General features: G+C 27.6%; 62 protein-coding genes and 1 pseudogene (1 of these 63 running past the window's edge). 27 read left to right on the top strand and 36 right to left on the bottom strand.

The window, feature by feature from the left end; all coding sequences use genetic code 11:
• Nucleotides 1-1,592: the 5' portion of a DUF3656 domain-containing U32 family peptidase gene (locus BP997_RS05290; protein ID WP_413823553.1), read on the bottom strand. Its footprint begins 1,081 nt before the window's first position; 1,592 of the gene's 2,673 nt are visible here — the first part of the coding sequence; the start codon lies at nt 1,590-1,592; the stop codon falls past the left edge of the window.
• A 66-nt stretch (nt 1,593-1,658) separates the two neighbouring features.
• Between BP997_RS05290 and tmk the strand changes: the two genes are divergently transcribed.
• Both tmk and BP997_RS05280 read left to right on the top strand, forming a co-directional pair.
• On the top strand, nt 1,659-2,246 hold the full coding sequence (gene tmk, locus BP997_RS05285; protein ID WP_409197970.1) for a dTMP kinase: 588 nt from the start codon (nt 1,659-1,661) through the stop codon (nt 2,244-2,246).
• Nucleotides 2,247-2,285: 39 nt separating this feature from the next.
• Nucleotides 2,286-2,687, top strand: a complete 402-nt coding sequence (locus BP997_RS05280; RefSeq protein ID WP_409197969.1) for a hypothetical protein — start codon at nt 2,286-2,288, stop codon at nt 2,685-2,687.
• 16 nt (nt 2,688-2,703) lie between these two features.
• Here BP997_RS05280 and BP997_RS05275 read toward each other — a convergent pair whose 3' ends face one another.
• From BP997_RS05275 to BP997_RS05255, 5 genes are all read right to left on the bottom strand, one after another.
• Nucleotides 2,704-2,904 (bottom strand): hypothetical protein, encoded by a 201-nt coding sequence (locus BP997_RS05275; RefSeq protein WP_409197968.1) that lies wholly within the window; start codon nt 2,902-2,904, stop codon nt 2,704-2,706.
• A gap of 59 nt (nt 2,905-2,963) precedes the next feature.
• Nucleotides 2,964-3,923, bottom strand: coding sequence for a tyrosine--tRNA ligase (locus BP997_RS05270; protein ID WP_413823555.1), 960 nt, complete (start codon nt 3,921-3,923; stop codon nt 2,964-2,966).
• A 25-nt stretch (nt 3,924-3,948) separates the two neighbouring features.
• On the bottom strand, nt 3,949-4,989 hold the full coding sequence (locus BP997_RS05265; RefSeq protein ID WP_413823556.1) for a 60S ribosomal export protein NMD3: 1,041 nt from the start codon (nt 4,987-4,989) through the stop codon (nt 3,949-3,951).
• A gap of 67 nt (nt 4,990-5,056) precedes the next feature.
• The gene (locus BP997_RS05260) at nt 5,057-5,464 is read right to left on the bottom strand and encodes a translation initiation factor IF-2 subunit beta (RefSeq protein WP_409197965.1); all 408 of its coding nucleotides are present in this window, start codon (nt 5,462-5,464) and stop codon (nt 5,057-5,059) included.
• Between the two features lie 184 nt (nt 5,465-5,648).
• Entirely contained in the window at nt 5,649-7,649 is a 2,001-nt protein-coding gene (locus BP997_RS05255; RefSeq protein ID WP_413823557.1) for an ATP-binding protein, read from the bottom strand.
• Nucleotides 7,650-7,807: 158 nt separating this feature from the next.
• Here BP997_RS05255 and BP997_RS05250 point away from each other — a divergent pair, with 158 nt between their 5' ends.
• The gene (locus tag BP997_RS05250; RefSeq protein ID WP_409197963.1) at nt 7,808-8,239 is read left to right on the top strand and encodes a hypothetical protein; all 432 of its coding nucleotides are present in this window, start codon (nt 7,808-7,810) and stop codon (nt 8,237-8,239) included.
• Between the two features lie 431 nt (nt 8,240-8,670).
• Here the strand turns inward: BP997_RS05250 and BP997_RS05245 are convergent.
• The 5 genes and pseudogenes from BP997_RS05245 to BP997_RS05225 all read right to left on the bottom strand — a co-directional run.
• Nucleotides 8,671-8,850: pseudogene (locus tag BP997_RS05245) on the bottom strand (hypothetical protein); the annotation flags it as partial.
• A 20-nt stretch (nt 8,851-8,870) separates the two neighbouring features.
• Nucleotides 8,871-9,479 carry a transposase gene (locus BP997_RS05240; protein WP_413828448.1) on the bottom strand — a complete coding sequence of 203 codons (609 nt, stop codon included), beginning with the start codon at nt 9,477-9,479 and terminating at the stop codon, nt 8,871-8,873.
• A 47-nt stretch (nt 9,480-9,526) separates the two neighbouring features.
• On the bottom strand, nt 9,527-10,087 hold the full coding sequence (locus BP997_RS05235; protein WP_413828975.1) for a transposase: 561 nt from the start codon (nt 10,085-10,087) through the stop codon (nt 9,527-9,529).
• Nucleotides 10,088-10,438: 351 nt separating this feature from the next.
• Nucleotides 10,439-10,750: an MJ0307 family thioredoxin gene (locus BP997_RS05230; protein WP_413823687.1), complete on the bottom strand. Its 312-nt coding sequence runs from the start codon at nt 10,748-10,750 to the stop codon at nt 10,439-10,441.
• Between the two features lie 39 nt (nt 10,751-10,789).
• The gene (locus BP997_RS05225; RefSeq protein ID WP_413823684.1) at nt 10,790-11,650 is read right to left on the bottom strand and encodes a S49 family peptidase; all 861 of its coding nucleotides are present in this window, start codon (nt 11,648-11,650) and stop codon (nt 10,790-10,792) included.
• Nucleotides 11,651-11,814: 164 nt separating this feature from the next.
• Between BP997_RS05225 and BP997_RS05220 the strand changes: the two genes are divergently transcribed.
• The 8 genes from BP997_RS05220 (at nt 11,815) to BP997_RS05185 (ending at nt 19,096) form a co-directional block, all read left to right on the top strand.
• Complete coding sequence (locus tag BP997_RS05220; protein ID WP_413823681.1) at nt 11,815-12,693, top strand: shikimate kinase; 879 nt, start codon at nt 11,815-11,817, stop codon at nt 12,691-12,693.
• A gap of 91 nt (nt 12,694-12,784) precedes the next feature.
• Nucleotides 12,785-13,120, top strand: a complete 336-nt coding sequence (locus tag BP997_RS05215; protein WP_409197959.1) for a chorismate mutase — start codon at nt 12,785-12,787, stop codon at nt 13,118-13,120.
• Nucleotides 13,113-13,310, top strand: coding sequence for a 30S ribosomal protein S17e (locus BP997_RS05210; RefSeq protein ID WP_409197958.1), 198 nt, complete (start codon nt 13,113-13,115; stop codon nt 13,308-13,310). Before BP997_RS05215 ends, BP997_RS05210 begins: the two co-directional genes overlap by 8 nt.
• Nucleotides 13,311-13,631: 321 nt before the next feature.
• Nucleotides 13,632-14,852 (top strand): aspartate kinase, encoded by a 1,221-nt coding sequence (locus BP997_RS05205; protein ID WP_413823678.1) that lies wholly within the window; start codon nt 13,632-13,634, stop codon nt 14,850-14,852.
• Nucleotides 14,849-15,745 carry a 4-hydroxy-tetrahydrodipicolinate synthase gene (gene dapA, locus BP997_RS05200; protein ID WP_409197956.1) on the top strand — a complete coding sequence of 299 codons (897 nt, stop codon included), beginning with the start codon at nt 14,849-14,851 and terminating at the stop codon, nt 15,743-15,745. The genes BP997_RS05205 and dapA overlap by 4 nt, the downstream gene beginning before the upstream one ends.
• Nucleotides 15,746-15,779: 34 nt before the next feature.
• Nucleotides 15,780-16,598 carry a 4-hydroxy-tetrahydrodipicolinate reductase gene (gene dapB / locus BP997_RS05195; protein ID WP_413823676.1) on the top strand — a complete coding sequence of 273 codons (819 nt, stop codon included), beginning with the start codon at nt 15,780-15,782 and terminating at the stop codon, nt 16,596-16,598.
• Between the two features lie 35 nt (nt 16,599-16,633).
• Entirely contained in the window at nt 16,634-17,683 is a 1,050-nt protein-coding gene (gene asd / locus BP997_RS05190) for an aspartate-semialdehyde dehydrogenase (RefSeq protein ID WP_409197954.1), read from the top strand.
• A 30-nt stretch (nt 17,684-17,713) separates the two neighbouring features.
• Nucleotides 17,714-19,096 (top strand): hypothetical protein, encoded by a 1,383-nt coding sequence (locus tag BP997_RS05185; protein WP_413823674.1) that lies wholly within the window; start codon nt 17,714-17,716, stop codon nt 19,094-19,096.
• Between the two features lie 30 nt (nt 19,097-19,126).
• On the opposite strand, the gene BP997_RS05180 is transcribed toward BP997_RS05185, so the two are convergent.
• Nucleotides 19,127-19,753 (bottom strand): cyclase family protein, encoded by a 627-nt coding sequence (locus BP997_RS05180; protein WP_409197952.1) that lies wholly within the window; start codon nt 19,751-19,753, stop codon nt 19,127-19,129.
• 379 nt (nt 19,754-20,132) lie between these two features.
• On the opposite strand from BP997_RS05180, the gene thsA reads away from it, so the two are divergent.
• Both thsA and BP997_RS05170 read left to right on the top strand, forming a co-directional pair.
• Entirely contained in the window at nt 20,133-21,752 is a 1,620-nt protein-coding gene (thsA, locus tag BP997_RS05175; RefSeq protein ID WP_413823672.1) for a thermosome subunit alpha, read from the top strand.
• A gap of 170 nt (nt 21,753-21,922) precedes the next feature.
• Nucleotides 21,923-22,570, top strand: coding sequence for a class I SAM-dependent methyltransferase (locus BP997_RS05170; protein ID WP_409197950.1), 648 nt, complete (start codon nt 21,923-21,925; stop codon nt 22,568-22,570).
• 151 nt (nt 22,571-22,721) lie between these two features.
• Here the strand turns inward: BP997_RS05170 and BP997_RS05165 are convergent, their stop codons facing one another.
• On the bottom strand, nt 22,722-23,330 hold the full coding sequence (locus BP997_RS05165; protein ID WP_409197949.1) for an RlmE family RNA methyltransferase: 609 nt from the start codon (nt 23,328-23,330) through the stop codon (nt 22,722-22,724).
• A gap of 22 nt (nt 23,331-23,352) precedes the next feature.
• Nucleotides 23,353-23,910: a metallophosphoesterase gene (locus BP997_RS05160; protein WP_409197948.1), complete on the bottom strand. Its 558-nt coding sequence runs from the start codon at nt 23,908-23,910 to the stop codon at nt 23,353-23,355.
• Nucleotides 23,911-24,158: 248 nt separating this feature from the next.
• On the opposite strand from BP997_RS05160, the gene BP997_RS05155 reads away from it, so the two are divergent.
• Entirely contained in the window at nt 24,159-25,253 is a 1,095-nt protein-coding gene (locus BP997_RS05155) for a formate--phosphoribosylaminoimidazolecarboxamide ligase (RefSeq protein ID WP_409197947.1), read from the top strand.
• 99 nt (nt 25,254-25,352) lie between these two features.
• On the opposite strand, the gene BP997_RS05150 is transcribed toward BP997_RS05155, so the two are convergent.
• The 6 genes from BP997_RS05150 to BP997_RS05125 all read right to left on the bottom strand — a co-directional run bounded on the left by BP997_RS05150 (nt 25,353) and on the right by BP997_RS05125 (nt 30,988).
• Nucleotides 25,353-25,817, bottom strand: coding sequence for a hypothetical protein (locus tag BP997_RS05150; protein ID WP_409197946.1), 465 nt, complete (start codon nt 25,815-25,817; stop codon nt 25,353-25,355).
• A gap of 28 nt (nt 25,818-25,845) precedes the next feature.
• Complete coding sequence (locus tag BP997_RS05145; protein ID WP_409197945.1) at nt 25,846-26,229, bottom strand: DUF5518 domain-containing protein; 384 nt, start codon at nt 26,227-26,229, stop codon at nt 25,846-25,848.
• A gap of 136 nt (nt 26,230-26,365) precedes the next feature.
• On the bottom strand, nt 26,366-27,379 hold the full coding sequence (locus BP997_RS05140; protein WP_409197944.1) for an epoxyqueuosine reductase: 1,014 nt from the start codon (nt 27,377-27,379) through the stop codon (nt 26,366-26,368).
• Nucleotides 27,380-27,399: 20 nt separating this feature from the next.
• Complete coding sequence (locus tag BP997_RS05135) at nt 27,400-27,828, bottom strand: NfeD family protein (protein WP_409197943.1); 429 nt, start codon at nt 27,826-27,828, stop codon at nt 27,400-27,402.
• Nucleotides 27,829-27,847: 19 nt separating this feature from the next.
• On the bottom strand, nt 27,848-28,324 hold the full coding sequence (locus BP997_RS05130; protein WP_409197942.1) for a flavodoxin family protein: 477 nt from the start codon (nt 28,322-28,324) through the stop codon (nt 27,848-27,850).
• 63 nt (nt 28,325-28,387) lie between these two features.
• Nucleotides 28,388-30,988, bottom strand: a complete 2,601-nt coding sequence (locus tag BP997_RS05125) for an ATP-dependent helicase (RefSeq protein WP_413823669.1) — start codon at nt 30,986-30,988, stop codon at nt 28,388-28,390.
• A 219-nt stretch (nt 30,989-31,207) separates the two neighbouring features.
• Here BP997_RS05125 and BP997_RS05120 point away from each other — a divergent pair, with 219 nt between their 5' ends.
• The 3 genes from BP997_RS05120 to BP997_RS05110 all read left to right on the top strand — a co-directional run bounded on the left by BP997_RS05120 (nt 31,208) and on the right by BP997_RS05110 (nt 33,921).
• The gene (locus tag BP997_RS05120) at nt 31,208-31,921 is read left to right on the top strand and encodes a HEAT repeat domain-containing protein (RefSeq protein WP_409197940.1); all 714 of its coding nucleotides are present in this window, start codon (nt 31,208-31,210) and stop codon (nt 31,919-31,921) included.
• Between the two features lie 116 nt (nt 31,922-32,037).
• Nucleotides 32,038-32,508 (top strand): MarR family winged helix-turn-helix transcriptional regulator, encoded by a 471-nt coding sequence (locus tag BP997_RS05115; protein WP_409197939.1) that lies wholly within the window; start codon nt 32,038-32,040, stop codon nt 32,506-32,508.
• Between the two features lie 12 nt (nt 32,509-32,520).
• Nucleotides 32,521-33,921 (top strand): MATE family efflux transporter, encoded by a 1,401-nt coding sequence (locus BP997_RS05110; protein ID WP_409197938.1) that lies wholly within the window; start codon nt 32,521-32,523, stop codon nt 33,919-33,921.
• 37 nt (nt 33,922-33,958) lie between these two features.
• Here BP997_RS05110 and BP997_RS05105 read toward each other — a convergent pair whose 3' ends face one another.
• Together BP997_RS05105 and BP997_RS05100 are read right to left on the bottom strand one after the other, a co-directional pair.
• The gene (locus BP997_RS05105) at nt 33,959-34,810 is read right to left on the bottom strand and encodes a carbon-nitrogen hydrolase family protein (protein WP_409197937.1); all 852 of its coding nucleotides are present in this window, start codon (nt 34,808-34,810) and stop codon (nt 33,959-33,961) included.
• A gap of 75 nt (nt 34,811-34,885) precedes the next feature.
• Nucleotides 34,886-35,959 carry a zinc ribbon domain-containing protein gene (locus BP997_RS05100; RefSeq protein WP_413823667.1) on the bottom strand — a complete coding sequence of 358 codons (1,074 nt, stop codon included), beginning with the start codon at nt 35,957-35,959 and terminating at the stop codon, nt 34,886-34,888.
• Nucleotides 35,960-36,125: 166 nt separating this feature from the next.
• On the opposite strand from BP997_RS05100, the gene BP997_RS05095 reads away from it, so the two are divergent.
• Both BP997_RS05095 and BP997_RS05090 read left to right on the top strand, forming a co-directional pair.
• Nucleotides 36,126-36,905, top strand: coding sequence for an EFR1 family ferrodoxin (locus BP997_RS05095; protein ID WP_409197935.1), 780 nt, complete (start codon nt 36,126-36,128; stop codon nt 36,903-36,905).
• 49 nt (nt 36,906-36,954) lie between these two features.
• Entirely contained in the window at nt 36,955-37,449 is a 495-nt protein-coding gene (locus tag BP997_RS05090; RefSeq protein ID WP_409197934.1) for a hypothetical protein, read from the top strand.
• Between the two features lie 17 nt (nt 37,450-37,466).
• Here the strand turns inward: BP997_RS05090 and BP997_RS05085 are convergent, their stop codons facing one another.
• The 3 genes from BP997_RS05085 to BP997_RS05075 all read right to left on the bottom strand — a co-directional run bounded on the left by BP997_RS05085 (nt 37,467) and on the right by BP997_RS05075 (nt 39,227).
• On the bottom strand, nt 37,467-38,018 hold the full coding sequence (locus tag BP997_RS05085; protein WP_409197933.1) for a manganese efflux pump MntP family protein: 552 nt from the start codon (nt 38,016-38,018) through the stop codon (nt 37,467-37,469).
• A gap of 25 nt (nt 38,019-38,043) precedes the next feature.
• Nucleotides 38,044-38,829, bottom strand: a complete 786-nt coding sequence (gene nucS / locus BP997_RS05080) for an endonuclease NucS (protein ID WP_409197932.1) — start codon at nt 38,827-38,829, stop codon at nt 38,044-38,046.
• A gap of 83 nt (nt 38,830-38,912) precedes the next feature.
• Complete coding sequence (locus BP997_RS05075; protein WP_409197931.1) at nt 38,913-39,227, bottom strand: hypothetical protein; 315 nt, start codon at nt 39,225-39,227, stop codon at nt 38,913-38,915.
• Between the two features lie 151 nt (nt 39,228-39,378).
• On the opposite strand from BP997_RS05075, the gene BP997_RS05070 reads away from it, so the two are divergent.
• Entirely contained in the window at nt 39,379-40,365 is a 987-nt protein-coding gene (locus tag BP997_RS05070) for an alpha/beta fold hydrolase (protein WP_413823661.1), read from the top strand.
• A gap of 24 nt (nt 40,366-40,389) precedes the next feature.
• A complete protein-coding gene (locus BP997_RS05065; RefSeq protein WP_409197929.1) occupies nt 40,390-40,674 on the top strand; it encodes a DUF5750 family protein in 285 nt (94 codons plus the stop codon).
• A gap of 52 nt (nt 40,675-40,726) precedes the next feature.
• Here BP997_RS05065 and nadA read toward each other — a convergent pair whose 3' ends face one another.
• The 3 genes from nadA to rnz form a co-directional block, all read right to left on the bottom strand.
• Complete coding sequence (nadA, locus tag BP997_RS05060) at nt 40,727-41,647, bottom strand: quinolinate synthase NadA (RefSeq protein ID WP_409197928.1); 921 nt, start codon at nt 41,645-41,647, stop codon at nt 40,727-40,729.
• Nucleotides 41,648-41,756: 109 nt separating this feature from the next.
• Nucleotides 41,757-42,548, bottom strand: coding sequence for a mechanosensitive ion channel family protein (locus BP997_RS05055; RefSeq protein WP_409197927.1), 792 nt, complete (start codon nt 42,546-42,548; stop codon nt 41,757-41,759).
• A 24-nt stretch (nt 42,549-42,572) separates the two neighbouring features.
• Nucleotides 42,573-43,469 (bottom strand): ribonuclease Z, encoded by an 897-nt coding sequence (rnz, locus tag BP997_RS05050; protein WP_409197926.1) that lies wholly within the window; start codon nt 43,467-43,469, stop codon nt 42,573-42,575.
• A gap of 166 nt (nt 43,470-43,635) precedes the next feature.
• Here rnz and nadC point away from each other — a divergent pair, with 166 nt between their 5' ends.
• The gene (gene nadC / locus BP997_RS05045; protein ID WP_409197925.1) at nt 43,636-44,463 is read left to right on the top strand and encodes a carboxylating nicotinate-nucleotide diphosphorylase; all 828 of its coding nucleotides are present in this window, start codon (nt 43,636-43,638) and stop codon (nt 44,461-44,463) included.
• 296 nt (nt 44,464-44,759) lie between these two features.
• Complete coding sequence (locus BP997_RS05040; protein ID WP_413823690.1) at nt 44,760-45,236, top strand: hypothetical protein; 477 nt, start codon at nt 44,760-44,762, stop codon at nt 45,234-45,236.
• A 60-nt stretch (nt 45,237-45,296) separates the two neighbouring features.
• On the opposite strand, the gene BP997_RS05035 is transcribed toward BP997_RS05040, so the two are convergent.
• Nucleotides 45,297-46,769: a radical SAM protein gene (locus BP997_RS05035; protein ID WP_413823658.1), complete on the bottom strand. Its 1,473-nt coding sequence runs from the start codon at nt 46,767-46,769 to the stop codon at nt 45,297-45,299.
• A 165-nt stretch (nt 46,770-46,934) separates the two neighbouring features.
• On the opposite strand from BP997_RS05035, the gene BP997_RS05030 reads away from it, so the two are divergent.
• Nucleotides 46,935-47,612: a TetR/AcrR family transcriptional regulator gene (locus BP997_RS05030; RefSeq protein ID WP_413823655.1), complete on the top strand. Its 678-nt coding sequence runs from the start codon at nt 46,935-46,937 to the stop codon at nt 47,610-47,612.
• A 15-nt stretch (nt 47,613-47,627) separates the two neighbouring features.
• Here BP997_RS05030 and BP997_RS05025 read toward each other — a convergent pair whose 3' ends face one another.
• Nucleotides 47,628-48,203, bottom strand: a complete 576-nt coding sequence (locus tag BP997_RS05025; RefSeq protein ID WP_413823653.1) for a ZPR1 zinc finger domain-containing protein — start codon at nt 48,201-48,203, stop codon at nt 47,628-47,630.
• 50 nt (nt 48,204-48,253) lie between these two features.
• Nucleotides 48,254-49,198, bottom strand: a complete 945-nt coding sequence (locus tag BP997_RS05020) for a 3H domain-containing protein (RefSeq protein ID WP_413823650.1) — start codon at nt 49,196-49,198, stop codon at nt 48,254-48,256.
• Between the two features lie 264 nt (nt 49,199-49,462).
• Here BP997_RS05020 and BP997_RS05015 point away from each other — a divergent pair, with 264 nt between their 5' ends.
• Nucleotides 49,463-50,509, top strand: a complete 1,047-nt coding sequence (locus tag BP997_RS05015) for a DUF1611 domain-containing protein (RefSeq protein ID WP_409197920.1) — start codon at nt 49,463-49,465, stop codon at nt 50,507-50,509.
• A gap of 40 nt (nt 50,510-50,549) precedes the next feature.
• Complete coding sequence (locus BP997_RS05010) at nt 50,550-50,945, top strand: cell division protein SepF (protein ID WP_409197919.1); 396 nt, start codon at nt 50,550-50,552, stop codon at nt 50,943-50,945.
• Nucleotides 50,946-50,990: 45 nt separating this feature from the next.
• Here the strand turns inward: BP997_RS05010 and BP997_RS05005 are convergent, their stop codons facing one another.
• Nucleotides 50,991-51,746 carry a TatD family hydrolase gene (locus tag BP997_RS05005; RefSeq protein WP_409199097.1) on the bottom strand — a complete coding sequence of 252 codons (756 nt, stop codon included), beginning with the start codon at nt 51,744-51,746 and terminating at the stop codon, nt 50,991-50,993.
• 119 nt (nt 51,747-51,865) lie between these two features.
• Between BP997_RS05005 and BP997_RS05000 the strand changes: the two genes are divergently transcribed.
• A complete protein-coding gene (locus BP997_RS05000) occupies nt 51,866-52,468 on the top strand; it encodes an FmdE family protein (protein ID WP_409197918.1) in 603 nt (200 codons plus the stop codon).
• A 23-nt stretch (nt 52,469-52,491) separates the two neighbouring features.
• Here BP997_RS05000 and glyS read toward each other — a convergent pair whose 3' ends face one another.
• The 4 genes from glyS to tfrB all read right to left on the bottom strand — a co-directional run bounded on the left by glyS (nt 52,492) and on the right by tfrB (nt 57,433).
• The gene (gene glyS, locus BP997_RS04995; RefSeq protein ID WP_409197917.1) at nt 52,492-54,198 is read right to left on the bottom strand and encodes a glycine--tRNA ligase; all 1,707 of its coding nucleotides are present in this window, start codon (nt 54,196-54,198) and stop codon (nt 52,492-52,494) included.
• Nucleotides 54,199-54,313: 115 nt separating this feature from the next.
• On the bottom strand, nt 54,314-54,901 hold the full coding sequence (gene dcd / locus BP997_RS04990; protein ID WP_413823647.1) for a dCTP deaminase: 588 nt from the start codon (nt 54,899-54,901) through the stop codon (nt 54,314-54,316).
• A 137-nt stretch (nt 54,902-55,038) separates the two neighbouring features.
• Complete coding sequence (locus BP997_RS04985; protein WP_413823644.1) at nt 55,039-55,917, bottom strand: TrmJ/YjtD family RNA methyltransferase; 879 nt, start codon at nt 55,915-55,917, stop codon at nt 55,039-55,041.
• Between the two features lie 19 nt (nt 55,918-55,936).
• Nucleotides 55,937-57,433 (bottom strand): fumarate reductase (CoM/CoB) subunit TfrB, encoded by a 1,497-nt coding sequence (gene tfrB, locus BP997_RS04980; RefSeq protein ID WP_413823642.1) that lies wholly within the window; start codon nt 57,431-57,433, stop codon nt 55,937-55,939.
• Between the last annotated feature and the right edge of the window lie 238 nt (nt 57,434-57,671).

The following is a 57,671-nucleotide window of genomic DNA, read 5'->3' as shown; positions in this document are numbered from 1 at the left end:
AAATTTCTATTTATTCTCCCTACTTCTACTGTTTCTAAATAATAAGGCAAATCACTAATTTTGCTGATTTGTTTTTCTATAGTTTTTTCATTAATAGGTCGGTTTTTAGCTGTTTCCCAAGGTTTCAATCCTTTTTGTTTAACTGTTACAAGTTCACCATTACTTAATTTAATAGTTCCTTTTATTATTGGATAATTTTCTTTATCCACATTAAATTTTATGTGAAGTGTAGATTTTCTAAAACCTTGACTTTGAGAATCATGCTCTAATTCTTTTAATGTTTTATTAACACTATTTCTTTTGTTTAAATAAACTTTACATCCTTTTTCAATGTTTATATAAGGTTTTTTGTTTTCCCTAACTTTTTGAACTATAAGAACTTTACCTTCCACTTTTTCTTTTATTAATCTATTTTTTTTCCAATAAGCTTTAGATTTTTTAAAATGGGGATTTCCACTAATATCAAAACCATAAGTATGAGTTTTACTATCTTTCTTTAAAGGAGTTCCTTCAATAACTAAACCATCACCTTTTTGGGGGATATGGATTAAATTTTCGTTTAATTGTATGAAAAATTTTCCAGATTCTTTATCAAATTCCTGAATTTTTCCAATATATAATCCAATATGGCTGGGATTATCAATATTCATTATCTTATTAGAATCCTCATTATTAAATAAATGTCCAGTACTTAATTTTCGATTAAAAACTAAACTTAAATCTTCATGACCTTTTTGTGTTGTGAATTCTTTGTCCTTACTTCTTCTTCGTAACTTATTTAAAGATTGACGATATGTACTAGTTGTAATCATAACATATTCTTTATTACGCATACGCCCTTCAATTTTTAAACAATCCACTCCAATATCACTTAAAACATCTAGTTTACCATATAAACTTAAATCTTTAGGACTTAAAAAATATTTTCCATCATTATTTCCTAATTTGTAAAAATTACCATTACAACTATCAGCAGTTAAAGTATAAGCTTGTCTACATGGTTGTGCACAAGTACCACGATTACCACTACGCCCTCCAATAAAACTACTAAATAAACATCTTCCACTATAAGAGTAACATTGAGCTCCATGAACAAAAAATTCAACTTCTAATCCTATTTTATGCGCTTCTTGAGTCATATCTTTTAATTCATTTAAAGTTAATTCTCTAGGTAAAACCACACGACTAATACCACTTTTTTTCGCCCATTTTAAATCATTTATATTTTCAATATTCATTTGTGTACTAGCATGAATATTAAAATCTGGAATAAATTCATGAATTAATTTCATTAAACCTATATCTTGGATAAGTACACCATCAACACCTAAAGAATATAATTCATAAACATATTTTAAACATTCCCCTAATTCTTCCTCTTTAATTAAAGTATTTACAGTAATATAAACTTTAACATTATGCATATGTGCATATTCCACACTTTTATTTATTTCTTCAATTGTAAAATTATCTGCATACTTTCTAGCACCATAATTCTTACCAGACAAGTATACACTACTTGCACCAGCTAAAACCGCAATTTTTAAATGTTCTACATTACCTACAGGAGATAATAATTCAGGTATTTTCATAAGTTGTACTCCAATTTTTTTATACTATAACTATTTTATATATTTTAAACTATAAAATTATATTATATGTATATTGTTTTTGAGGGAATTGATGGTAGTGGTAAATCAACACAAATAAATTTACTAAAAAATTATCTTGAAAAAAATGGTTTAAAAGTTGAATGTGTTGTGGAACCTACTGATAAAACTGTTGGTAAAGTAATTAGAGAAATTTTAACTCATGAAGATTCAACTACAAGTAATGTGCAAAAAACATTAGGTTTACTTTTTGCAGCAGATAGAATGCAATTAATGAACACTATTGAATCATATGAAAAAGAGGGTAAAATAGTCTTAAGTGATAGATCATTTTACAGTAGCTTAGCTTACCAAGAACCACAAGATTGGATATATGAAATTAATAAATTTGTTAAAAATCCTGACATGGTTTTATACTTAAATATCGATTTGGATAAAAGTCTTAAACGAACAACTGGAATTGATGAATTTGAAAATAAAGAATTTTTAACTAAAGTTCAATGTAACTATGAAAATTTATGTAGAAATCATAATTTTAAGATTATCAATGCAAACAATGGAGTTAATCTTGTAAGTAGAGACATTCAAAAAGCAGTTGCACCATTATTTGATATTTGTGTAAATAACATTAGATAAGATAAATAAATAATTATTGTAATTGAGGAATAATATCATATGTTAAATTTTTTAGAAATAGATGAAATTGATTGGAAATTAATATGCATTGGTGGAATTGTAACATTTATTATATCTTACATTTTAAGTTTTGTGTTACAACAATTTTCTATTAATGGTTTATTATTATTACTTGTGTTAATTGGAATTATAATTTTTTCAACACATATTAATAAACCTAATGTTGGAAAAGGAGTTATTCATGGAATATTAATGGGATTAATTTCTGGAATCTGTTCTGTTATTGTTGGAACACTTTTAGTAACTATAGAATATAATTTTATATTAAATGTGCTTTTACTTCTTTTAACTTATATTCCAATGTACTTACTAGTTGGATTCCTTGGTGGTTTAATAGGTGTAGAAATATCCAGTTTAATATCTAAAAAAAGAAAAAGTTAAGAAAAATAATATATGTTTAATTTTCTAATTCTTTTAATCTTTTTTTTATTGAATCAGTCATAAAATCTTTAGCTTTTTCTAATTCTTCTTTAGTCCCTATAAGTTTAGGACCATATTCAGTTTGTTTTAATTTAACTTCAAATTTATCAATAGTGTGTGCTAAGACTTGTTCTCCAACACCATTAGGTAATCTCATTTCGTATTCTTCAGCATCCATTATATCAACTCAAACATTTTAATTAATAATTATTATATTATTCCAAATATACTTTTTTTTTATTCTTCCATGAATTCACGTACAGGTTCTAAAAATTCTATTAAGAAATCACTAACACCATTTTTTAAGTCCATAGGATGTAATTCACTAGCACTAAATTGTTTTATTAATTCTTCGTGAGTTAATTCTAAATTTCCACCAAATTTTTCGGGACGACTAATTTTAATAGTTTCTTGGTTAGGGAATAAAAAGTTTTCACAAATTTCAATCATAGGATTATTTTCAATTTCTCCTTTAGGACAATATCCTTTATTAATTTTCTTCTTAATATCTTTAGGGGTATCATCAACAGCAATAAAGTTACCTTTACTACTACTCATTTTATCATCACCATCAGTACCATGTAATAAAGGAGTATGTATACAAACAGGAGCTTTTTCCCCTATTTTAGGTAATGTTTCACGTGCTAACATTTGAATTTTTCTTTGTTCCATTCCACCTAAAGCAACATCTGCTTTCAAATAAGCCATATCTGCGGTTTGCATAAGTGGATAAATTGTACTAGCAACTTTTGGATTGTCATCATGACGACTAACTTGATCCATACTACGTTTAGCTCTTTTTAATGTAGTTAATGTAGCTAATTGGTAAACATTATTAGTATATTCTGGTTCAGTTTGATATGAAGAACCTAAAACATATTCAGTTTCAGAGTCTAAACCTAAAGCTTGGAAACATTTTTTATTATATTCTGCAGTAACTTTAATATCTTCAAGATTACCTTTTCCATTTAAGTAAGCATGATAATCTGCAAGTAATATTTTTATATGAAAACCCATTTTTTGTAATTGTTTTAATTTCATTATTGTAATTGCATGACCTAAATGGATTTTACCAGAAGGCTCATAACCAGTATAAGCTATTGGTTTTTCATTATCAAATAATTCTATTAATTCTTCTGGTTCTATAATTTCAAGTGTTCCATTTTGGATTATTTCTAATTTTTCTTGATTACTCATAAAATATCACTAAAATTCTTTTCATTTATAATAAGTAAACTTGGCCTTCTAATTTAATAGTATCTACTTCTTGACCAATATTAATGTTATTAAATTTATCATTCATTTCTAAATCAACTGTAGTATAATCATCAGGATCTAAAATTTGTATCATACTAGGAGATTTATCCGTAACAATACTTTGTTTTACCTTTGTATTTTTTTCAAGTAATTTTACTTTAGTACTGTTTTTCCACTGGATATTAAAATCTTTTCTGTCTTGAAGATTTTCGCAGTGAATATTATGTCCACTAATATGTGTAATTTCTAATATTTTATCCTCAAATTTTACAAAATCACCAATTTCGTATTCGGGTAATCTGAATGAAATCCATATACGATATAAACCTTTTCCTGTAGATTTATCTTCACTAATTAATCTTGGAGATTCTTTACTTTCTCCACCAATTTCATTTTTTAAATTATTAATTATTTTTTTTGCTGTTTTATATGAACCAATATAATAATCAAACCCTTCTTTAGGGGTTAATATTTGGGGAATATAAGCTAATTTATCTTTTTTGGCTTGTTTATTGATTGTATGTTGTACTACCCCTTCAATTTTATTAAGTTCTTCTTGTTTTATTTCTCGATTATCTGCTCTTAATTGTATTACTGCTTCATAATAACCTGATTCTTTTTTACTGCAATTAGGGCATACGTTATGATTTAATTTAACATTAACATTATAAATTTCATTTATATCGGTGTTTAACACGTTTCCATTAACTATTACTTCACATTCAGCTATAGTTCCACGCATTTGAAGAATTTCTAAGTCAATTATAGGATTTTCAGTTAATTCATCAATTTTTATAGCATCTTCAATAGCTCTATAAATTATTTCTTCTTCAGGTATTTCTTCATCAATCCATTGTCCTTGGAAAAGTTTAGCATTACAATGTTTACAAATTATAACATCAATATTTTCAGGGATTTTTATCATTTGGTATGTTTTTAAAAAACAGTTTTTACACACGCCATTGATTAATGGTTCTTCGGTATTTCCACATTCTGGGCAAAACATAATAATCAAAATAGTAAAAAAAGATAACTTTTTTTTAAAAAAAGTTAATATAGGAGATTTTATCTCCTTAAATTGGTTTTAAAGGTGCTCTTGCACCACAAGCTGCACATTTAAGTATGAATATACGGTCTTCTCTAATAATTTTTGTATCTGGTCTGTTACATTCGTGGCAGATAACATATTTTTCCACATATTCATCTATTCTTTCATTAATAAGGAAATGGTTGAATTTTCCTTGTAATATTGCTCTTTGACCTTCTAAGTTTCCAGCGGTACCTAATTCACGTAATAAAAATTTTAATATGTGTTGAGGGTCTCTGTTTAATACTTCAGCTACATCTTTGAAGTTTTGTATGAAAGTACGATTTCCTTGTATTACACTGTATGCTTTAGGTACTTTGAATCTTTTTGTTTCAAAAACTTCAGGAGGTAGTTGGTCTATTGCACGATCTAGTAATTTATTATAGTCATCCATGATTTATCTCTCCATTAATCTATATTTTTAATTTTTCATGAAAAAATTTGTTAAAAAAAATAATATTTTGTTTAAAAAGTTATCAATAAAAATATAATATATAAATTTAGTTTTTTATATTATATTAAACTATTGTATAAATAATTATTATATAAATAAAATTTTATTTTTTATAAAATTTTTTTTAGACTTTTTTTAATTTTCCAGCATTAGGTTCGAATATAACTCCTCTAGATTTAAGATTTTTAATCATTTGATTTAATTTTTCTTCACCAACATCATAATCTTCTAACATTCTTTGTTTTAAAATGTTTATTGGAGCATTACCTTCAAATTCAGATTGTAATTCAGTAATTACTTCAATTACAACCTGTAATTTGTCCCGATCTGATTTAGGTGTACGGCCTTCTACTTTATCAATATCTATTTTCCCTGTTTCAGGATCGTATCCTACTTCTTTAAGACATGCTTGTTGTAACTTTATAGCTTTTTCAGCATCTTCAGGTTCCACATACTCTTTTAATCTAATTTTAGCACTAGCTTCTGCTAAACGGATAATTGCTTCTAATTGTCTTGCAGTTATTGGTACTGGTGCTTCTTCTTCTACTGCACCACTTCTCATACTAACATAAAATTCTTCTAATACTTCATTTGCTTCATCTGTTAATTTTGGGTTAGCATTTTTACGTGCATATGCAATATATTTTCTTAGTAATTCTGGTTCTATTTCATAATTTACATTGTTCTCTTTATGAATTGTTAATATATGTTTTGCTAGTTCCCTATCGTTTTCTACATTTGGTTTATCTTCTATGATGAACATTAAATCGAATCTGCTTAAAATTGGGGAAGGTAAATCTATTTGATCTGCTACTGTTTTATATCGGTCAAATCGCCCAAATTTTGGGTTTGCTGCTGCAAGTACACTACAACGACTGTTTAATGTTGCCATTATTCCTGCTTTTGCTATACTTACAGTTTGTTGTTCTAATGCTTCGTGAAGTGCACTTCTATCTTCAGCTCGCATTTTATCCAATTCGTCGACACAAACATTACCTTGATCCCCAAGTACTAATGCACCTGCTTCAAGGGACCATCCTCCAAGTTCATCTCTAACTGCGGCTGCGGTTAATCCAGCACCTGTTGTACCTTTACCACTAGTATATATACTTCTAGGAGCTAATTTGGATACATATTTTAATATTTGAGATTTTCCTATACCTGGATCCCCTACTATTAAAATGTGTATATCTCCCCGTAGTCTAGTTTCATCTTCTAAGATTTTTGCAGATCCTCCGAAAAGTTGTAATGCTATTGCTTCTTTTACTTCTCGATATCCTTTAATACTTGGAGCTGTGGATTTGATAATTTTATTGTATATGTCAGGATCTTTACTTAATTCTAAAATTTCTTTTTCATCTTCTTCGCTAAGTGATAATTCTTCAAATTCTTGTTCTAATGGTTCAATGTAATTTACATAGATATAATTTTTAAATTTTCCGCTACGTTCTTCTCTGAATGTTTTAAGTGTTCCAGTTATTCTTACTTTATCTCCAGGATTTAATTTATCAACTAAATCATCTTCAAGAACCATCAACATTTGTTTAGGTTCTGTTCCTCCTGATAAGTTTTCTAATGGTTCTTGCATACGTGCTGTTTGTGTGTCTATGTATTTACTTTCCCCCTCTAAAAGTCTAAAAGATCGTCCACCACAATCACTACATAAACTTGGTTCCATGACATGTCTATCATTTGTCTGTTCTACTTCATGTAACCTCATACACCCTCGGCATTCAAATACTCCAGTTTCTATACGGGGACGTATTTCGTCTGTTTTTCGTATAATTCCATCTGCAGATACAAAACTTCCTATGTATTTACTTAATAAAACTTTTAATGGAATTATATTTGTCACATGTGCAAATCTTATATTAATATCCGCATCTTTCATTAAGGGATCAATATTTTTCAGTGCTGTTTTAGCAGCATTTATTACTTCTTCAGGTTTGTCAAGTAATAAGTCCGCTTGATCAGGATCAAACATTTCCCATTCAGGATATTCAATTATAAGTGATTTTTCATCGGGAAATTTTTCTAAAACATCATATACTTTATCTTTATATTTTGTTGTGAAAAATTCTTCGAATTTGGTGGTTGTTAAATTTATTTTTTCACTGGAATTCATAATGATTTCTAATTTATTTAATATTATATTTATAAATTTCAGATTATATTTTTTTATTATAATTTTTTTATTAAATTTAAATATGTGTTTTGATATATTATTTTATAGTTATTTAGGTAGAATATTTTTTTATATTTTATCTTATAAAGGAGATTTTTATGAAAAAGTCACGTTTAAATTTATTTAAATCAACATCGATGCTTATCTCTATTCTTGGCGTTATAATGATAATTGCTACAATAGTTGTAGCTGCTTATATTGGTTTTAACTTAGTGAGTAGTAATTTAACTGGTGGGGTATCTAGTGGAACTCAATATGATGAGTTAGCAAGTCTTAGATCTAATTATTCTGATTTGGAAGGTCAGTTTAATACTACTAAGGTAGCTGTTTATGCTTCTGGTAATGATTCTCTTCAACAACAATTTGCAGATGCTCAACTTGAATTGGTTCGTTCTAAAAATAGTTTAGATGGAGTAGACAGTGCTTTATCTACGGGTAAACCTTCTTCTGAAGTTAATCAAAGATTAGAACAAGCTAAAAAGGATTTGCAAACAGCTCATGAAGCTTATGCAGGCATTCCTCAAAGTTAAATATTTAACTTTTTTTATTTTTTTCTTAGTTGCTATTTTTTATATTTTATAATTTAAAACAAGGCTTATTTTATATTATTTTTCAGAAAAAAGTTATTTAATTAATGTATTAGTTAAAAAAAAGTTTAAACTATGGGGCTGTCCCATAAGTGAAAATTTTTTTTAGAAAAAATTGAGGGGATGTGCTGTTTTTGGGTGTATTTATGTTAATTTTACACTTGAAATGGCACCTAACCATTTTTTTTAATTAGTAAACTTCTGTTTATTAAGTGTTGATTTATTTAATTGTAGATTAGATTAACTAGGTTTGTTATTTTTTTTATTTATTTTATATGTGATGTTTTTTTTAAATGAGTGTTGTGTTTAAATTTTTATGTATTTTTTGTATGTTGTGTGCTATTGCTTTAAGTGTTAATTCGTGTTTTGCATTTTTAAGGTGTTTGCGTTCTACTTTTTTGCATTTTATAATTTTTTTTAAGAGATCCGAAGTATCCTTCACTTAAGGGTGCTCTTTTTTGATACATGCTTTCCCCTAGTTTTGAGTTGAAATCTTGTCTTAATTTACTCCGTAATGGGTGTTCTCTGTCCATTATTTCCCGGACTCTGCTTTTTGTACAATCATTGTGGGATTTTACAAATTTTTACACATACTGGTAGAATAAACACGATAAAACACATTATTAATCTTTCGATTATGCTGATAATTTAGTATTTCGTTTTGTGGACAAATATAACAATCTGCTTTTTCATTATAAATGAAATTAATTTTACTATAGCTTTTTATTTTATTTCCTTTTTTATGTTTCATGCTTTCCACTCTGCTGGGAATTAATGGTATGGAACCATTAATGAAAGCGTGTTCTAGTGCTTGATTGTTTAAATATGCATTATCTGCTAAATAAAATTTTGGTCTTTGACCTAAATTTTCTTCAACCATTTTCATCATTTTAAGCATCTGATGATGATCAAGTTGGGAGCTATGAGTTAAATACTCAGCAACCACCATTCCATTGTGACTATCCACTGCAACTTGATAATTATAGTTTAATCCCATTTTATCCTCTTTATCTTTCATCCAACGTGATTCAGGATCCGTGAAACTAATCGTATGCTTACCATCATAATTTTCTTTTAAAAAAATTAGAAAACCCTTAACATAGTCTAATCTACTTTTACTAATTAAACAAGTTTTTAAAAGTTTCAAACCATTCTTATTCAAATTTTCATCTATTTTATCCACTAAAGGTTTTAAATCTAGGCATGATTTACCTTTTTGAATGTATTTTCTTAATTTATAACCAATGTACTGTTCTTACTTTTCTTATCTGAATATTTTTTAATCAGTTTTTCTAGGAAATTTATTTCCTCAATTTTTATTAAATTAAAATTATTAGCATTTGCCTTTAAAATAGTCCCATCAACCGTAACACAATTATTATCAATCAATTTAAGTTTTAAACCCAAAAACACAGTATAATAAAATAATTCACCAATCAAAAACTTATTATATTTAAAAAAACGTGAAATAGTTGATTTACTAGGCTTCTTATTATTTAAAATATAATTACAAGACTCATCATTATTATCTAACCAATCAGCTAATTTCCTACAACTTAAAACATTATTAAAAACACCCCAAACAAACAAACCCAATAATTCATCAGGCAAATACTTTTTAGGACGACCACGACCCATATTAAAATCTTCAAAAAAAGAAGGAAAATCCTCTTTAAACTTACTCACAATAAATTTAACAGTAAAAACCAAACCCTCATCCTTTAAATTATATCCAGGAACATTTAAAATAAAATTAGCCTGCAAATCAGCTTTAAAACTACAACAAACCATAAATTAAAACCTATCCGTACTTTTTTCAATTTTGTATAAAAAAAAATTTTAAAAACCACAAAAAAACAGTGAAAAAACCAAAAAATTTAAATGCCACAAACCACATAAAAAAGTAATGTGGATTTGGTTTTTGTTTTTTGTCGTTATTAAACTATTTATCAATTTACACATTTATAATTAACTATTTCTAAACGATAGAATAACTAAAACAACTTCTATCAATCAAAATTTATACAAAATAAGAAAAATAACAAAATCAAAAAAGTAAAAAAAGAAAAAATTAATTATGGGACAGTCCCAACTATTTTTTATAAAAAAATAGTAAAAAAATTTGAAATTTGGTATTTTTATTTAGTTTTGTAATTTTGTAAGTAATTCTTGAAGTGTAGGAGCACCAACGAATTCAACATTACCATCAATTACTATTGTTGGTACTGCATATATTTGGTATTCCATAGCTTTTTCACGGTTTTCTTCATTTGAAGCATCTAATACTTCTATTTCTATTCCTTCGATTTGTTTTTTTGCTTCTTCAACTACTTTAACTGCTGCTGGGCAGTGTGGACAAGTAGGTGAGGTAAATACTTCTATTTTTGTCATTATATTTTTCTCCTTTTTTATGATTTTTTTTAATTTTATTTTAAAGTTAATTATAATAATCATTCTTCTACTATTTAATAGTTTTTATTGATATGAACAAATTTAATATTTATATTTTTTAGTAATTGCATTTTTGATATTGTCCCAACAATCAGTATTCAAATTTGTACTTGAATCATATTTAATTACTTCATATTTAGTTAAATTAGCTTCATTAGCAGCAATTTGAATAGCCTTTTTTTGAGTTCCTAAACCATCAATTAAATTTTTATTTAAAGCGGTATTACCATTACAAACCTTACCATTCACATAATTTTGCACGGTTTCACTGCTCAAATTACGATTATGACTAATTGTAGAAACGGAATAATTAGAATCACTACTTAACATATTTTTAATCATAACCTTTTGTGAAGAGGATAAACTAGTATAACTTGGTGAAATACTATTAAAAATATTTCCTTTACTGGTATCGGCTGTAATACCTAACTTGGAATAATACGCGGATAAATCTGCACTAGATAATGTAAAACCAATATCTCCAATTGCAGAGTTAGGACTAGCAATAACCTTATCGGTACCTGTAGACAATAAATAACCACAAGATGAACCACTATCTCCGATCCATGCAACTATAGGTTTGTTGGTTTGATTAATACAATCTAACATTTCTTGAGTAGCAACTAAATTACCTCCATTACTATCAATATCTAAAACTATGGCTGCAACTTTATGATCAGAATTTGCTTTATTTATCATGGCTTCAAAGGTATCTGGATTAGTTACTGTAATGTTAGAATTATTATCATAACTAATTTCACCATGAATTGGAATAACAGCAATAGTATCTGGTGTTAAAGCATCAACTCCTATAGGTATTAAAGTGGCAATTAAGATTACAATTAATAAAATTGTAATTCCACCTACAATACCATATCCAAAGTATTTTGATTTTTCATCCATATTCTATCACTTTTTAAAAATCATAAATTATTTTTTATATTATAATTAATTTAATTATAATATCTATTTTTTACAATTAATATATTAGTTATAAAAAATAAAAAATTATTATATATTTATATTAAACTTTTTTTTAAAAAAGATATTTATAAAAGGGAATTTTCATGAAAAAAATAGTTCAATCTCCAGGTTCTGCTACAATAATTAATGCAATGGCAACAGGTTTTGGATCTGCTTTTGGAATAAGTTTAAACAATATTATTGATGCAGAAATTATTGATAAACCTAATATTTGTATTTCTGATATTAATGCTGATACTAAATTAATGTATCATTGTATTGATAAAGTTTTAAATTATTATAATATCAATAGGGATGAATTAGATTTGGGAATTAAAATTAAAACAGAATCTAATGTGCCATTAGGTTCTGGTTTATCTAGTAGTAGCTCTATATCTAATGCAGTAACCATGGCAAGTTCTGCTTTAATAAGTGAAGAATTAAATTTAAAACCATTAAATGATATGGAAATAATTAATTTAGCTATTAATGCATCAATTGATTGTGGGGTTACAATTACAGGATCATTTGATGATGCAACAGCTTCCTATTTTGGTGGGATTTTAATCACGGATAATACTAATCGTAAAATTATTTTACATGAGAACATGGATGAGAACAATATTCTTATTTACATGCCAAATAAACCCTCTTTAAGTGGTAGTGTTGATTTAGATAGAATTAAATTATTTTCACCTTTAGTTAGTATGGCTTTTCAGAAGGCATGTGAAAGAGATTTTTATGATGCATTAAATTTAAATGGTCTTATTTATGGAACTGTTCTTAAATTCAATAATCAGATTGCTGTTGAAGCTTTAAATGCTGGAGCATTAGCTTCTGGATTGTCTGGTTCAGGTTCTGCTTATGTTGCAATTGTAACTGATGAATATGTGGATGATGTTTATGATGCTTGGTCATTTTTAGAAGAAGGTGAAATTATTAAAACTTCTGTTAATAATAATGGAACTAAATTTTTGGAATGATTTTTTTCAAATTTTAATTTTAAAAAAATACCTTTATATATTACTAAATATAGATTATAATTATTATCAAATAGTTATTGGAGAAATTTTCATGGATAATGGCAAGAAAACTGACTTGTGTATGAACGAAGAAGAAGCTAATGAACTTCTTCAAAAATCTAGGAAAAGAATCGATGAAATTGATAATGATTTAGTTAACTTAATTGATGAAAGAACAGCTTTAGCTAAAGACGTTGTAAAAGCTAAAAAATTTTTAGGTATGGAAATTTATGATAAATCTCGTGAAGATGAAGTACATAATCAAGTTTTAAAATTAGCTAAAGAAAAGGATATCGACGGAGATATTCTTACTATTATAATGAATATGCTTGCTATGTTAAGTAAAAATAAACAAAAAGAATTATTATGGAGGGAAAATAATGGGTAATATTAGAACTACTTTTGTTAAACGTATATCCAAAGAACTTATAGAAATTCATCCTGGAGTATTTACTACTGATTTTGATGAAAATAAAAAATTAGTTGCAGAATATTCTACTGTAAGTACTAAACATTTAAGAAATAAAATTGCTGGTTATGTAACTAGATTAGTTAGACAACAAGCTGTTCAAGCTTAAATTTAATTTGTTACATATTCTATTTTTTTTACTTTTATTTTTAAATTTTTCATAAAATTTTTTTATTTATATTTGGAAACTTTTTTTTTAATGGATTTATTGAGAACTATTCAGATTATCCTATTTTTTATAATCTTCTTTTATTTAATTTAATTAATTAATTAGATTTATAAATGTTAAATGACTATAATAATAAATGAATAATAGTTTATATGCACTTTGGTAAAATATTTGATTATGAATCCCTATTTTAAAGTGCTTTATTAATGAAATATCTTTATAATAACAATATTATCAATAATCTTAGGTCGTGAATAGAATATGGAAACTTTAATAGCCAAATTTGGTGGTACATCGATAGGAAATGGTGAACGGATTCGAAAAGCCGCTCAATCTGTAGTTAATGAATTTATGAAAGGAAATAGAGTAGTTGTAGTTGTTTCAGCTATTAATAAGACTACTGATAATTTAATTTCAATTACAGAAGATTCAATTGGCGATGATCCTACACCAAAACAAATGGCTGAAATATTGTCCATGGGTGAAATGACTAGTGCAAGAGTTTTTTCCTCCGTAGTAGAATCATTAGGTGTTAAATCTGAATTTATTGATCCATATAATAGATTTTGGCCAATTTTAACTGATTCAAATCCTTTAAAAGCAAAAATTAATTTTGCAGCTTCTGAAGAAAAATCTAAAGAAATATCTGAGTTATTAGACCAAGGAATAATTCCAGTAGTATGTGGATTTCTTGGAAAAGGGCCTCGGGATGAAATAACTACTCTTGGAAGAGGGGGAAGTGATATAACTGCATTCTTTTTAGGACATGCATTAGAAGCTAATGAAGTGATAATTGTAACTGATGTAAACGGTGTAATGACAACTGATCCTAATAAGATAGAAGAAGCTGAAAAATTAGACCATATCTCTGTAGAAGAAATGAGAGACTTAGCAACACATGGAGCACAAGTATTGCATCCATTTGCATTACAATATAAAGATCCTAGAATCAAAGCAAAAATAATAAGTTTTGAAAAAGGGGATCTTTCAGATTCTGGGACTGCCATTATTGGGCCATTAAATGGAGATATGTTAAAGACTGCAACATTATATCCTGAACCTATATCTGTAGTTGCAATTGTTGGGGAAAAAATGCTCAACAAAAAAGGATTATTGGCAAATTTAACATCTGTTCTAGCAGAAAATGATATAAACATATTTGGGATTTCTGCTGGTGAAAACAGTGTTACAACATTTATTAATAAAAAAGATGCAGATAATGCATACCACTTATTACATACCTTAGTAATAGGTAGTGATAGATTAAGTTCATTATCTTTAGGTCAAGATATAGCAATGTTAACTGTTGTAAGTCCGGATTTTATAGAAACTCCAGGCATAATATCTGATATTACAAACCCATTAAGAAAAAATAATATTAATATAGTAGAAATTTCATCTTCACAAACAGCAGTTGTGATATTTGTAGATTGGGAAGATGGTAAAAGAGCTTTTGAATACGTTAAAGAGGTATTAGAATGAAATTAGAAGGAACTTTTGTTGCAATGGCTACTCCTTTTACATCAGATGATCAAATTGATGAAGAGGGATATCGTGCAAATATAAATTTTTTAATAGAAAACGGTGTTAATGGATTATTAGCTGCAGGAACTTCTGGTGAATCAGCTACAATAACTCATGAGGAACAAAAAAAATTAATTGAAATTTTAATTGATGAAGCTAAAGGTAGAGTTATCACTATTGCAGGGGCAGGAAGTAATTCCACTGCTGAATCTTTAGATTTAGTTAAATTTGCTGGTGAAGCTGGAGCAGATTATGCTCTTGTTATAACTCCATATTATAATAAACCACAAATGCATGGTTTAATCAAACATTATGAAACATTAAACAACAATACTAAAATTCCAATAATTGTTTATAATGTACCTTCTCGTACTGGAACAGATTTAACTTCTGAAACTATTGTTGAATTAGCTAAAATGGATAATATAGTAGGTTTAAAAGAAGCTGTTTCTGATCTTGAAAAATTTACAACAACATTCAAATTACTTAAAGATGCAGGAATAACTGATGATGATTTTTCAATATTATCTGGGGAAGATGGTTTAACAGTTCCAATGATGTCTCTTGGTGTTAAAGGAGTAATTAGTGTTGTGGCTAATATTGATCCTAAACGTATGAGTGAAATGGTTAATGCGGCACTTAAAGGGGACTTTGTTAAAGCTAGTGAATTAAATTATGAATTATATGATTTAATGAAAGCTTTGTTCGTGGAAAGTAATCCTGTGCCTATGAAAGAAGCGTTAACTATGATGGGTAAACCTTCTGGTGATTTAAGATTACCATTAGTTCCTTTATTAGATGAAGATAGGGAAATTTTAAGAAAAGCATTAAAAGATGCTAATTTAATTTAATTATATTAAAAAAAATAATGTTGGAGTAAAGATTATGATAAAAGTTGCTGTAACTGGGGCTGCTGGAAGAATGGGCTCTGGAATTGTTAAAAAAATTAATGAACAAGAAGATATGGAAGTTGTTGCTGCTATTGAAATGCCTGATACTCCTCTTGCAGGTAAAGATGCAGGTGAATTTGCAGGTATAGGGCCAATTGGTGTTGAAATTTCTGATTCAAAAGATTTAGAAGAAACATTAAAATCTTCAGGTGCTGAAGTTTTAGTAGATTTCACTATAGCTCCTGCATCAGCTGAAACTATTAAAAGAACTGCTGCATGTGGTGTTAATTTAATTGTTGGTACTACTGGGTTTACTGAAGAACAAAGTAAAAATAATGCTGATGAAATTAAAAAGAATAATGTTAAATCTGTTATCACCACTAATTTTTCTATTGGTGTTAATGTATTTTGGAAAGTTTTAAAAGATTTAACCCCTATTTTAAATGATTTTGATATTGAAATTATAGAAGCACATCATAATCAAAAACAAGATGCTCCATCTGGAACAGCTATGACTGCATTTGAAATAATTTCTAATCAATTAGGAAGAAATCCTGAAGATATTGGTGTTTATGGAAGAAAAGGCCATGTTGGTAAAAGAACTCCTGAAGAAATAGGTTTACATTCTATTCGTGGTGGAGACATAGTTGGAGACCACACTGTATTATATGTTGGTGATGGTGAAAGATTAGAAATTAAACATCAAGCTCACACTCGTCAAGTATTTATATCTGGTGTTATTAGAGCTTTAAGATATGTTAACTCTGCTGAACCTGGTAAAGTAAGTACAATGAATGATGTATTAGGGATATAATAAAATAAATTAATAAAAAAGAGGATGTATTAAAAATGGTAGATGTTGGAATTATTGGTGCAACTGGTATGGTTGGTCAAAACTTTATAAGATTATTAGATCAACATCCAGATTTTGAAATAACAACTTTATTAGCATCTGAAAAATCTGCAGGAAAAAGATATGAAGATGCAACTACTTGGTTATTAGATAGTGAAATGCCTGAGTCTGTAAAAGATATAAAAGTAGTTGAATCTAATCCAGATAAAGTTGATAAAAATGTTGAAATTTTATTTTCTTCTATACCTTCAGATTTTGCAGCTAAAATTGATCCAGATTTTGCAAAAGAATTTGTAGTAGCATCTAATGCAAGTGCAATGCGTATGAAACCTCATATTCCGCTTTGTATTCCTGAAGTTAATCCGGAAACTTTGGATATGATAGATGATCAACAAAAAGCTTATGATTGGGATGGTTTTTTAGTTACTAATCCTAATTGTTCTACTATTGCTTTAACATTAACCTTAAAACCACTTGTTGATAATTTTAATATTAATAGAATTTATGTTTCAACAATGCAAGCTCTTTCTGGTGCAGGATATAATGGTGTTCCATCAATGGGTATTTTAGATAATGTTATACCTTATATTGGTCAAGAAGAAGAAAAAATGGAAAGTGAATCATTGTACCTGTTAGGTGATTATGAAAATGGTGTTGTGAAAGATGCTCCTTTCAATTTAAGTGCTTCCTGTCATCGTGTTGCTGTTATTAATGGACATACTGAAGCAGTCTTTATTGAATTGGATAAAGAAGAAGATATTGATGATATAAAAAGTAAAATGGCTAATTTCCAAGCTTTACCTCAAGAATTGGGCTTACCTTCTGCTCCTGAATATCCAGTTATTGTTAAAGATGAAGTTGATAGACCGCAACCAAGACTTGATCGGGATGCTTGTAATGGTATGGGTGTAACTGTTGGAAGAGTTAGAAAAGATCAAGCTTTCCCTAATAGTTTTAAATATGTTCTTGTTGGTCATAATACTATCCGGGGAGCTGCTGGTGCATCTATATTAAATGCAGAGTTAATTAATGAAAGAATACTTTAAATTTAAAAAATAAGTTAAGGATTGAATATAATGTCATTGAAAGAGGATAATGAGCTTAATAAGCTTCAAAATTTAGTTAAATCTAGTTTATTGGAGATTAATAAACTTAAACTTAAAATTGTTCAAATTGAAGCTGAGAAAGATTCCCTTAAAGAAACTAATGATACTGCGGAATTAGAATCTATTATTGTAGAAAAAAATGATGAGATTACTAATCTAGTTTCTGAAGTTAATAAATATAAACAGATTATTCAATCCAAAACTTCTAAAATTGAAGAATTATCATTAAAAATAGATGACCTTAATAAAACACAGGAAAGATTTGAGGATTTAAAATCTTCATTTGAAAATGATTTAACTAATTTTAAAAATATTGAATTAAAAGAAGTTAAAGATAAATTACAACAAGAAATTTCTTTAAATTCGGATAAAGAAGAAGAAATTAAAGAATTGAATCAGAAACTTATAAATTCTCAAGATGATGTTTTGAAATTTAGTAAAGAATTAGATAATTTTAAAAATGTTAATTATGTTGAAATTAAAAATAAGTTAGATGATTCTCAAGGTACTGTTAAACTTCGAGATGAAGAAATTCGTAATATTTCTAAAGATTTAATTTTATCAAAAGATAAATGTAGTAAACTTGAATTTGAATTAAATGATTTTAAAAATAATCGTTTTACTGAAATTAAGATTCGTTTAGATAAAGCTAATGAAACTATTGATGATAAAAATATTGAAATTAAATCATTAAATAGTAAAATTAACGAATATAAAGAAGAAATTGCTAATTTAAACAGTAATTTAATTAGTAAAGATAGTATTCTTTCACTTAAAAGAGAGATTGATTCTAGAGATTTAGATTTAAGTGAAAAAGAGATTCGTATTAAAAATCTTAAGGAACAATCTGTGCCTAAAGAAGATTATATTAAAGTTCAACAAGAAATATCTGAAAAAGATGCTCAAATTAAACGTTTACAAGAAGTGAAAACTTTACTACAGGATATTAATAGTGATCCTGTTTTTGATAAAGAAAAAATTAAGCAAACTATTTTATCTGGTTCTGATAAAACTTCTGGATCTGATGTTAATGAGATTGCTAAATTACGTAAAGAGTTAAATGAAACTAAAGATGATGTTCGTAAATTAGAGAATATTAAAGATTTATATTCTAAATTAACTGCTCCTAGGGTTAAAAATTTAACTAGTATTCAATCTCAGGTTTTCAATATTTTACCTAATAAATCTATGACTACTTATGAAATTCAACAGTATGTTAATGATGTAGCTTTTGATAATTTGTCTTTTGGTAATATTACTAATATTTTAAAGAGTATTGAAAGAAAAGGTTATCTTAAAAGTGAAAAGTTAAATAATGATGAAATTTCTTGGATTAAATTAGAAAAAAATTAATTTTAATTTTTTTTATAACCTATTCTTTTTTTATTCTATTATAAATGCTCTTATAGGGGAGGCTTCTGTTTCTATTTTTAGGGGTATGAAATAAGCATGTTGATACTTGTTGTTTTTTAGTTGGTTAGTTTTAGTTAAGTTTTCAACAATCCAAATATTGTTTTTTAATAATAATTTATGATTTTTGTCACTATTTGGGGAATCTATGCTGGGACTGTCTATTGCTATTCCTTTTATTCCTTTTTTTATTAAGTATTTTGTTAATTCTTTTGATGAGTATGTGTTTTGTTTAAAGTAGTTTGGGTTTTCCCAATTTTCCCACCAATTTGTTTTTAGGATTATTATTTTTTCAAATTTTTCTGGCATGTTGTTGATGTGTTTTATTTTTATTTCTTTTTTGTGGGTGTTTGTTTTAAGTACGGTTGTTTTCCCTATTAAATTTTCTAGTTTTATTTCGTTTATGTTTTTGCTGTTTTTGATGTAGTGTTGTGGTGCATCTATATGTGTTCCTGAATGTGTCCCCGTTTTTAAGAGAGAAATTTTGTATGTGTTATCTTGGGGGCTTATGTCTTTTATTTCTAGTTGGGGATCTTCGGGGTATGTTGGAATTTTTGTCTTTAACAAATGACTTAAGTCTATTATTTTTATTATAATCACCTTTTGTTACTTTTATTTTATGTTGTACATTTATATAATATTTTTTTATTTTATTATACATTTGTTGATATATCTTTAGAAATTTTTATACTCCTGACCACAAAGTATTTATATAACCTCTAACCCATGTTATATTGTAAGTAAATAAAAATCATAGTTAATTACATAATCCAAAATTGTGAATTAATTAAAATTACAAACAATTTTTAAAATACTATTTAATAATTTTATCACAAGTCATTAAATAGTGTAAGGTTAATTATGTAATCAACTTAAAAAAAATCTTGCTACAAAAAGATAAAAAAATCTCAAAGTACAAGATTACTTAATTATATTTACTCAATGAAATTATATTAAAAAAAATACGAGGCGAATATTAATGGCACAACAACAACAACAACCAATTTTTATTTTACCTGAAGGAACAAACCGATTATTAGGTAAAGATGCTCAAAGAAATAATATTTTAGCTGGAAAAGTTTTAGCTGAAACAGTAAGAACAACATTAGGTCCAAAAGGAATGGATAAAATGTTAGTAGATGGACTCGGAGATATCGTTGTAACCAACGACGGAGTAACCATTCTTAAAGAAATGGATATTGATCATCCTGCAGCTAAAATGCTTGTAGAAGTAGCTAAAACACAAGAAGATGAAGTTGGAGATGGAACCACTACTGCAGTTATCATAGCAGGAGAATTACTTAAAAAATCCGAATCCTTATTAGATATGGATATTCACCCAACTATCATTGCAATGGGATACAGACAAGCAGCAGAAAAAGCACAACAAATTTTAGAAGACATTTCTATTAAAGAAATCGACACTGATATGTTAAACAAAGTAGCTATGACTGCAATGACTGGAAAAGGAACTGAAAAAGCTCGTGAACCATTAGCAAAACTCATCGTTACCGCAGTAGAACAAGTAGCTGATGGTGAAGAAGTAGATACTGATCACATCAAAATTGAAAAGAAAGATGGAGCAGTTGTTGAAGATTCTGAACTCGTTCAAGGTGTCATTATTGACAAAGAAAGAGTACACCCAGGTATGCCTGCAGAATTAGAAAATGCAAAAATAGCATTATTAAACTCCGCATTAGAAGTAAAAGAAACTGAAGTAGATGCAGAAATCAGAATAACTGATCCTAACCAAATGCAAGCTTTCATCGAACAAGAAGAAAACATGGTCAAAAACATGGTTAAAGACATCTCCGATGCAGGAGCTAATGTATTATTCTGCCAAAAAGGTATTGATGATTTAGCACAACATTACTTATCCAAAGAAGGAATCATGGCTGTCAGAAGAGTTAAAAAATCTGATATTGAAAAATTATCCAGAGCAACCGGTGCAACCGTTGTAACTAACTTAGATGACTTATCCGCAGATGACTTAGGTGAAGCAGGAAAAGTAACTGAACAAAAAGTATCTGGAGAAGATATGATCTTCGTAGAAGAATGTGCAGAACCTAAAGCAGTAACTTTACTCGTAAGAGGAAGTACCAAACATGTTGTTGACGAAATCGGAAGAGCAGTAGAAGACGCAATAGGTGTAGTAGCAGCTACCATTGAAGACGGAGAAGTAGTTGCTGGAGGAGGAGCACCAGAAATCGCTATGTCCAAACTCTTAAAAGATTATGCTGAATCTATCAGTGGAAGAGAACAATTAGCTGTAACTGCATTTGCAGAAAGTTTAGAAATTGTTCCTAAAACTTTAGCTGAAAACGCTGGATTAGACAGTATCGATTCCTTAGTAGATTTAAGAGCTTCCCATGAAACTTCCCCATACATGGGATTAGATGTTTTCACTGGTGATGTAACAGATATGAAAGAAGCTGGAGTTATTGAACCAAAACGTGTCAAAAAACAAGCTATTCAATCTGCTTCCGAAGCAGCTGAAATGATTTTAAGAATCGATGATGTAATTGCATCTTCAGCATCTCCACAAGATGCAGCAGGTATGGACCCTAGTCAAATGGGCGGAATGCCTCCAATGATGTAATCTCATTGAGTTTTACAATAAAAGGAAAAAATATACATAAAAACATTTAAATCCACATTACTACATATTTGGTGTGGAAAATAGTTTAAGGAGTAAAAAATACTAAGTATTAATTTAGTTTTTTTACTCCTTTTTTTTTAAAAAAATTAATAGTAAGGAGTTGACAAAAAATGGATGAAAAATTAATTAAAAATGCCCGAAAACCAGAAGGAGAATATGGGGAAAAGATGATTGAAAGAATGAATAAAAGTCATGAAAGTTTAGCTCAATGGGGAGTATCTCATTTAGATATTGGATCTTCAGATATTATTCTTGACATCGGTTGTGGTGGAGGAATTAATGTTCAACGATTTTCTAATATGGCTCCTGAAGGAAAAATTTATGGTTTAGATTATTCTGAAGTTAGTGTGGAAAAATCTAAAGAACTTAACAAAGATATTATAGAAAAAGGTCAAGTTGAAATAGATCAAGGTAGTGTATCTGAATTACCTTATGATGATGAAACTTTTGATCTTGTTACTGGTTTTGAAACTGTTTATTTCTGGCCAGATTTTATTAATGATTTAAAAGAAGTTAAACGTGTTCTTAAAAAAGGTGGAAGTATCTTTATTTGTAATGAAGCAAGTGGATCTAATGAAGATAAAGAACTTATGGAAGATCATATTAATTTATTGGGTATGAAGGTTTTCACTGAAGATGAATTAGGTGATAGTCTTATTGAAGCTGGTTTTAATGAAGTTTTAACTTTCACTAAAGAATCAAATGATAAACTTACTCACAAAGATACTGATTGGTTATGTGCAATTGCACGAAAATAAGAATCACTTTTATTAAATTAAATTTATCTATAATTATTCTATAAATGAAAAGGTTCTTTTATAGAATAATCAATAATTTCTCTTTTTTAATTAATTTTAAAATTAAATCAATTTACCAATTTAATATTTTTATAAAAATTAAAATAATATTTTATTTTTTAAATCTAAGACCTACAATATACATTTCTTTACTTTTCTTCCTACTGCTAGGAGGTTTAGTGGTCTTTAAAATTTTAAACTTTTTCTTTAAATTATCAACAGTTTCCTTATAGTAAGGTCCTTGGAATATTTTCATAACCATATTCCCACCAGGTGCAAGTATATTATCTGCAATATCACTTACAGTATTAATTAAATCAATACTTCTTAAATGATCAATATCTCTTATTCCTGATAATGAAGGAGAAGCATCACTTATTAATACTTGTGTTTGCCCATCAATTATGTCCATTATCTGATTTTGAATTTCAGGGCTTGTGAAATCTCCCCGTATACGGAAACAATTTTCTTCTTCAAAAGGTTTTATATGGTTTAAATCAATACCTACAACAATTCCTTCTTCACCAACTTTTTCAAGAGCAATTTGTGACCATCCTCCAGGTGCAGCACCAAGATCAACAACTGTATTACCAGTTTTCATAATTTTATATTTTTTATCTAATTGTTTTAATTTATATGATGCTCTAGATCGGTAATTTTCACTTTTAGCTCTTTTATAATAGGGGTCATGTTTTTTTTCTACTTGCCATCTACTTCCCATTTTTTTCCTTCCACTTAAACTTTTAATCAATTTTTTTACTATTTTCTAATTTAGATTGTGCAAATTGTAAACTAGAACAAACTGGTTTACCTATTTTTATAACTTCTAAATCTACTTCATTATCATTTATTTCTAAAATCATCACACTAGGATCTGAAAGTCGTGGAACAGTTGGACTTCCAGGGTTTATAAGTAAAACATCATTTACTTCTTCTGCCATAGGTATATGTGTATGTCCAGTTATGAGAATATTTACATCCAATTCTTTGGCTAAGTAATATAACTGTTGTGTATCTCCTCTTGGGCGAATATCTCCATGGTTTAGTCCAATTTTTGTTTTACCTGCAGTTATAACTTTTGATTTTGGTAAATCTAAACCATTTAAAATATCAACATTTCCTTGCACAGCTATTACTGGTGCTAAACTTTCTAATTCCTTAATTACACTTTCTTCAATTACATCTCCAGCATGTAAAATTAAATCCACATTTTTAAATGTTTCAAATACTTTTTCAGGAATTTTACTTGCACGATTTGAAATATGTGTATCTGATATTAAACCTATTATCATTACTTTCACCTCTAGTTAATGTTTTAGTTAAAATTAGTTGTTATTTTTATTTTCAAAATAGGAAAAATACTTAAATTTTATTTTAAATTTATAACACTTATTAATATATTATTCAATACAATTTATAAAATTTGTCCTAAAATTAAGGAACAAAAATCAAATAATAAATTATATATGTTTATAAAAAAAAGAAATATTATTACTGATAATATTTTATTGAAAATATTATGAATTTCTAAATAATGGAGAATTAGAAAATGGGAAAAATCAAAAAAGATGATATTTTAGATATCTTAAAAGGATACGACAAAGAAAATATAACAATAGCTACACTAGGAAGTCATACAAGTTTACATATACTTCGTGGTGCGCAAGAAGAAGGTTTTCATACAGCTGTAGTCTGTGAAAAAGGACGTGAAGTTCCATATCAAAGATTTGATGTAGCAGATGAATTTATAATGGTAGATAAATTTAAAGACATAGTCAATGAAGATGTTCAACAAAGATTACGTGATATGAATGCAATTGTTATCCCTCACGGATCTTTTGTAGCATATGCTGGTTTAGATAATGTTGAAGATAAATTCATGGTACCAATGTTCGGGAATCGTGATATCTTAAGATGGGAAGCAGAAAGAGATCTTGAACACAAATTACTTGAAAATGGGGATATACGTATTCCACAAAAATACGACAATCCAAGTCAAATTAATAGAGAAGCTATGGTAAAATTCCCAGGTGCAAGAGGAGGAAGAGGATACTTTGTAGCAAGTTCCCCTGAAGAATTTGATAAAAAAATTGAAGCTATGAAAAAAAGAGGCTGGATTGAAGACGAAGATGTAGATCAAGCACACATTGAAGAATATGTAGCTGGATGTAATTATTGTATACATTATTTCTATTCAGCATTAGAAGATGAAGTAGAAATTATGGGAATGGATACAAGATATGAATCAAGTATTGATGGTTTTGTTAGAATGCCTGCAAAAGATCAATTAGATATTGATAAATCCCCAAGTTATGTTGTAACTGGTAACCATCCTGTTGCAATACGTGAATCATTATTAACTCAAGCATTTGACTTAGGAGATAAATTTGTAAAAAGTGCACATGAACTTGTAGCACCAGGTTTAAATGGACCATTCTGTTTACAAACACTCGTTAATGATGATTTAGAAATTGTTGTATTCGAAACAAGTGCCCGTACTGATGGGGGAACAAACACATTTATGGACGGTTCATCTTACAGTCATCTTAAATATGGTGAAGGTATGAGTATGGGTCGTAGAATTGCTTTAGAAATTAAAAAAGCAATTAAAACTGAAGGCGGTTTAGAAAAAGTCATAACATAAAATCTTTTTTAGATTATATAAAATATTGGATTAAAGAAGTAGGAGTGTAATATTTTTTTTATTATGCTCCTATTTTTTTTAAAAAAATTAAGAAAGAGTTTATTTTTTAATATTTTTACTTGTTTCACGTTCTTCTTTTTTCTTTTCTTTATTTGACTTTTTTTGATTGTCTTGTTTTTGTTGTTCTATAGCTTTTTGACGGTTACTGTTAAAGAATGCACCTACAAATCCTATAACTCCACCAACAATTAAAACAAGAATTATTAAAATAGTTGCTGTTTGTGGAATACTCATTCCTTTAATAGTAATAGGGCCCATTGCCCCATAAAAACTAACAAAAGCAAGTGGAAGTGCTCCTATAGCACCCATTATAATAGCTAAAATCTTATTTTTACTTATATATCCAATATAAAGCAAACCTATTGCTGAAAATGGTGCTAACCAATCTAAAGATTTTTGATAAGATAATGTTGCAATAAGTGTTGTTAATGCTGCAGCTACTATAAAACCCATCCAATTATAACTAAATAACCAAGATTTAAATCCATTTTCAAAAATTTTCATAAATTACTCCTCTTTTAACTTAAATTTTTTAATATCTGTCATGTGAACGGCCAGCAATTAATCCTCCAAATCCACCTGCAATACCCATAACAATCATATAATAAATCATATATCCTAAAACTACAACTAAACTACTAACTCCAGATATTGTAAATCCTGCAAGACCTCCAAATAATCCAAATAGTAAACTACTACCTGTAGTAATTAGTAATATAAATATTATAGCAGAAACTATAGTTCCTAAAGCACCAGCTACAGCAGCATTCACCATGCCTTTCCAAAATCCTCTTTTAACCATAATTCCTACTAAGAATCCAACAAGGATTAAACCTATGAATTCATAATGTGGAAAATATGATTTAACTATTATAGCTAAAATAAATCCAACTATTACTGCACTCCATTTCACCATACATATTAGCTCCTGAATAATTTTTAATTAATTATTTAAGTATATTATTATAAAAAAATTTTTTATTACTTATAATATAATAAAAATTCAATATAAATTTTTGTATTTTTTTTCAATCTTTAATATTAGTAATCAATTATGGATTTAACAAATTTTCCCATTTTTTTAACATTTTCATTAGAATCTTTAATTGAAATTTCAACACTACTTTCATATTTTTTTGCCAATTATTTAGCATACTGTTTAAAGCATTAACCTTAAATTTCCATAATTTATCTTCTGGAATATACCATAATTTATTTTGAACAATAGATTGTAATTTAGAATAATCCATTTCAACTATTTTACTTAAACTTACTTTTTTACCAAAATCTTCTAAATTAGGAAATTTTGCATGACCTTCCCATTGATTAAATGGACACACATCTTGGCATATGTCACATCCACAAATCCATTCACCTAATTGTTCACGTAAAGGTTCGTCCATTAAATTATTTTCATGATTACAAGTAATCCCACTAATACAAGTCATTTTATTTGTGGCATAATCTTTTAATAAACTAGAAGTAGGACACATTTCAATACATAAACTACAGCTCTCTGGACAAGGTTCTAAATTAGATTTAAATTTATACTCTAATTCTTTATCTATTAACCATGATTTTAAAACAATATAAGATCCATCTTCTGTATAAAAAAAGTTATTTTTACGAATAATACCAATACCAGCTTTACATGCTGTCCATCGCATAGTTGTTAAATCATGGTCTTCACCAATTAATGCTTTTATGCCGATTTCATCTAAATATTTTTGAAATTCCTTTTGTATTTGATATTGTTCAGATTCACAATTGCGTCTACCATCTACAAGATAGTACTTTCCAATTTTTCCATTTAAATGCTCTGGAATTTCAAATTTATTTATTGAATAAGCACATATTATTATACTTTTGGCCCATGGAAATTCTTTTTCTGGATGCGCATAATGTTTTAGTTTATTCAAGTCTTCCTTACTTTCTGGAAAAAGTTTTATTCGTTTATTTAATTGATTTTCAAAACCATTAATATCTTCAATTTTTATGATTCCACATTTATCGTAACCAATTTCTTTTGCTTTTTCACAAATTTTTTTAGCTAAAGTAGTGTTCATAAGAAAAATAGCCTCCTTTTTTATAATTTTTTTTCAACTACTAATTTTCTTCCATCTACTCCAACTATAGTAACTAAACTTCCTTCTAATAATTCTTCATTACTTATTGCTTGCCAATTTTTACCTTCATATTGAATTGTACCAATAATATTTTTGTTTAAGTAGTCATTAACAATGGCATCTCCACCAATTAATTCATTTACTTCAAATTTTTTTTCATGACTCTTTTTAATTTTATGTGCTATTGGTCTTGTGATAATTATGCAAATAATTGTAACTATTAATAAACTTATTAATTGAGTGGGGATTGGGTATTTTAGGAGGTTTAATATTATAACTGAAATAATTCCTATTGTTATGCTTATAAAGTATAATTTTCTTGTTAATACTTCTATGAGTAAAAATATTATACTTAACAGTATCCAAAATTCAATATATTCGATTATCATAAAGCTTAATCCATGTTTTTCATGTTAGTTCGTATTTTAGTTCACTTATGAAATTGTTAATTTTACCATTCATATTATTTTTTAGTTCTTTTTTAGTTAAAGATAAAGTGCTAACAGGTTCTTTTCTAATAAGTCGTTCCATATTCTTAAGAGTACTTTCTGCTCCATTACTTCCACAAGTACAGAAAAATGCAACTTGATCAAATTTTAAAAAGTTTTGTTTCATATATGTGAATATGGGGCTACTCATTGTACCTGCCCAAACTGGTGTTCCAATTATAACTAAATCATAACCTTGAGGATCTATTTTTGAAGGTTTAATTTCTGTGTTATGGCCTAAAATAGATTCAAAAGTTGATTTTAAAAATTTACTTGGACCTTCTCTACTCTCCACATCTTCGATACGTTCAATATCGCATTGAAAGATTTGTCTAATCCTATCTGCCACTTGTTTAGTTCGTTCGCTTCTTGAATAATAAACTACTAAAATCTTCATGAAAGTAATGTTTATTCTTTTAGATATTTAATTTTTATTAAAATAATTATTTTATTTTATTTTTTAATAATATTCCTCTTTAAGTTTACTTTTAACTTCATCAAGTACTGCTTGATGCATTCGTTTTGTAAATTCGGCTTTATCTGTTTGGGCTAAAACATCTAAATATCCCTGACTCACTAAATTATAAGCAAAAGGTGAAGGTATTAAAGTACTTATAGTTTCTACTTCCATTCCACCAGATTCAATCCATTCTAAAACTTTCTTAGCACCTTTAATGTCCATATAATCTTCAGTAGATTCTCTTCTAGCTTCTTTTAATATACTGAAATTATTATCCATTTCCTGAACAAATTTTAATAATATTTTTCCACGTACTTGTTGGCGTCCTGCAGATTTCTGATCCCCTTTATACCTACGAAGTGTCATTAATGAACGTCCAGCACAGTCCCTGAATCTATGGGCTAAAACTTCAGTTTTATTCAATGCTTTTTCAAGTACATTATCAATATTTCCACTATTTAACTTTTTAAATGATTCAAGTGCATTAATTTTTTTATCACTACTCAAATAGAAACCATTATCACTAATGCTTATTGTTAAATCTCTATTGTATTCTGTAGCTGCAATATATGCAATGGCACGACTTAAAGCATCATTTGTTTTTCTCCCAAATAAACTATGGAAAACAACAAATTTTTTCCCACCAAAACCTTTGTAATATTCGATTAACATTTTTCTACTACTAGGTACTTTAGCATAAACATACTGTTCATGGAAATATTCATAAATTGCATTAGCTGCAAAATCATCTACATAAAGATAATCATGAATATACTCTAAAATTTCTGTTTTACTTTTTTTATATTGAAATTTACCTTCCATTAAAGATCTAAATCTCTGAATATCTACTGCAAGATCAAAAGCTAAAGGTAATTGTTCACTAAACCATGAAGGAATAGTTGGAGGTCCTTGTGAAGGAGTTACATTTATTGTCATTCCCCTACCATAATTGAAACGATAAATACTTCCACCAAGAACAAAAGTATCTCCTTTTTTAAGTTTTTCCATAAACTCTTCTTCAACTTTACCTACAACTTCACCATCACATTTTACTTGTACAGCAGAACGATCTGGTATTGTTCCAATATTAGTACTGTATAATACTCTTGCAAGTTTTCCACGTTTTCCAAATCTTTTTTTATCATAATCTATCCAAATCTTTGCATAAACGTATCGGTCTTCAAGTTCAACATATTCTCCAGCTAAATAACTTAAAACATCTTCATAGTCATCTCGGGATAAATCTTTGTAACAGTAACTTTTACGGATTATATCATAAGTATAATCTATATCACATATATTTTCGATACTCATTCCATACAAGTGTTGTGCTAAAACATCTAAACAATTAACGGGTGTTTTTATTTTATCTATTCTACCTTCTTTTGCATTTTTAAGAAGTACTGCACATTCTACTAAGTCGTCACGATCAGTTACTATTATTCTTCCTTTTGATTTTTCATGTAATTCATGTCCGCTTCTACCAATTCGTTGTAATGCTCGGGACACACTTTTTGGTGAATTTATTAATATAACTAAATCAATGTATCCTATATCTATTCCTAATTCTAAACTTGTTGATGAAACAACTACTTTTAACTTACCTTCTTTTAGATTAGTTTCTGTTATTAATCTAGATTCTTTAGATAATGAGGAGTGGTGTGCCATTATATTATTACTATTATAATGTTTAGGATACATTTTTTTTAGATTATAAACAAAACTTTCAGTTCCACTTCTTGTGTTTGTAAATATTAAAGTGGTTTTATGTTGCATTGCTAATTCATCAACTAAATCATACATTCCTAAACGTGTATCTTCATCATCTGCTAGAACTATGTCATCAACTGGACATAAAACTTCCATATCCATTTCTTTTAAATAGTTTACATCAATTATTTTGCAATTTCTTTCTACTCCATATTCATACCCTACTAAAAATTTTGCAATTTCTGTTAAAGGAGATACTGTTGCGGATAGGCCTATTCGGGTATAGTTTCCAATTAAGAATTGTAATCTTTCTAAACTTAGTGATAAATGAACTCCTCTTTTATTTTCTGCTAAAGAGTGGATTTCATCTATTATAACATATTTAACATTGCTTAATTTAAGTCTAAATTTTGGTGCTACAAGTAATATTGATAATGTTTCTGGGGTTGTGATAAGAATATGTGGTGGTTTTTTTAACATTTTTTGTCTTTGATATTGGCTAGTATCGCCTGTTCGTACAGCTTTACGTATTCCTAAAGGTTTTCCTGCAATTTTTTCGATTTCTTCTAAAGGTTTTTCTAAATTTTTTTCAATATCATTGTCTAATGCTTTTAGAGGGCTTATATAAATACAATAAACTTTATCTTCTAATTCTTCTTTTTCTGCAAGTGTTGTAAGTTCGCTAATAATACTTAAAAATGCAGTTAATGTTTTACCTGATCCTGTTGGTGAACTGATTAAAACATTTTCATGATGGTGAATATCTATTATAGCTTTTTTTTGGGCTGGTGTAAAATCTGTAAATGTTTTATCAAACCATTCTTTAACCCATGGGTGAAGATTTTTATAAATCTCTTTTTTGCTGTAAGATTTTTCTTGTTTGCTTATCATGTTTATTCATAACTATAATTTTTTTATATTTGTATCTTTTTTTTAATTTAATATTTATAACTAGTTTTCTATTAAAAATTTAAATATTAGTTTTAATAAAAAATTGTATTAGTGAATTTTTTTATATTAAATTTAGTTAATGCTTATTAAGCTTAATTAAACTATATTATTTTCTTTATTATTGAATTTACTTTTTATTAATTAATTTTGGTGTGATATATGAGTGATGAAAAATTATCTATGAATGAAGCTTTAGAACACTTAACTAGTGAAGATGTTAATACTCGTAAGTTAGCGGTTAATAGTTTAGTTGGGGTTACTGATGATGTTGCTATTGATCCTTTGATTGAAGCTACTACTGATGAAAGTTCTCCTGTTAGATTTAAAGCTGCAGAAATTTTAGGAACAATGGGTGAATCTGCTGTTGATAAACTTATTGAACGATTTAATAATGAAAATGGTCAAAATAAAAGATTTATTACTTATGCTTTAAAACAAACTGGTGATGAAAAGGTTATTCCTTGTCTTGCTGAAGCTGTTGAAGATGATGACGCTATTGTTCGTAAGGTTGCTGTTCGTGGTCTTGGTGAGTTAAAAGCTAACGATAATATTGATGATATTTCTAAAGGTTTAGATGATGAAGATTGGGGTGTTCGTCTTGCTGCTATAAGATCCTTTGGTGATTTAGGTACTGAAGAATCTATTAAATTAATTAAGAAGGCTAGACGTAAAGAGAAAGATAAAGATTTTAAAAAGGCTTGTAATAAATCTATTCAAAAAGCAGAGGAAGCTGTTATCCCTTATCAATTTAATCTACTTGTTGAAAATGGTTTAGTTGATGTGGATGAGAAAGATTTAGGTTCTACTCCTAAAAAACGAGTTAAAGCTATGAAAAAAATTATTAAGGAAAATAAAGATTTTTTTAAAAATTAATTTTTCTTTTCTTTTTTTATAACTTAATAGTTTTGTCATAAAACTGTTTTGTAACAATACTTTTAAATATTTTTAAAACAAAATAAATAATAAAGAAAAAATTTCAGGAACAAACAATGATAACAGAAAAAGACATTTTAATAAAAGAACCTAAAGAATATATTGATAAAGTAGCATTAATAGCTCAAATATCATTTATTGAACGAAGCCAACAACGTTATATGTCTAATAAACTAAAAGAATTAAATTTGTTCTTAGGAGAAGTAAAATTAATAATGTCAATATGTGCAAATGAAGGTTTAAGCCAAGAAGATTTAGTAAAAACATTTGGATTAAATAAATCAACAGTAGCAAACTCTTTACGAAGTTTAGAAGAACAAGGATATATATTAAGAAAAGTTAATCCTAATAATCGGAGAAAAAATCAAATTTTTGCAACAGAAAAGGGGAAAAATCTTTCTAATAAATTTATTAATTATAATTTAGAATGGGAATTAAAAATGGGAATAAATAATTTGAATCCTATTTTTCGTGAAGAATTAGCTAAATTAGCTAGTAAAAGTTTAAATGATTTAAACTCTTATTAACCGTGATTTTTTATGTCAAATAAAAATTTAGATTTACTTTTTGGGGATTATAAAGTAGCATTACGTACAATGATGATCCCTATGATGTTAGGAATGCTTATAATGCAATCTTACAATCTTATTGATGGAATTTGGATTTCATTTCTTGGACCAACAGCTCTTGCAGCATTAGGTGTCACTACTCCATTATTTATAGTTTTAAATGGTTTTGCTAATGGTATGGCTGCTGGTGGAACTAGTCTTATAGCTCGTTTTATTGGAGCTAAAAATAAAGATAAAGCAGATCAATCTGCAACTCAGGCAATAATTCTTGCAATAATTATTTCTATAATTATATCAGTAATTGTATTAGTTTTCCAAAAACCAATACTTTCATCTATAGGTGGTAAAAGTATTTTAAGTATTGCTGTTCAATACAACACCATAATATTTTCAGGTGCTATATTTGTCATGCTTATGGCTATGCTATCTGGAATACTTAGAGCAGAAGGTGATATGAATAGGGCATTATACATAATGGCATTATCCGGTGTAATGAATGCAGTACTCGATCCTATTTTCATGTTCAAATTAAATATGGGAATTCAAGGAGCAGCTGTATCTACAGTTATATCCGCTATAATACCATGTATTGTTCTTATTTACTGGTTATTAATAAAAAAAGATGCATATGTTAAAATCAAAGTAAAATTTTTAAAACTCAATAAGAAAATATTATATGCATTGCTAATGGTAGGCATACCTGCTAGTATGGAAATGCTCTGCATATCTATACAGTTAGGATTTATGAATACAATACTCTCCACTATAATTAATACAAATGCAGTAGCAGCTTATACTGCTGGAATGAGAGTAATATTATTTGGTATAGTGCCAGCAGTAGGATTAAAATTAGCATTAGTTACAGTAGAAGGAGCATCTTATGGTGGAAAAAAATTTTTAAGAATCAAAAAAGTATTTCAATATGGAACTAAACTAGGAATATTAATAGGATTAAGCATAGGTATTCTAATTTTTATATTTGCACCACAAATAGCATTATTATTCAGTTATTCTCCACAAACAGCACAATTAATACCACAAATAACGTTAATGTTACGGGTAATGATAATATTCTTTTTATCTCAACCAATTGGCAGTATATGTAGTGGATACTTCCAAGGAATAGGTAAAGGACCAACAAGTTTATTTACAGCAATATTACAAGAAATAATCTTCCCCATAAGTATTGTACTAATTTTAGTATTATCATTTAAAGTGAATTTTACAATTTTACTTATAGGATTAGTATCAGGTAAACTTATTGGGGCAAGTATAAGTTGGATATACTCTTATATACATTGTAATAAAGATTTAAAACAATATGGTTCAGAAGGAGAATTAATAACAGAAAATAATAAATTAAATTTATAAAATAATAAAATTAAAAAAAAGTTAAAATAAAGAAGATTTATTCCTTTTTCACTTCATTTATTTGATAAAGATCTGTTCTTCTATTTGCAAGTACAGGAATATCTTTTCGAACATTATCAATTAAATCTAAATCCAATATTTCAGTAATTAATTTTTCATCATATTTAGCTTCAGCTACAATATCTCCCCAAGGATCACATATAATACTATGTCCAAATGCATTATATTCTCCTTTTTGATTTAATGCAGGTGAAACACCAATACAATAAACTTGATTATCTAAAGCTCGTGCCTTAAATAATGTTTCCCAATGACTTGGCCCAGTAGTTAAATTAAAAGCCCCTGGATAAATCAGTATACGAGCACCTTTCTGTGTAAGTATTCTAGCTAGTTCGGGGAATCTAATATCATAACATATTCCTAAACCTATCTTTCCCCATTTAGTATCTACAAGTGTAAAATCATCACCAGCAGTCAATGTATCAGATTCTTTAAATCTAATTTTTCCTTTAACATCAATGTCAAATAAGTGCATTTTTCTATGTTTCCCAATTAATTTCCCATTATTATCATAAAAAAAGCTAGTATTATATATTGATTCACTACCATCTTCATTAATCTCTTTTTCAGGAATACTTCCAGCCAATATATAAATTTTTAATTCCTTAGCTAATTTTTGAATGTGTTGTAATGTAATACTATCTTCAGCTATTTCAGAATATTTTCTAAATTTACTATTTTCATAAGGACAATTAAACATTTCAGGCAATATTGCTAATTCAGCCCCTTTATCTCTAGCTATTTTTATATAAGTTTCTGCTTCTTTAATATTTGCTTCTTTATTATCTATTACATTTATTTGACATAATGCTACTTTTAAAATGTTCATTAAAATGGCTCCAATAATATTTGAATTAAAAAAAAATTTAAAAAAAGTAAAAAAATTTTAGATGAAAAATTTTGTTTAATCAGTAAAATGAATACTATTTATCATCTTATTGATTGCAGATGTATTTGTTGCATTTAAATATGGATTATCACTTTTACCATTGTTGATTACCCAATTATAATAAGTATCGTCATGAATAACAGATATATATCTTGAATAACCATGTCCAGTAGTATTTATTGATATATCAGTTGCATTTACACCATCAATAGTTATATTATTCACACTAATGATTTTCCCATCTAAAGATTTCGCAGTTTGATTAATACTATTTTTAACATCATTAAGTGTTATATCACTATTATTAATACAACTAAATCCAATCACCGTTTTATCAGGTGTACGGAAAGCAACTTCTCCTTGATCTGAGTCTCCACTAGTACTATTATACTGTGACCAGCTAGTAGGATAACTAAATGATACTTTATCACTACTATAATTTCCTGGACCCATATGTGTTTCTTCACTAGTAAACATTGTTGAACCAACAGCTGCAATAATTATTGCAAGCAATGCTATCACAATAACAAATATTGCAATGTTCCGTCTACTAATTTTATTTAAGAAATTAAGGCTGGAATCTTTTTTAGGTTCATTATTACTTTTAAAAACATCTTTAATATCTTTAAAAACATCAGGTTCTTCGGGAACTTTAGTTTTAACTGATTTTGGCTTTTGTGTTTTCTTTACTTCTTTTTGTGTATTTTTAACAGTTGTATAACTTACTTCTTGATCTTTACTAGCCTTAAATCGTTCATATTTTTCCTTATCACTCATAAAATAAGAATCTGGATGAATATTTTTAGGTTCTTCTTTTTTTATATTATCTTGGCTTAAATCATAACCACTTAAATCAAATTTTTTAATATTAAAAGATGGTTTATTAAAATTAGAAGATTTAGGTTCTTCTTTTTTGCCATTTTTAGAATCACTTAAATCTTTAAAACTACCCATTATTTGGTCTTTAAAGCTACTTTGTTTTACAGATTCTTTTTTATTAGTTGATTTTGTGAAGTCATACCCACAATTTCCACATTTAGGTGCACTATCATAACTTGCATTCCCACATTTTGGACAATATTTAACCAAAACTTCAAACCTCCACTAATTTATAATATAAATATTTTTTTATGAATACTAATATTTAATAGTTTTTAAAATATTTTTTTAAAGTTTTATCAAAAAGTATTTAATAAGAATTATATAAATAAAACTAATTATTAATTTTAAAAAAATTTTCAAGGAAGTTAAAAAAATGTTTAAAGTTTCAGAAGTATTTTTTAGTCCAGGAAGCACAACTAAAAAAGTTGTAAAAGAAATATCCTCCAAATTCGATGGTGAAAAAGATTGTTATGATCTATTAAAAGAACACAATAAAATAATTCTTCAAGAATTTCAAGAAGATGAACTTCTAATTATAGGGTTACCTGTATTTAGTGGTAGAATCCCACAAATAGTAAAAGTAGATTTAGAAAACTTAAAAGGAAATAATACCTTAGCAATCCCCGTTGTTGTTTATGGAAACAGAGATTACGATGATGCTCTTCTTGAATTGAAAGAAATCTTAGATAAAAATGGATTCAAAACAATAACTGCTGGAGCATTTGTAGCACAACATTCAATATTCCCTGAAACTGCTAAAAATAGACCAGATTCAAAAGATTTAGAAAAAATTAATGAATTCACAACTAAAACTATTGAAAAAATAGAAGATTACACAAACAATAAAGAAAACTTTAAAGAAATCACAGTTCCTGGAAACAAACCATATCGAGAAATTCAAGGTGTTCCTCTTAAACCAACATCTAATAAAAATTGTACTGAATGTGGAACATGTGCTACTCTATGCCCTACAAAAGCAATCGATATAGAAAATCCAAAATCAACAGATGGAAGTAAATGTATTACATGTACTGCATGTATATATGCATGTCCAGAAGATGCAAGAGAATTTAATAAACTCATGTTTGTTCCAGCATCAAAACTATTTGCTAAAAAATGTAGTGAAAGAAAAGAACCCGAATTCTTTTATTAAACAATTTTAAATAATTTAATAAATATCATATTTTTGGAGAAATAATAAAATGGTAAAAGAAAATATAGGAAAAGAAATAATTTTTGGAAATGATAATTACACAATATACCGTGTAGGTGACTGGAAACATGATTACAAATTAAATGTAACCGGAACTTCCTCACAATTACCTGCATCCGAACCAACTAAAAAACATGTACTTTCACAAATGGAACAAATAAGAAAAGCAGAATTTGAATGGGAAGGAAAAAAAGTTAATGGTATGATTGGTATAGGATTACAATTAAATGAAGATTTACAAAAATTATCTGCTGAAGAATTAATAAATTTAGAAGAAAAAGAATATAAACAAATTTTAGAAGAATTAGATAATTTAAAACTAGAAGATAATAATAAATTTTTAAGCTTAGAAACAAAAGATTTCCTAGTTTATAAACTTGAAATGGCACATGAAGGTCTTCAAGTTCAACCAGCCACACCATACACTTTAGAATATCATTTAAATGAAATTGAAGAATTAAAAAATAAAGAACAAAAGAAATAATTAGGAATACAAATTTTTTATATTCCTAATAATATTTTTAAACCGATAATAATTAAAATTATACCTCCAATAATTAAGAATTTATCTCCGAGGTAATCACCTAATTTTTTACCAATTAATGCACCAATTATAGTGAATATAAAAGCTACAGATCCTATTAATAATATAGGAATCCAATAATTTATATGTAATAATGCAAATGTTAAACCAACAGCAAATGCATCGATACTAGTAGCTATTGATAATAATGTAACTTCTTTAAAACTAAACTCATCAACGGTTTCTTCGTCATTTTTTAATCCGTCACGAATCATATTTAAACCTATAAGTAAAAGAAGTATAAATCCTATCCATGTTGCCACATTTGATACAAATCCACTTAATTGATTACCAAAAAAGTACCCAATTAATGCCATAAGTGCTTCTGAACCACCGAAGAATATAGCATACCATAAAATTTGTGATTTTGTTAAACCTTTTTGGGAAAAACCTTTAGTTAATGACACACTGAAACTATCAGTACCTAATGCCATTGCTAATAATATCATTGAATAAGAATCTAATATCATTTTTATGTCTCACATTCCATTTTTTTTATTTAAATATGTCTAATGTTACTTTTTTATCATTTTTCAATTCTTTTGGAGGGGTAACACTTACGAATTCTATCCCTTCTTTTTCAGATAATTCTTTTGCATCCTCATTAATACTAGGTGCAACAAGTAAGCCACGGATTTTTTGTTTCTCTGCTCCTAAATCTTTCAGATAATCATTTTCAGGATTTTCAAAATCACTCAAGTATCTTTTGATTTGTTTCACGGCATTAGTTCCAGCTTTTCTAGCTTTTAATTCTAAAACCATTAAGTTTCCATCATAATCTTTACCTAATATGTCAATGAATCCATGTTCTGTACTATATTCTCTTGCTGTAGGTTTAAAACCTTCTTCTATTAAGTAAGGTTTTTTCATTATCATATCGCCCATATCTTTTTCATAACCAGCAAGTTCAATTTCTGCATAGTCTTTAGCTACAGAATAACTTGCAAATAAAGTTTTTTTTACTTCAACTTCTAATCGTTCTTTAGGGGTTCTACGATAACTTTCTAAAAAAAGTTCATTATCATGGACATTTACCTTTGTTCTGGATTTAGGAGGTTGCCAATTAACAGGTTCAACCTTTTTTTCTTGATGAACTAGAAATGATCCGTCAGGTTTAATGATTATTAAACGTTCTCCAAAATCTAATTGACTCAGAGCACGACCTTCATAAATTATTTTACAACAACTAAAAAGGGTAATCATAGCTTTTTTACATAAACCCTCTTTAACTAAGTCATATGCTTCTTCACAATTAGGTTTTTCTAAAATTTTATATTTCATATAACTTATTAATTGTTGATTATTTCTTTTAAGTTTAATCTATTTTTTATAAAATTAATAAAATTAGTAATTTATAATAATTTTTAATCATATACAATTTTTTCTTTATTAATTTTTCTTGCAGTAATGAAAGCATCAACAATACTGTAAATCCATATTAATATATTTAATACTATTGGATATACACTGTAAGCTAAGCAAAAACCTATAAAAATGAATATTAATAATATTACTGCACCTTTACCTTTTTCACCATTGTATATTTGACCAAAACCAGGGATTATGGATAATACTGCTGCAAGAATAGGATTTTTTTCTTCAAATTCAAAATCATCATTTACTTTAATTTTTCCTTTAGTTTCTATTTTAACTTCTTCATTTTCTTTCTCATCAGGCATTTAAATTACTATCCTTAATGTTTTATTTTTAATTAATAATTATTTTAGTTAATCATATTAAATTAATCTTATTGTAGTTTATAAAAAATTTTATTAAATAAATAAATATAATAAAAATTAAAAAATATAAAAACGGAGGGTTACTTAGTTTATGGATATTGAAAATACTATTAAAAAAGAAAGTCATTTTCTCACTGAATTTAAATTTGAAGCCGGTGATGTTCTAAGAGGGGTTAAAGTTGAATATGGGACATTAGGAACACCAAAATATGATAAATATGGTCGTGTTATTAATGCTATTGTTTATTGTCATGGTTCAAGTGGAAGTTATAAATCTGTTCGAAGAATCAATGAAATAACCGGTCCTGGTGAAGTAATTGATACTGATAAGTTTTTCATAATAAGCATGTCTACTTTAGGATCACCTGGAAGTGCTAGTCCATCTACTACTTCATTAGGTCATAATTTTCCAAAGTACAATATAAAAGATATGGTTAATTTTCAAATTAAATTTTTAAAAGAAAAATACAGAATTAATCATATTATTGGAGTCATTGGTAATAGTATGGGAGGATTTGAAGCATTAACTTGGGCAACTGAATATCCTGATTTTATGGATTTCACTATTTCTTTAGCAAGTAGTTATAAAACTGCAGGTCATAATTATGCTTTATCTAAATTCATGAATCATATAATAGAAACTGACCCTGATTATAATGAGGGTAAATATTCTAAAAAATTAGCTAGATCTTTACGTTTAGCTTCTGAATCAGTCTACACTTTTGGACAATCTAAATCTTATTATAGGGAATGTTCCAATGATGAAATAGATGAAGAAATGATTATGTTAGCTGAAGAAGGTGTTTTAGATGATCCTAATGATTTAATTTATAATAATAATGCTTCTTTAAATTATGATATTGAGAAAGATTTAGGAAAATTAAAATCTAAATTATTAATAATAGCAATTGAAGGTGATGAATTTTTCCCTCCTGAATTAGATGGAATTCCATTACATAATATTGTTTCAGGTTCTGAATTAATTATTTTCAAATCATTACATGGTCATCTTGGATCTTATGAGTTAAAACAAGTTAGTGATAAAATAGAGGATTTCTTAAAAGAATTTAAAGAATAAAATTTTTTGGAGGGTTTTATTAAAATGATTGTGAAATTAGTTGATTATGGTATAGAATCTAATAATATTGGTTATATTACTTATAATATTTCGGATTTAGATAAGAATTCTCTTAGTTTTTTATATAATAATTTAACAGATGGGGAGAAAAAACTTAAGGATGATTCTTTAATTTTAACTATGAAATACTCTGAAAAGTTTTATCCGTTTAATGTTGATGGATTTCAAATAAAACCTGAAGATTTTGTGGCACGTGAAGAAATTGAAATGAAATATTTTTTATCAAGTTTTCTTGAGGATATGGGATAAAAAAAGAATAAAAAGAAGTGATTTAATTTTTAATGTATAGGGAAAGGTTTTTTTATTTAGATGCTTGTATCATTTTGTTTACTGCATTGAAAGATTTTTCCCGAATATCTTCTGGGACTTTTACAATATGTTCTTCATTTTGAAGAGCATTTTTAAGATTTTTTAGGGTATGTAATTTCATAGTTTCACAGATTGCATCTGAAAGTAGAGGATATAATTTTTTACCAGAAGTTTCATTCTCTACTCTTGTCATGAAATCAATTTCTGTTCCTATAATAAATTCATCTTTCTCTGAATTTTTAATATGATTTAACATTCCACCAGTACTTAACACGTAATCTGCAGCATTTTGAACTTCTATATCACATTCTGGGTGTACAATAACATCTGCATTTGGATGTGTTTTTTTAGCATTATCAATATCTTTTACTTCATATTTTTTATGTACGTAGCAGTGACCGTCTCCTGGTATTGGTATGATTTTTTTGTCGGTTTGTTTTTCCACGTATCTTCCAAGGTTTGTGTCTGGTCCGAATAGTATTGTGTCTGAATCTAAACTTTCTACTATTTTTAATGCATTTCCACTGGTACATAATATGTCTGATTCGGCTTTTGCTTCAGCTAAACTATTAACATATAATACAACTGGTGCTTTAGGGTATTGTTTTTTTGCTTCTTTTATTTGTTCTGCATTTAACATGTGTGCCATTGGGCATTCTGCTTCAACATCTGGTATGAGGATTTTTTTATTTGGATTTAGTATATATGCTGTTTCTGCCATGAAGTCTACTCCACAGAATACGACTATATCTTTATCTTCTATTTCAGATGCTTTAATACATAATTCTAGTGAGTCTCCAAGGAAATCAGCTACTTCTTGGATTTCTTTTGGTTGGTAATTGTGTGCAAGTATTATTGCATTTTTTTCTTCTTTTAATTTAAGAATTTCTTCAATCAGTATTTTATTTTCCATTTTTTTCTCTTCCCTACTTTTTTTATATATTTTATGAATCATTATATTAAAATAAGTACTATATAACTATTGTTATAAAAATTTTTTTATTTAAAAAAAATTATTCCATTCATACTTTCTTTTCAATTTTCAAGACTTTATTCTTATTATGTTTTTCAATAATCTGTCTGACTTCATCACCTAATTCTAAAGTATATTCACTAACTTTAGTATAATCATTAACCCAAATAAATAGTTTAACTTGACTTCCAAATTCACTTATATCCATATCATAAACTATTGGTTTTTTTCCAGACATTACCCAAGATTTTTCTTCAAATTTTTCAACAAAATCATCACTAAATGCTTTCAAATCAATTCCAAAAGGAACCAATACTTCTAATACTATTTTATTTAATTCTAATTTAGGATAATTTACATACATTTCAGTATTTAATGTGCTGTTAGGTATTGTTACTCTAAATCCATCAACTGTTATAATTTCAGTGTTTCTGAAAGTAACTTTTGAAACTTTACCTTTTAAATCATCCACACTAATAATTTCTCCAACTTTAATATTTTTATCTGTAATTAAAAATATTCCACCTATAAAGTTACTGAAAACATCCTTAGCAGCAAAACCTACTACAATACCAATTAAACCTAAACTAATAATTATTCCTTGTAAATCTATTCCTATTAACTTTAAAATCCAAGCTAATGCAAAAATTAGGATTATATATTTTAATAAATCAGTAATTAAATATAATATGGTTAAATCCATATTGAATTTTTTCCAAAACTTTGTAATTATACTACTTAAAATATGTAAACTTATATAAGCTACAATTAAAATGATAATAATGTAGAAAAAAGTGTCTAAAAAACTTAGATCTAATATTTGGGATAATGTTGGAATCATAATATAATCTTCTTTATTTTATCTTTAAAGTTCTATCTTCATGAAATCATATGCAACTACACTATTTTTAAAAACTTCAGATGCTTCTTTTTCTATAGTTAAAGTATTCGTATAACGAGTACTGAAATGTGTTAAAATTAACTGTTTAACATTTGCTTTTTTCGCTATATTTGCTGCTTCTTTAGATGTTGAATGAGAGTGATCTTTTGCTTTTTCACAATCACTGGAATCATAAGTTGATTCATGTATTAATATATCGCTATCTTCTGCTAGTTTCACAATTCTTTCATTAGGTCTTGTATCTCCAGAATATGTTATTTTCCTACCTTTTCTTGGAGGTCCTAACACCATTTTAGGGGTTATTTCTTGACCATCAACTATTACAGACTCGCCATTATGTAATTTTCCAAAATCAGGACCAATTGGAACACCTAATTCTATTGCTTTTTCTCTTAAAAATCGTGGTTTCTTTTTTTCAGTAATAGAGTAAGCTAATGCTGGAACATTGTGGTCTGCAAATGCACATTCTATAATATATTCCTCGTTGTCTATTACTTCTCCTTCTTCTAAAATTTCATGAAAATTTAATGGGAAATTTATTACAAAATAACCTATATGTTGAATTGCATTAAATAGGGCATTTACTCCTTTAGGACCATATACATCTAAAGGTTTCTCCCTACCTCTAAAACCCATTGATTGTATAAGTCCAGGTAACCCAAGTATATGGTCTCCATGGAAATGTGTTATGAAAATTTTTTCTATTTTCATTGGACTAATATGGGCATAAGTTAATTGTTTTTGTGTTCCTTCACCACAGTCAAATAATATTACTTCACCAAATGCTTTTAAACTTATGCTAGAGTGGTTTCTTTGTTTACTTGGTACTGCAGATGCTGTTCCTAAAAATTCAATTTCCATATAAATTTTTCCTTTTTTTTAAGAATTATAAAAATTCGTCTTTAATATTTATATTTCTCATTTAATATAAAATTAAATACTAATAAATAATATTAAATTTAAATTAAATATTATAAATAAATCTTTTTTGTTATAAATTTATTAATAAGATTTTAAGGGATTATATATGGATGAAATAATTAAGTATATGTTAACAGAAGATGAAGGTTATGGAGATATAACTTCTAATGCTTTAATAAATTCAGATATTGTTGTTGAAGGTTTTATATTATCTAAAGATACAGGTATTCTTGCAGGTATTAATATTATTAAAGAAATTTTTGAAGAATATAATGTTTCTATATTAAGTAGTTTGAATAATGGAGATATTATTAAACCAGGGGATAGATTAATAGAATTTAAAGGTTTAGCTAAAACTATTTTACTTATAGAACGTACAGTTCTTAATCTTTTAATGAGAATGAGTGGCGTGGCTACTAAAACATTTAATATTGTAAATGAAGTTCATAAAATTAATCCTAACTTAAAAATTGCAGGTACAAGAAAAACTTCTCCAGCTTTACAAAAATTTGATAAAGAAGCTATAATTATTGGGGGAGGAGATCCTCATAGAAATGGTTTAGATGATATGGTTTTAATTAAAGATAATCATATTGCTATTGTTGGGGGCGTTGCTGAAGCATTAAAACTTGCTCATTGTAATGTTAGTTTTTCTAAAAAAATAGAAATTGAAGTTGAAAATAGTGATGATGCAGTAATTGCAGCTAAAAATGGTGCAGATATTGTAATGTTTGATAATATGAATCCTGATGAAGCTCTTAAAACATTGAATATATTAAAAAATGAGGGTTTACGTGATAATGTATTAGTTGAATTATCTGGTGGGATTACTGAAGAGACTATTCTTAATTATGCTAGTTTAGATGTGGATATTATTTCTTTAGGTGCTTTGACTCATTCTACTCGTAGTTTAAATTTTAGTTTAGATATATAAATTTTTTCTATTTTTTTTAGTTTCTTTTTCCTCATTTTTCGCACTATTAAAATTCTTATAGTAAGCTTTAATAATTATTATAGTTTTCCTTTACACTACTTGAAAAATTATATTGTTTTGCAATAATTTTAAATATGTTTATATACTGCTTAAAACAAATATAGGTATACACATAGATGAAATAAGCAATACTTATTAAAGTAGAAGCTTTTTTTTACAAAAATAAAAAATTTTAAAAAAAATAAAAATTTCACAGGAGTTTAATGATTATGTCAGAAGAATATGAAGAAGTAAATATGGAAGAGGAAAATAGCACTGAAGAAAACGAAGAAACTGAAGAACAAATCACAGAAACGGTAGAAGAAGTACCTGATGATGATTTACCTTTCGCTAAAGCAGAAGTAGTACGTTTAATGAAAGAAAACTTAGACTCTGACAAGATGATTAGAGAAAGAGTAAAAGTAGAAATGAACAGATTCCTTGGAGATGTTCTACAAAATGTATGTAAACAATTAAACGATTACCCATACACTACAATAGAATATGAAATGTTAAAAGAATCAACATATGCATATAATAATATTACTAGAATCAATAAAGAAAAAGAAAGAATATTATTACATTTAGATGCAATAAAGGCAGATTGTGATGCTTTAGCAATGGATGTTAAAAGAACAATGAAACTTAAAGATGTTGAAGAAGAAGACGAAGATTTTGCTGAATTTTCATCATCTAATATATCAGAAGAAACTGAAGGTGAAGAAGAATATTAATTAAAAATATTTTCCTTTAATTTTTTTATCTTCAAAGAAAATAACTATTTTTAAAAAATATTATTTAGCTAAATATTCACTAGATTCTTTTTCTATGATTTTATCCCATGCATTTTTATTTTTTTCACATCCGGGATCTGGATATGTTACATCATGGAAGTAATTGTAAGCTCTAGCTCTACATCCTCCGCATATATATCTAGAGTCACAAACTCCACAATGGCCCAATAATGCATCTTTATCTCTTAATTTCATTAGTAATGGATTATTTGTCCATATATTTTCAACATCATCACGGATATTTCCTAATTTAACTTCTTTTTCATGGGGGAAGAATACACATGGATAAATATCTCCATTAGGTTCTATACTCATATAAAATCTTCCTGCTCCACAGCCTCCTACAAATTCTGATAATTTCATCATTGCAGGATTACTATATTCAACATTATAAAAGTGTGTAGGTATCATTTGGTCATTATTGAATGTATGAGTTACTACATCTGCAAATTGTGGTGCTGTGGATAGTATTTGCATTTCGCCTTTACTATTTTCCTTATAAATTAATTCTAAAAGATTTAACCTTTCTTCAGGAGATAAATCTATTTCACTAATTTCTGCTCCTTTTCCTGTTGGTATAAAGTTATATAATACAAACCAATCAACATTTATACTTCTTAAAAAAGTTATCATTTCAGGGATTTCATCTTTGTTTTTCTTAGTTGCTGTTGTTGATATTTCAACAAATACTCCTGCTTTTTTAAAGTTTTTAATAGCTTCTATTGCTCGTTTCCATGATCCATCTTTTTGCCTGAAATTATCATGTGTTTTTGGATTTACTCCATCTAAACTTATTTGCACAAATTGTAATCCTAAATCTTTTAATTCTTTTGCTTTTTCATAATCATTGAAAATATATCCATTTGTAGCCATACTTACGTACAAACCACGGTCGTTGGCATGTTTAATGAATTCTTTAATGTGTGGATGTATTGATGGTTCTCCTCCACTAAATGCTAAAGATGCTATTCCAAGATCTGCTAATTTATCTATTCCATTTAATATTTCTTCTTTGTTTAATTCATCAGGGCCCTTTTTTCCAGCATTTTCATAACAGTGTATACAGTTAAAGTTACATGCTTGTGTTATGTTCCATACTATTTGGAATGGTGCTCCTGGTGTGAATGGTTTTTTTACTCCAAATGTTGCCATTCCTTTGAAAGTGCTTATTAATCCTTTTTCCCAGTATTCATCCTGCATGGTTTTTATTAAAGATTCTTCTGATGTGTTAAAACTTTTTAATGCTTTATGTATTACTATTTCTACTAATTCGTAGGTTACTTTGCATTTTAAGCATATATTGTCTTGTTTTCCGAGGTAATAATCTAGTGCAGATTCTAATCGTGTTTTTCCACATTTGTTACAGTAAACTAATGCATTGTTTAACATTTTTTGAGATAAAGGGTTATTTATTATGTCTTCAAAGGTTTTTATCATTTTTTCAATATTTTCTTCATCTTCTTCTGTGTTCATTTTATTTCCCTTCTTCTTTTTTCTTGAAGAGTGTTTTTGCAAAGTTTTATTTAAATGACTGACTAAAGGTCACTGACTCTTAGTTAAAAATTGTATATAATTATATATAAACCTTTCTACAAAAATAAAAAATAACATCAAAAAAGAGTATTTGGAGATAAAAAAATGGTGAATAAAACAAGAGTATCCCTACCACCAGATGAACGGAAAGAAGAAATAATAAATTCAGCATGGCATCTATTCTACGAAAAAGGATATAGTAATGTAACAATTAAAGATATCATAAAAGATTTACACATTGTAAAAGGAACATTCTACTACCATTTTAAAAATAAAGAAGAAGTAAAAAAAATAATTGTAAACAGACAGATAAAAACAGAACTAAGAAGCCTAGAAAAAATCTTCAACAATCCAAATTATTCCACATTAGAAAAATTATCTAATATGATAATGGAAATAATTGATGTATACAAAGACACAGAAAAAATCCATAATGTTTACACACGTAACCCTGAACTATTCCAAGATATATTAATAAAAAGAATGGAATCTTTAGAAAAAATAATGGAAAAATTATTAAATGAAGGAATAGAAGAAAAAGTATTTAACCCTTCTTATTATGATGAAGCATTAGAATTCCTTGTAGTAAGTTTATCAATCACATTACCAATAATACACTACACAATTAACTTATGGCCTGAAAGAAAAGCCGTATTAAAATTAAATGTTTTCACATACAATGCCGAACATATGCTAGGAGCCAAAAGAGGAAGTTTTGATAATATAAAATCCCAATATTGGCATATTGTTAAAGATACATCTATAGGAACAATTAAAACCTAAAAAAAAATAAAATTTTCACTCTTCAGAATCATTATCAATAATAGTAAATCCAGTTTTCAAATGCTTAAGTTCTTCCTCACTTAAATGAGTTTCTACACTTTTTAAATCCATAATTTTACTTTGACCGAAAGGATCATCAATAATTAATGTAACCTCTAAATCACCATTTAAAATTTTATCTAATTCATTGAAAACTTTTTTCCCATTACTTTGAGATTCCTCATCATCAAACAGTGTTAAAGCCCTTTGAGTAGCATCTTTAAATCTAACAATAACCCCTTCTACATTAGAAACATAACCCTGAGATTTTGGGCCAGGCTCAACTTTAATACCAATTTCAGGAATAGAAACAGTTGCACTTTGAGAACGAATAACTCTACTACTTAAATTATCTTTATTAATTTTAAGACTATGACGTGCAGGATCATGTTGTTCTAAACTCATAACATCACTGTGTTTAAAACCACAAGCCTCACAAATTATACTAGATTCCATAACTTCTCCAAAATATGGAATTTTCACAGTTTTTGTATCACTAACTGCACTATTCTTTTTATGACATACAGGACAATCCATTCTCATCTCAGGCATATAAAACATTCCTCTCATTATTTATATTTTAATTATTTATCATTTTCTTTTTATTCACTGTAAAGATATCCTTTACTACCTAATTCTTTAATTATTTTATCTAAAATTTCATAATTTGGTGCACAAATCTTCATTCCATGTTTATTAGATAAATAATAAAGTTCTTTTAATTCCTCTTTCTTTTGAGGATCATCTTCTAAAGCTTTAATAAAACTGTCAGATTTTTTCTGTTCATAAATATTAACTTTTCTAATTAATGGTTCTTTGAAACCTTTAATTGGGTAAATAATACATTCAACACTAGCATTATTCTCTTTAATTATAATATCCATAACATCTTTAAGTTCATCAACATTATTCTTTAAGTAAACAGTTTCACAACTTTCATTAATATTACTTAAAATTTTTTGAACAGTAGTATTTATCTCTTCAGTTTCAATAACTTTAACATCATTTTTTTCAGCTTCACTTAATAAAAAATCGTGAATGGTCCTATTTTCCTTAAAATAATCTAATTGTTTACCTCCACGACGTTTTTCAGTAGCTCGTTTCACAAAACGATTTTTATGTGACTCCTCATCTGAAGATAATATAAAGAAATGAATATTGGCTTGATTTTTATAATTATCTAAATCTATTAGTCCAGGAATTAAATGCACACCTTCAATTATAATATCATCAAAATCTTTTATAGCTCTTTCAATTACTTTTTCAATTGCTGGAACTACAAATGATGCATGTTCAACAAAACCTGCACAAATCAAATCTTCTTCTGTTTTATAGTTTTTCTTATTTCTAAGAGTAGTATACGCCATATATGAAGAAGCATGTAATGCAGGTGCATAATCACTTCCAATAATTCCACGCACAACTTCTCTTATAAAATCAGATTCTATTAAATGTTTTATTCCTAATGATTTGGCAAGTTCTGCAGATATTGTAGATTTACCTATTCCTGAAGCACTTCCAATTAATATAACATATGGTTTTTCCATAAAAAATTCCTCAATTTAATTGGTTTTGGTTTAATATAATATTTTTTTAGATTTTTGGTAATTAAATACTTATTTATTAAAAAAGCTTTTTTAAGGATTTTAATTATAAAAAATACATTTATATTATATAAAAATCATAAATTATTAGTAATATGAGTTTATGAGGAATTTCTTATTTAGAATTTTAACTCATGTTTATTTTTCTATTTACTATTTAACAATTAAAAAACAAGAATTTATTAATTTAATATGAGGAGTGATTATTTGTATTCAATATCATCAGTTGAAGAACTTCAAAACTTAAACCCATACATCGTAATTGGATGTGGTGGAGGTGGGGAAAAATTCTCAAACCTTGAAGGAATTGAAACTGTAGGATTTGTAGATGATGACCCAGATAAACAAGGAACAAATTTTATGGGATTTGAAGTTGCATCAAGTTTAATAGATTTAATGGATGAAGTTCCAGAAGCTAAAAGTATAGTTATAATGTTACCTATAGGTGCAGAAGGGGCAGCTTTAAAATATGCAGTACAAGCAATTGATGCTGGTAAAAATGTTGTAAGTTCATTCAGATCATTATCTATTGAAGATAATATTTCTTTAGCAAAATTTGCTAATCAAAATGGGGTTGCTATTAAGGAAATAAGTCCAAGATTAGATATGATTAATAATATTTTTGGAATAGCTCCAGAAAAAAGTACTGAAATTTTACCAAAAATATCATACACACCAAAAGCAAGTATTGTTTTTTGTGGAGGTACTTCTCAAGAGTGTGGTAAAAGAACAACAACACGTAATTTAGGATTAGCCGCAACAAAACGAGGATTAGTTTCAGGTGTTATATCAACAGATGAAATGGGGCTTGAAAAACCTACTGATTTTAATTTCCGTGCAGGAAGTTTAAGTGCAATGGATATTCCATCCGCTATTTTAGGTTCAATTAAATACTTAGAAGAAGAAAAACATCCAGATATTATTTTCATTGAAGGTCAATCCAGTTTAACTGAAGATGGAAACCCTCACCCTAGAGGTTTATCTGCTGCAATTTTAATAGGTGCTCATCCTGATGCTGTGATTGTAGGTCATAGACCAAATCATCCATTCCGTGAACCAAGAGGCATACCTGAGGAAATAAAAGCTATTGAAGCTGTTGAACCTACTAAAGTTGTTGGAATTAGTATTAATTTACGTAACGAACCGGATAAAACACCTGAAGACTATGAAAAAGAATATGGTCTTCCAACTGCAGATGTTCGTGAAAATCCAGATAAATTATTAGATGCAATCTTAGATCATCTAAAAAAATAATTAAATTTTAAAATTTTTTTCATGGAAAAAGTGATTTTAAATGTCATTTATAGGTACTTTAAAAAAAAGTCTTGGTTTTGAAGAAAACCGTAATAATAAAAGAAATGTTGGAGTAAATGATTTCACTGAAGAATTTTATGACGAAACATATACAATTGTTCCAGAACAATCATTTTATGAAATTATTCTAATTCGCCCAAGAACTATTGCAGATATAGATTATATTTCTGATCAAATTCTTGAAGAAAATAATCCTGTTATTGTTGATTTAGGTTTTCTTGAAAGAAGAGGTCCTGTAGAATTTAAGAATGCTACTCGTAGAATTAAAATTTTACGTGAACAACATAATGTTGAAGCAATACTCCTTGCTCGTGAAGAAGGTAAAAATTTAATTATTCTCTCACCTACTCAGGTTCAAATTATTAAAAAACAATAATTTAAAAGAAGTTTAGAAAAAAATAATATTATTTTTTTTATTTTTTTATATTTTGAAGAATTTTTTAGCATTTTTAAATGCTACTTTTTCAATATCACTATTTTTATAACCTAATTTTTTTAGTGTGCGAACAGTTTTAGGCACACTTATAGGATCTGATGGTTTATTACTTATATCACTGTTTAATAAGAATTTATTAAAACCATATTTATCTAATATTTTTATAGCTTCTTCTTTGGTCATTTTTTGTGGTTGTACGGTTAAACCAAGTGTGTAATCATAGTCTATTACATCTTCTACAACATTAGGATTAATATGATCTATTACCACTAATTTTGGATTTATTGTTTCATCTACAATGATTTTAATATCTTTCAATACTTCTTTTTTATTTTTACGTGGTGTGTGGATGATTACTTTGCTTTTTGTGTCTTCTGCAATTTCTAATTGTTTTTTAAATGCTTTTTGTTCATTTATTGTATTATCATCTAAACCTATTTCTCCTATTGCCACTATTTTCTTTTCTTCCACTAATCTTCTAATTTCTTCATAAATTTGGTCATTGTTTTCACTTACATTTGCAGGATGTAATCCTAAAGCAACTTCTAATTTTAATCCATATTCCTCTGCTCTTTTGGTGTCATATTCAAGTATTCTATCAAAGTGGTTTATTAAGCATGTTTGATTTCGTAGTTTGTAAGGGTAAAATGAGCAAGTGATTGCTGTATCTATTCCGCTTGTATACATTAAATCAAAGTCTTCACTGCTTCTTGAGTCTGCATGGGTATGTGTATCTATCATCATAAATATTCACTCTCTATATAGTTATATTTTTTTTAAATTAATTAAATTTATATCATTATGAAGGTAATATAGAATTAATTAAAAATTATTTTTAAAAGAATTTAAGAGGGATTATTATGGAAAATAATGAAGAAATATTGCCTTTTTCTGAAGTAACTAAATTTCATGGACATGTGTGTCCTGGTTCTGCTTTAGGTTATAGGGTAGCTAAAACTGCAATGATTAAGTTAAATGTATCTAAATCTGGTGATGAAGAATTAGTAGCAATTTGTGAAAATGATTCTTGTGCTGTAGATGCAATACAAGTAGTAACTGGTTGTACATTTGGTAAAGGTAACTTCATATTTAAAGACTATGGAAAACATGTATATACATTTTATAATAGGGAAAATGGTGAAAATATTAGAATTTATGTAAATGCAGATTTTAATGATATTGTTCCAGAATTTGTAGCACTAAAAAATAAATTCGATCAAGGTACTGTTACAATGGAAGATAAAAAAAGTTTTCAACACTTCAAAGATGAATTATCTTATAAAATATTAGAAGTTCCTGAAGATAAATTATTCACATTATCAAAAGCAGAATTATCCTTACCAAAAGAAGCAAATTTATATAATTCTATTAAATGTGGTGAATGTGGAGAATTAGTATCTGAACATAGAATGAAAGAAAAAGATGGGGAAAAAGTGTGTATTCCTTGTTTTAATAAGGAATAAAAATCTTCCACTCATTATTTTTTTTAATTTTTTAATATACTTTTTATTTTACTAGTTAAATCATTAATAGGGACACGTTCTTGTTCTTCAGTGTCTCTGTTACGTACTGTTACAGTTTTATCTTCTATTGTATCAAAATCTATAGTAACAGCTACAGGAACACCTATTTCATCTGCACGTGCATATCTCCGTCCAATACTTCCACTTCCATCGTAATCAACAGTGAAACCATCTTTTCTTAATGATTCTTGAATATTGGAGGCTATTACATCTAAACCTTTCTTATTTACAAGTGGAAGAACACTTACTTTTATAGGTGCAATTTCGTTTTTAAATTTGAAATAATCTTTATCATCATTTTCACTTGCATTGTGGAAAGAATGTAATAATACACAGTAAAGTATACGATCTATACCAAAAGAAGGTTCAATTACATGAGGTATTAATTTTTCACCTTTAACTTCCTCAGTACTTGTTTCAAATAGTAAATGTTCACTTGTTAATTCATAAGTATTGTCTAATTCTAAATTATATTTACCATTTGCTTCAATTTCTTCTTTTAATTTATCTGCATCACAATTTTTTAACCAACCCATAATTTTTGGAGCATCACCTTTGAATGTTGGACCAAATACTTTAAGGTTTGGTTTTACAGTATTTTTAGTAATTGTTTTTGGTTCATCGTAAGGAATATAAATGTTTAATTCTTCATTACTTTCTTTTCCATGTTGTGTTAAATCATAATTTCCACGATCAGCTATTCCAATAATTTCAACCCATCCATATTGATCAGTTAAACATTCTACATCCCAGCAATCAAGAGCATAATGAGCCATTTCTCCAGGTAAGTGTTGACGGAATCTTAACTTATCATTTGGTATGCCTAATTCATTTAAGAATTTTCTTGCAAGGTATAATTGGTAAGTTAACATTTCACTACTTATTATTCCATCATCTAAAGCTTTTTGTACTGTTATGTGTAATTCTTCTTTTTCATTGATTTGAACATCTTGTGAACATAAATCTAAAGTTTCATTTGCTATTGTTTTAAATTTAGGGTGAGTTTTATCTTCAGGGTTTAAGAAGATTTCACATTCTGCTTGAGTGAATTCTCTAAGTCTTATTACTCCTTGACGTGGACTTATTTCATTACGATATGCTTTTCCTAATTGAACTACTCCAAATGGTAATTTGTTACGATAAAATCTAGATAATCTTTTGAAAAGTATGAATATTCCTTGTGCTGTTTCTGGTCTCATATAACCTGGTTTTGTTCCTTTTGCACCGATTTGTGTTTTAAACATTAAATTATAATTCCAAATTTTAGCTAGTTCTCCACCACAAGTTGGACATTTTATTGTATTATTTATTATGATTTGGTCCATTTCTTCATTAGCTAAGCTTTCAACATCTTTATTGATTGCTTCTTCAATTAAATGATCTGCACGGAATACTTCTCCACATTTTTCACATTTTGTCATTGGGTCTGTGAAGTTATCTACATGTCCTGAAGCTTTTAATACTTCTTTTGGCATAACTGTTGGTGATTCTATTTCATAAAATCCTTCACCTGCAGTGTACTGTTTTCTCCATTTTTGCATTATATTGTTTTTTAATGTTGCACCTAATGGTCCATAATCAGTAAATCCACTTACTCCAGAATAAATTTCGAATGAAGGCCATAAGAAACCTCTTTTTGCTCCAATATTCATCATTTTGTCATGATTCATAAATTTAATACTCCTATAAATATTTATTTTTGATAATTAGTTTTTATAAAAAAAAGAATGAGTAATAATAAAAAAATTATTTTTTTTAAAAGTTAAAGTATAATTAAATCTTTTTTTATTTATTAAGTTCATAATCCATTTTAATCCGACTACTTTCAGGTTTTTCTTGTCCCATATACTTACTATGTCTACTAGGATGACCATAAGGGATTTCGGATGGACTAGTCATTGTTTCAAATACTACTTGACATACTCTTTGACCAGGATATAATGCTACTGGCATTGCACCAATATTACTAATTTCTAAGGTTATTTTGCCTTCAAATCCGGGATCTATATATCCTGCTGTTACATGCATAGTAACACCTAATCTACCCATACTAGATCTACCTTCAACACGTGCTACAATATCATCAGGTAATTTCACGGTTTCTTGTGTTGTTGCAAGTGCAAACTCATTTGGGTGTATAATGAATGCTTCACCTTCTGGTACTTTAAATGATTCCATGTAACTTGCCACTTCCTCATTATCTTTTGGATCTATGTAAGGTGTTCGTATAACACGAAATACTTTAAATTCATCTCCGATACGTAAATCTACTGATGAAGGTTGTATTTGCTTTTCTTTATTGTCTAAAGGTTCAATACTAATATGTCTTTCATCCAATAATTTTTTAATATCTTTATCACTTAATATAGCCATAAATATTTGATTCCTGAAAAAAATAATTTTTTATAAAAAAATATAATATTTTATTTTATGTTTTTTTATATTAAATAAGTTATTCACTTATTATTAAAGATTTTTTTTAAAAAAAGAAAAATTATATGATGAGTTAATTATTTCTCATCAATTCTCATTTTTAATCGTCTAAGTATTCCAATGAGAGTATGAGCTTCACGTCCAGTTATGAATGCACGATTAATAATGTTTTTAAAAGTTTTAAGACCATTACGTTTTTTATGGTCTGGAATTTTAATAGTATCAATCAATTCTTTCATGTCCTTAAGTAAATAATCCTTTTCTATTTGTGTACTTTCATCATAACCCTCTACTGGGAAATGGTTACGGTTTTTAAAGATTTCATAAAAAATAATAGCCGCAGCATGAGTTATATTCATTATAGGATAATGTGGATCTGTAGGAATACTAACTATTATGTCACATTTATCAATTTCATCATTTGTTAAGCCATCACCTTCTCTTCCAAAAAGAATTGCAATATTAGTATTTGTATCCATTTTTTCCCCTAATTCATTAGGAGGTATTGGTATACGAGAAAGATTATAACTTCCGCCAGGAGTTCCAGTAGAACCTATAATAAAATCAATAGAATACTTTTTAAGGAAACTTTCAAGATTATCACAAATTATAGCATTTTCAACAAGATTTTTTGCATGCATAGCTTGGTAATATGCATCATCTTTTAATTCACACGGATTTATAAGAACTAAATTTTTTAATCCAAAATTTGCCATTGTACGAGCTAAGAAACCAACATTTCCACTAGTTTCACATTCTACAAAAACTACATAAATATTTTTTTGTAAGCGTAAAGTTCCTTCATCAACAGTTGAATCATTACTTACTAATTGAGCTCTTTTAGTAGATTTTGATTTACTTTCAGTTTTAGATTCTTCAACTTCTTCTTTATCTTTTGTTTTAGGTATTAATTCTTTATTTGTAATTACTTCCTCTTCACTTACTGTGCCGGGCATAAATATTAAAACTCCATTATTATTCTTTTTCTTCACTGTAAGTTAATTTTAATAATTCTACCAGATTCATTCCATTAATTTCTGTTTCATTTATAGCTTCTAATCCATCTTTAATATTGGATTGGCAAAATGGACATATTGTGATAAAATTATCAGCACCAGTTTCTTTAATCATTTGTGCTTTGTTTTTACTTAATTCTAGGGCAATTTCTGGTCTGGCAGATTTAACTCCTCCACCAGCTCCGCAACATTGACATGGGAATTCCATTTCTTCAAATTCTACACCAGGAATCATATCTATAATTTCACGTGGTTGATCTTTGATTCCTTGTCCTCTACCAAGATGGCAAGGATCATGCCAAGTTACTTTCATATCTAATGGTTTCATTTTACTAGTATCTAATTTATCGATTAAAAATTCACTAATATCCATTACATTTAATTTATTGCCGAAATTAGGATGGTCATTTTTAAGTGTTGCACCACAACCTGCACAGATAGTAATTACAGTATCATAATCTTTAAATACTTCCTTATTTTTATCAGCTAATGCTTGTACTGCATCACGTTGCCCTGTACGTAATAATGGTGAGCCACAACATACTTGATTTTCTGGAACATCAACATTTATACCATTAGCTTTAAAAACATCCATTACAGCTTCACCTACATGTTGTAATCTGTAATCTACCATACAACCTGTGAATAAAGCAACTTTAGATTTTTCCTTGGTTTGTTTTTTGTTTTTATTATAAGATTCTATAAATCCTTCTTTTTCTGGATGGGTAACACTTCGACCAGTTTCTTCAACCATTTTTTTAATTTTTTTATGTGCTTCTAAAGGTCCTTCATCTTCACTGTATGCAATTGCTCTTAATTTTTCAACAGCATCTCCAAAACTGTTAATATCTTTTGGACAAACTGCTCCACATTTTCCACAACTAGTACAATCATATAATCCGTTTTCAAATCCTTCTTTTAACCTATTTTTTAATTCTCTTGGATCAAATTCGAATTTACTAATATATCTCATGAAATAAGGTCCTGCGAAGTCTTCTTGGAAATTTTGATATACTGGGCATGCTGTTAAACAGCTGTAACATTCTATACAACTTCTAACTTTTAATGTATCTTCCATTTCTTCAGGTTTCATTAATTCTTCAGGATCATTTGTTTCAAGATGTAAATCCATATCATTTACTTTATTTTCGATTGAGGAACGATCAACTATTAAATCTTTAATTACTGGTAATTTTAAAGGTTGAATTGTTGTTTCGTTTGCTATTTCTTTTTTACAAGCTAATCCTGGATTTCCATTAATTCTCACTGCACATGATCCACACTGTCCAGCTCTACAACTACTTCTAAAGCTTAAATTTGCATCATATTCTTCATTTATTAAATTTAATGCTTCTAAAACTTTCATTTGAGGTGTTTTTTCAATTTCATAAGTTTCAATATATGGTTTTTCATCTGTGTCTTTATTGAAACGTGATACATGAACTTTAATTTTCATAAAATGACTACCTTTCTTTTTTTATTGATAAAATTTTTTAAGATTTATATAAATTTATAATAATTAATATTTTATGCTAAGTACTATTTTAAAATTCTTATAATAATAATGTGAAATTAATTTTCATAAAATTTTTTTTAATGATTTCTATTTTTTCATTATAAAGGCTCTGTCAAAAATTTAGTTGATGATTTTGGTTTTTATTTTTTATGTTCCAGAATTCTAGTTTTAGTTTGAA

Origin of the sequence: Methanobrevibacter sp. UBA412 (genome assembly GCA_002495685.1) — an archaeon.
Taxonomy (GTDB): Archaea; Methanobacteriota; Methanobacteria; order Methanobacteriales; family Methanobacteriaceae; genus Methanobrevibacter_A; species Methanobrevibacter_A acididurans.
The sequence above is the reverse complement of the archived record's forward strand: the minus strand, read 5'-3'. Positions and strand labels throughout refer to the sequence as shown.

Excerpts from the sequence above, each read along its gene's own strand:
- tmk (WP_409197970.1), top strand. The coding sequence starts at position 1,659 with ATGTATATTGTTTTTGAGGGAATTGATGGTAGTGGTAAATCAACACAA.
- BP997_RS05280 (WP_409197969.1), top strand. The coding sequence starts at position 2,286 with ATGTTAAATTTTTTAGAAATAGATGAAATTGATTGGAAATTAATATGC.
- BP997_RS05275 (WP_409197968.1), bottom strand. The coding sequence starts at position 2,904 with ATGGATGCTGAAGAATACGAAATGAGATTACCTAATGGTGTTGGAGAA.
- BP997_RS05270 (WP_413823555.1), bottom strand. The coding sequence starts at position 3,923 with ATGAGTAATCAAGAAAAATTAGAAATAATCCAAAATGGAACACTTGAA.
- BP997_RS05265 (WP_413823556.1), bottom strand. The coding sequence starts at position 4,989 with ATGTTTTGCCCAGAATGTGGAAATACCGAAGAACCATTAATCAATGGC.
- BP997_RS05260 (WP_409197965.1), bottom strand. The coding sequence starts at position 5,464 with ATGGATGACTATAATAAATTACTAGATCGTGCAATAGACCAACTACCT.
- BP997_RS05255 (WP_413823557.1), bottom strand. The coding sequence starts at position 7,649 with ATGAATTCCAGTGAAAAAATAAATTTAACAACCACCAAATTCGAAGAA.
- BP997_RS05250 (WP_409197963.1), top strand. The coding sequence starts at position 7,808 with ATGAAAAAGTCACGTTTAAATTTATTTAAATCAACATCGATGCTTATC.
- BP997_RS05235 (WP_413828975.1), bottom strand. The coding sequence starts at position 10,087 with ATGGTTTGTTGTAGTTTTAAAGCTGATTTGCAGGCTAATTTTATTTTA.
- BP997_RS05230 (WP_413823687.1), bottom strand. The coding sequence starts at position 10,750 with ATGATTATTATAATTAACTTTAAAATAAAATTAAAAAAAATCATAAAA.
- BP997_RS05225 (WP_413823684.1), bottom strand. The coding sequence starts at position 11,650 with ATGGATGAAAAATCAAAATACTTTGGATATGGTATTGTAGGTGGAATT.
- BP997_RS05220 (WP_413823681.1), top strand. The coding sequence starts at position 11,815 with ATGAAAAAAATAGTTCAATCTCCAGGTTCTGCTACAATAATTAATGCA.
- BP997_RS05215 (WP_409197959.1), top strand. The coding sequence starts at position 12,785 with ATGGATAATGGCAAGAAAACTGACTTGTGTATGAACGAAGAAGAAGCT.
- BP997_RS05210 (WP_409197958.1), top strand. The coding sequence starts at position 13,113 with ATGGGTAATATTAGAACTACTTTTGTTAAACGTATATCCAAAGAACTT.
- BP997_RS05205 (WP_413823678.1), top strand. The coding sequence starts at position 13,632 with ATGGAAACTTTAATAGCCAAATTTGGTGGTACATCGATAGGAAATGGT.
- dapA (WP_409197956.1), top strand. The coding sequence starts at position 14,849 with ATGAAATTAGAAGGAACTTTTGTTGCAATGGCTACTCCTTTTACATCA.
- dapB (WP_413823676.1), top strand. The coding sequence starts at position 15,780 with ATGATAAAAGTTGCTGTAACTGGGGCTGCTGGAAGAATGGGCTCTGGA.
- asd (WP_409197954.1), top strand. The coding sequence starts at position 16,634 with ATGGTAGATGTTGGAATTATTGGTGCAACTGGTATGGTTGGTCAAAAC.
- BP997_RS05185 (WP_413823674.1), top strand. The coding sequence starts at position 17,714 with ATGTCATTGAAAGAGGATAATGAGCTTAATAAGCTTCAAAATTTAGTT.
- thsA (WP_413823672.1), top strand. The coding sequence starts at position 20,133 with ATGGCACAACAACAACAACAACCAATTTTTATTTTACCTGAAGGAACA.
- BP997_RS05170 (WP_409197950.1), top strand. The coding sequence starts at position 21,923 with ATGGATGAAAAATTAATTAAAAATGCCCGAAAACCAGAAGGAGAATAT.
- BP997_RS05165 (WP_409197949.1), bottom strand. The coding sequence starts at position 23,330 with ATGGGAAGTAGATGGCAAGTAGAAAAAAAACATGACCCCTATTATAAA.
- BP997_RS05155 (WP_409197947.1), top strand. The coding sequence starts at position 24,159 with ATGGGAAAAATCAAAAAAGATGATATTTTAGATATCTTAAAAGGATAC.
- BP997_RS05150 (WP_409197946.1), bottom strand. The coding sequence starts at position 25,817 with ATGAAAATTTTTGAAAATGGATTTAAATCTTGGTTATTTAGTTATAAT.
- BP997_RS05145 (WP_409197945.1), bottom strand. The coding sequence starts at position 26,229 with ATGGTGAAATGGAGTGCAGTAATAGTTGGATTTATTTTAGCTATAATA.
- BP997_RS05140 (WP_409197944.1), bottom strand. The coding sequence starts at position 27,379 with ATGAACACTACTTTAGCTAAAAAAATTTGTGAAAAAGCAAAAGAAATT.
- BP997_RS05135 (WP_409197943.1), bottom strand. The coding sequence starts at position 27,828 with ATGATAATCGAATATATTGAATTTTGGATACTGTTAAGTATAATATTT.
- BP997_RS05130 (WP_409197942.1), bottom strand. The coding sequence starts at position 28,324 with ATGAAGATTTTAGTAGTTTATTATTCAAGAAGCGAACGAACTAAACAA.
- BP997_RS05125 (WP_413823669.1), bottom strand. The coding sequence starts at position 30,988 with ATGATAAGCAAACAAGAAAAATCTTACAGCAAAAAAGAGATTTATAAA.
- BP997_RS05120 (WP_409197940.1), top strand. The coding sequence starts at position 31,208 with ATGAGTGATGAAAAATTATCTATGAATGAAGCTTTAGAACACTTAACT.
- BP997_RS05115 (WP_409197939.1), top strand. The coding sequence starts at position 32,038 with ATGATAACAGAAAAAGACATTTTAATAAAAGAACCTAAAGAATATATT.
- BP997_RS05110 (WP_409197938.1), top strand. The coding sequence starts at position 32,521 with ATGTCAAATAAAAATTTAGATTTACTTTTTGGGGATTATAAAGTAGCA.
- BP997_RS05105 (WP_409197937.1), bottom strand. The coding sequence starts at position 34,810 with ATGAACATTTTAAAAGTAGCATTATGTCAAATAAATGTAATAGATAAT.
- BP997_RS05095 (WP_409197935.1), top strand. The coding sequence starts at position 36,126 with ATGTTTAAAGTTTCAGAAGTATTTTTTAGTCCAGGAAGCACAACTAAA.
- BP997_RS05090 (WP_409197934.1), top strand. The coding sequence starts at position 36,955 with ATGGTAAAAGAAAATATAGGAAAAGAAATAATTTTTGGAAATGATAAT.
- BP997_RS05085 (WP_409197933.1), bottom strand. The coding sequence starts at position 38,018 with ATGATATTAGATTCTTATTCAATGATATTATTAGCAATGGCATTAGGT.
- nucS (WP_409197932.1), bottom strand. The coding sequence starts at position 38,829 with ATGAAATATAAAATTTTAGAAAAACCTAATTGTGAAGAAGCATATGAC.
- BP997_RS05075 (WP_409197931.1), bottom strand. The coding sequence starts at position 39,227 with ATGCCTGATGAGAAAGAAAATGAAGAAGTTAAAATAGAAACTAAAGGA.
- BP997_RS05070 (WP_413823661.1), top strand. The coding sequence starts at position 39,379 with ATGGATATTGAAAATACTATTAAAAAAGAAAGTCATTTTCTCACTGAA.
- BP997_RS05065 (WP_409197929.1), top strand. The coding sequence starts at position 40,390 with ATGATTGTGAAATTAGTTGATTATGGTATAGAATCTAATAATATTGGT.
- nadA (WP_409197928.1), bottom strand. The coding sequence starts at position 41,647 with ATGGAAAATAAAATACTGATTGAAGAAATTCTTAAATTAAAAGAAGAA.
- BP997_RS05055 (WP_409197927.1), bottom strand. The coding sequence starts at position 42,548 with ATGATTCCAACATTATCCCAAATATTAGATCTAAGTTTTTTAGACACT.
- rnz (WP_409197926.1), bottom strand. The coding sequence starts at position 43,469 with ATGGAAATTGAATTTTTAGGAACAGCATCTGCAGTACCAAGTAAACAA.
- nadC (WP_409197925.1), top strand. The coding sequence starts at position 43,636 with ATGGATGAAATAATTAAGTATATGTTAACAGAAGATGAAGGTTATGGA.
- BP997_RS05040 (WP_413823690.1), top strand. The coding sequence starts at position 44,760 with ATGGAAGAGGAAAATAGCACTGAAGAAAACGAAGAAACTGAAGAACAA.
- BP997_RS05035 (WP_413823658.1), bottom strand. The coding sequence starts at position 46,769 with ATGAACACAGAAGAAGATGAAGAAAATATTGAAAAAATGATAAAAACC.
- BP997_RS05030 (WP_413823655.1), top strand. The coding sequence starts at position 46,935 with ATGGTGAATAAAACAAGAGTATCCCTACCACCAGATGAACGGAAAGAA.
- BP997_RS05025 (WP_413823653.1), bottom strand. The coding sequence starts at position 48,203 with ATGCCTGAGATGAGAATGGATTGTCCTGTATGTCATAAAAAGAATAGT.
- BP997_RS05020 (WP_413823650.1), bottom strand. The coding sequence starts at position 49,198 with ATGGAAAAACCATATGTTATATTAATTGGAAGTGCTTCAGGAATAGGT.
- BP997_RS05010 (WP_409197919.1), top strand. The coding sequence starts at position 50,550 with ATGTCATTTATAGGTACTTTAAAAAAAAGTCTTGGTTTTGAAGAAAAC.
- BP997_RS05005 (WP_409199097.1), bottom strand. The coding sequence starts at position 51,746 with ATGATAGATACACATACCCATGCAGACTCAAGAAGCAGTGAAGACTTT.
- BP997_RS05000 (WP_409197918.1), top strand. The coding sequence starts at position 51,866 with ATGGAAAATAATGAAGAAATATTGCCTTTTTCTGAAGTAACTAAATTT.
- glyS (WP_409197917.1), bottom strand. The coding sequence starts at position 54,198 with ATGAATCATGACAAAATGATGAATATTGGAGCAAAAAGAGGTTTCTTA.
- dcd (WP_413823647.1), bottom strand. The coding sequence starts at position 54,901 with ATGGCTATATTAAGTGATAAAGATATTAAAAAATTATTGGATGAAAGA.
- BP997_RS04985 (WP_413823644.1), bottom strand. The coding sequence starts at position 55,917 with ATGCCCGGCACAGTAAGTGAAGAGGAAGTAATTACAAATAAAGAATTA.
- tfrB (WP_413823642.1), bottom strand. The coding sequence starts at position 57,433 with ATGAAAATTAAAGTTCATGTATCACGTTTCAATAAAGACACAGATGAA.